The sequence below is a fragment of the Achromobacter deleyi genome, from assembly GCF_902859705.1.
GTDB classification, from domain to species: Bacteria; Pseudomonadota; Gammaproteobacteria; order Burkholderiales; family Burkholderiaceae_B; genus Achromobacter; species Achromobacter deleyi.
The window spans coordinates 56,220-110,795 of sequence record NZ_CADIJO010000018.1 but is presented as its reverse complement, the minus strand read 5'-3'; the positions used below and the strand labels follow the sequence as shown (position 1 = coordinate 110,795).

At 68.2% G+C, this 54,576-nt stretch carries 56 protein-coding genes (1 of these 56 cut by a window edge); 20 read left to right on the top strand and 36 right to left on the bottom strand.

Translation table 11 applies throughout. The features are described 5' to 3' along the window. From HV798_RS22980 to HV798_RS22955, 6 genes are all read right to left on the bottom strand, one after another. Positions 1-129: the beginning of an aldolase/citrate lyase family protein gene (locus HV798_RS22980; RefSeq protein WP_175195155.1), read on the bottom strand. The gene continues 642 nt to the left of window position 1, outside the view; the window shows 129 of its 771 coding nt (coding positions 1-129); its start codon is at positions 127-129; the stop codon falls past the left edge of the window. A 10-nt stretch (positions 130-139) separates the two neighbouring features. Continuing rightward, positions 140-922: a 2-oxo-hept-4-ene-1,7-dioate hydratase gene (hpaH, locus tag HV798_RS22975; RefSeq protein WP_025138304.1), complete on the bottom strand. Its 783-nt coding sequence runs from the start codon at positions 920-922 to the stop codon at positions 140-142. A 10-nt stretch (positions 923-932) separates the two neighbouring features. Next, entirely contained in the window at positions 933-1,796 is an 864-nt protein-coding gene (locus HV798_RS22970; RefSeq protein ID WP_175195157.1) for a fumarylacetoacetate hydrolase family protein, read from the bottom strand. Then, positions 1,793-2,665: an amidohydrolase family protein gene (locus HV798_RS22965; RefSeq protein ID WP_175195159.1), complete on the bottom strand. Its 873-nt coding sequence runs from the start codon at positions 2,663-2,665 to the stop codon at positions 1,793-1,795. The genes HV798_RS22970 and HV798_RS22965 overlap by 4 nt, the downstream gene beginning before the upstream one ends. Before the next feature lie 24 nt (positions 2,666-2,689). After that, entirely contained in the window at positions 2,690-3,070 is a 381-nt protein-coding gene (locus HV798_RS22960; protein ID WP_175195161.1) for a RidA family protein, read from the bottom strand. Between the two features lie 69 nt (positions 3,071-3,139). Continuing rightward, positions 3,140-4,102 (bottom strand): Bug family tripartite tricarboxylate transporter substrate binding protein, encoded by a 963-nt coding sequence (locus HV798_RS22955; RefSeq protein WP_025138308.1) that lies wholly within the window; start codon positions 4,100-4,102, stop codon positions 3,140-3,142. Between the two features lie 224 nt (positions 4,103-4,326). On the opposite strand from HV798_RS22955, the gene HV798_RS22950 reads away from it, so the two are divergent. Next, positions 4,327-4,959 carry a flavin reductase family protein gene (locus HV798_RS22950; RefSeq protein ID WP_175195163.1) on the top strand — a complete coding sequence of 211 codons (633 nt, stop codon included), beginning with the start codon at positions 4,327-4,329 and terminating at the stop codon, positions 4,957-4,959. Next, positions 4,956-5,837 carry an IclR family transcriptional regulator gene (locus tag HV798_RS22945; RefSeq protein WP_281360914.1) on the top strand — a complete coding sequence of 294 codons (882 nt, stop codon included), beginning with the start codon at positions 4,956-4,958 and terminating at the stop codon, positions 5,835-5,837. Before HV798_RS22950 ends, HV798_RS22945 begins: the two co-directional genes overlap by 4 nt. On the opposite strand, the gene HV798_RS22940 is transcribed toward HV798_RS22945, so the two are convergent. Genes HV798_RS22940 through gstA form a run of 3 tightly spaced genes read right to left on the bottom strand, consistent with a single transcriptional unit; the run spans position 5,818 to position 7,775 of the window. Then, positions 5,818-6,324 (bottom strand): GNAT family N-acetyltransferase, encoded by a 507-nt coding sequence (locus tag HV798_RS22940; protein WP_246289068.1) that lies wholly within the window; start codon positions 6,322-6,324, stop codon positions 5,818-5,820. The two genes, HV798_RS22945 and HV798_RS22940, sit on opposite strands and share 20 nt — an antisense overlap. Positions 6,325-6,335: 11 nt before the next feature. Then, complete coding sequence (locus HV798_RS22935) at positions 6,336-7,145, bottom strand: nucleotidyltransferase domain-containing protein (protein ID WP_175195165.1); 810 nt, start codon at positions 7,143-7,145, stop codon at positions 6,336-6,338. A gap of 12 nt (positions 7,146-7,157) precedes the next feature. Beyond that, positions 7,158-7,775: a glutathione transferase GstA gene (gstA, locus tag HV798_RS22930; RefSeq protein WP_175195167.1), complete on the bottom strand. Its 618-nt coding sequence runs from the start codon at positions 7,773-7,775 to the stop codon at positions 7,158-7,160. Positions 7,776-7,886: 111 nt separating this feature from the next. Here gstA and HV798_RS22925 point away from each other — a divergent pair, with 111 nt between their 5' ends. Both HV798_RS22925 and HV798_RS22920 read left to right on the top strand, forming a co-directional pair. Next, positions 7,887-8,816, top strand: a complete 930-nt coding sequence (locus tag HV798_RS22925; protein ID WP_175195169.1) for a LysR family transcriptional regulator — start codon at positions 7,887-7,889, stop codon at positions 8,814-8,816. A gap of 24 nt (positions 8,817-8,840) precedes the next feature. Then, positions 8,841-9,269: a GNAT family N-acetyltransferase gene (locus tag HV798_RS22920; RefSeq protein ID WP_025138317.1), complete on the top strand. Its 429-nt coding sequence runs from the start codon at positions 8,841-8,843 to the stop codon at positions 9,267-9,269. Positions 9,270-9,291: 22 nt separating this feature from the next. Here the strand turns inward: HV798_RS22920 and HV798_RS22915 are convergent, their stop codons facing one another. Then, positions 9,292-10,194 (bottom strand): LysR family transcriptional regulator, encoded by a 903-nt coding sequence (locus HV798_RS22915; protein WP_175195172.1) that lies wholly within the window; start codon positions 10,192-10,194, stop codon positions 9,292-9,294. A gap of 108 nt (positions 10,195-10,302) precedes the next feature. On the opposite strand from HV798_RS22915, the gene HV798_RS22910 reads away from it, so the two are divergent. Both HV798_RS22910 and HV798_RS22905 read left to right on the top strand, forming a co-directional pair. Next, a complete protein-coding gene (locus HV798_RS22910; RefSeq protein WP_175195174.1) occupies positions 10,303-11,511 on the top strand; it encodes an MFS transporter in 1,209 nt (402 codons plus the stop codon). Positions 11,512-11,682: 171 nt separating this feature from the next. Next, the gene (locus HV798_RS22905; protein WP_175195176.1) at positions 11,683-12,354 is read left to right on the top strand and encodes an HAD family hydrolase; all 672 of its coding nucleotides are present in this window, start codon (positions 11,683-11,685) and stop codon (positions 12,352-12,354) included. A gap of 59 nt (positions 12,355-12,413) precedes the next feature. Here HV798_RS22905 and HV798_RS22900 read toward each other — a convergent pair whose 3' ends face one another. The 9 genes from HV798_RS22900 to HV798_RS22860 all read right to left on the bottom strand — a co-directional run bounded on the left by HV798_RS22900 (position 12,414) and on the right by HV798_RS22860 (position 19,858). Then, complete coding sequence (locus tag HV798_RS22900; protein WP_025138321.1) at positions 12,414-13,373, bottom strand: DMT family transporter; 960 nt, start codon at positions 13,371-13,373, stop codon at positions 12,414-12,416. A gap of 88 nt (positions 13,374-13,461) precedes the next feature. After that, positions 13,462-14,331: an AraC family transcriptional regulator gene (locus tag HV798_RS22895; protein WP_246289065.1), complete on the bottom strand. Its 870-nt coding sequence runs from the start codon at positions 14,329-14,331 to the stop codon at positions 13,462-13,464. An 8-nt stretch (positions 14,332-14,339) separates the two neighbouring features. Beyond that, a complete protein-coding gene (locus HV798_RS22890; protein ID WP_175216566.1) occupies positions 14,340-15,635 on the bottom strand; it encodes an RNA polymerase sigma factor in 1,296 nt (431 codons plus the stop codon). Beyond that, on the bottom strand, positions 15,632-16,039 hold the full coding sequence (locus HV798_RS22885) for a VOC family protein (protein WP_025138325.1): 408 nt from the start codon (positions 16,037-16,039) through the stop codon (positions 15,632-15,634). The genes HV798_RS22890 and HV798_RS22885 overlap by 4 nt, the downstream gene beginning before the upstream one ends. A 54-nt stretch (positions 16,040-16,093) precedes the next feature. Continuing rightward, entirely contained in the window at positions 16,094-16,507 is a 414-nt protein-coding gene (locus tag HV798_RS22880) for a YciI family protein (RefSeq protein WP_025138326.1), read from the bottom strand. 160 nt (positions 16,508-16,667) lie between these two features. Next, on the bottom strand, positions 16,668-17,021 hold the full coding sequence (locus HV798_RS22875; protein WP_025138327.1) for a YciI family protein: 354 nt from the start codon (positions 17,019-17,021) through the stop codon (positions 16,668-16,670). A 152-nt stretch (positions 17,022-17,173) separates the two neighbouring features. Continuing rightward, positions 17,174-18,157, bottom strand: coding sequence for an OmpA family protein (locus tag HV798_RS22870; protein WP_175216565.1), 984 nt, complete (start codon positions 18,155-18,157; stop codon positions 17,174-17,176). Further along, positions 18,154-19,020: a motility protein A gene (locus HV798_RS22865; RefSeq protein WP_025138331.1), complete on the bottom strand. Its 867-nt coding sequence runs from the start codon at positions 19,018-19,020 to the stop codon at positions 18,154-18,156. Before HV798_RS22865 ends, HV798_RS22870 begins: the two co-directional genes overlap by 4 nt. Positions 19,021-19,267: 247 nt before the next feature. Beyond that, positions 19,268-19,858, bottom strand: a complete 591-nt coding sequence (locus HV798_RS22860) for a GNAT family N-acetyltransferase (RefSeq protein WP_175216564.1) — start codon at positions 19,856-19,858, stop codon at positions 19,268-19,270. 132 nt (positions 19,859-19,990) lie between these two features. Here HV798_RS22860 and HV798_RS22855 point away from each other — a divergent pair, with 132 nt between their 5' ends. After that, positions 19,991-21,625, top strand: coding sequence for an NYN domain-containing protein (locus tag HV798_RS22855; RefSeq protein WP_175216563.1), 1,635 nt, complete (start codon positions 19,991-19,993; stop codon positions 21,623-21,625). 111 nt (positions 21,626-21,736) lie between these two features. On the opposite strand, the gene HV798_RS22850 is transcribed toward HV798_RS22855, so the two are convergent. Next, positions 21,737-22,528, bottom strand: a complete 792-nt coding sequence (locus HV798_RS22850) for an AraC family transcriptional regulator (protein WP_175216562.1) — start codon at positions 22,526-22,528, stop codon at positions 21,737-21,739. 93 nt (positions 22,529-22,621) lie between these two features. On the opposite strand from HV798_RS22850, the gene HV798_RS22845 reads away from it, so the two are divergent. The 3 genes from HV798_RS22845 to HV798_RS22835 all read left to right on the top strand — a co-directional run bounded on the left by HV798_RS22845 (position 22,622) and on the right by HV798_RS22835 (position 23,909). Next, positions 22,622-22,873 carry a hypothetical protein gene (locus HV798_RS22845; RefSeq protein ID WP_175216561.1) on the top strand — a complete coding sequence of 84 codons (252 nt, stop codon included), beginning with the start codon at positions 22,622-22,624 and terminating at the stop codon, positions 22,871-22,873. 129 nt (positions 22,874-23,002) lie between these two features. Next, positions 23,003-23,593, top strand: coding sequence for a 2-thiouracil desulfurase family protein (locus HV798_RS22840; protein ID WP_175216560.1), 591 nt, complete (start codon positions 23,003-23,005; stop codon positions 23,591-23,593). After that, complete coding sequence (locus HV798_RS22835) at positions 23,583-23,909, top strand: hypothetical protein (protein WP_175216559.1); 327 nt, start codon at positions 23,583-23,585, stop codon at positions 23,907-23,909. Before HV798_RS22840 ends, HV798_RS22835 begins: the two co-directional genes overlap by 11 nt. A gap of 84 nt (positions 23,910-23,993) precedes the next feature. Here HV798_RS22835 and HV798_RS22830 read toward each other — a convergent pair whose 3' ends face one another. Beyond that, the gene (locus HV798_RS22830) at positions 23,994-24,545 is read right to left on the bottom strand and encodes a hypothetical protein (protein WP_175216558.1); all 552 of its coding nucleotides are present in this window, start codon (positions 24,543-24,545) and stop codon (positions 23,994-23,996) included. Positions 24,546-24,704: 159 nt separating this feature from the next. Further along, the gene (locus tag HV798_RS22825; protein ID WP_175216557.1) at positions 24,705-25,220 is read right to left on the bottom strand and encodes a carboxypeptidase regulatory-like domain-containing protein; all 516 of its coding nucleotides are present in this window, start codon (positions 25,218-25,220) and stop codon (positions 24,705-24,707) included. 105 nt (positions 25,221-25,325) lie between these two features. Here HV798_RS22825 and HV798_RS22820 point away from each other — a divergent pair, with 105 nt between their 5' ends. Beyond that, positions 25,326-25,889 carry a TetR/AcrR family transcriptional regulator gene (locus tag HV798_RS22820; RefSeq protein WP_232786553.1) on the top strand — a complete coding sequence of 188 codons (564 nt, stop codon included), beginning with the start codon at positions 25,326-25,328 and terminating at the stop codon, positions 25,887-25,889. Between the two features lie 54 nt (positions 25,890-25,943). Here HV798_RS22820 and HV798_RS22815 read toward each other — a convergent pair whose 3' ends face one another. Together HV798_RS22815 and HV798_RS22810 are read right to left on the bottom strand one after the other, a co-directional pair. Then, a complete protein-coding gene (locus HV798_RS22815; protein WP_246289060.1) occupies positions 25,944-26,999 on the bottom strand; it encodes a tripartite tricarboxylate transporter substrate-binding protein in 1,056 nt (351 codons plus the stop codon). Between the two features lie 98 nt (positions 27,000-27,097). Beyond that, positions 27,098-27,511 (bottom strand): DUF4440 domain-containing protein, encoded by a 414-nt coding sequence (locus HV798_RS22810; protein ID WP_175216556.1) that lies wholly within the window; start codon positions 27,509-27,511, stop codon positions 27,098-27,100. Between the two features lie 139 nt (positions 27,512-27,650). Here HV798_RS22810 and HV798_RS22805 point away from each other — a divergent pair, with 139 nt between their 5' ends. Then, a complete protein-coding gene (locus tag HV798_RS22805) occupies positions 27,651-28,535 on the top strand; it encodes a LysR family transcriptional regulator (RefSeq protein ID WP_175216555.1) in 885 nt (294 codons plus the stop codon). 39 nt (positions 28,536-28,574) lie between these two features. Here the strand turns inward: HV798_RS22805 and HV798_RS22800 are convergent, their stop codons facing one another. The 6 genes from HV798_RS22800 to HV798_RS22775 all read right to left on the bottom strand — a co-directional run bounded on the left by HV798_RS22800 (position 28,575) and on the right by HV798_RS22775 (position 35,088). After that, positions 28,575-29,507 carry an ABC transporter ATP-binding protein gene (locus HV798_RS22800; RefSeq protein WP_051593604.1) on the bottom strand — a complete coding sequence of 311 codons (933 nt, stop codon included), beginning with the start codon at positions 29,505-29,507 and terminating at the stop codon, positions 28,575-28,577. A 143-nt stretch (positions 29,508-29,650) separates the two neighbouring features. Next, positions 29,651-30,637 (bottom strand): ABC transporter ATP-binding protein, encoded by a 987-nt coding sequence (locus tag HV798_RS22795; protein WP_025138345.1) that lies wholly within the window; start codon positions 30,635-30,637, stop codon positions 29,651-29,653. Between the two features lies 1 nt (position 30,638). Next, positions 30,639-31,532, bottom strand: coding sequence for an ABC transporter permease (locus tag HV798_RS22790; RefSeq protein WP_025138346.1), 894 nt, complete (start codon positions 31,530-31,532; stop codon positions 30,639-30,641). A gap of 1 nt (position 31,533) precedes the next feature. Continuing rightward, positions 31,534-32,451: an ABC transporter permease gene (locus tag HV798_RS22785; RefSeq protein WP_025138347.1), complete on the bottom strand. Its 918-nt coding sequence runs from the start codon at positions 32,449-32,451 to the stop codon at positions 31,534-31,536. Between the two features lie 88 nt (positions 32,452-32,539). Next, positions 32,540-34,135, bottom strand: coding sequence for an ABC transporter substrate-binding protein (locus HV798_RS22780; RefSeq protein ID WP_246289058.1), 1,596 nt, complete (start codon positions 34,133-34,135; stop codon positions 32,540-32,542). Positions 34,136-34,317: 182 nt separating this feature from the next. After that, positions 34,318-35,088: a GntR family transcriptional regulator gene (locus tag HV798_RS22775; RefSeq protein ID WP_175216553.1), complete on the bottom strand. Its 771-nt coding sequence runs from the start codon at positions 35,086-35,088 to the stop codon at positions 34,318-34,320. 200 nt (positions 35,089-35,288) lie between these two features. Here HV798_RS22775 and HV798_RS22770 point away from each other — a divergent pair, with 200 nt between their 5' ends. From HV798_RS22770 to HV798_RS22760, 3 genes are all read left to right on the top strand, one after another. Beyond that, positions 35,289-36,470 (top strand): pyridoxal-phosphate-dependent aminotransferase family protein, encoded by a 1,182-nt coding sequence (locus HV798_RS22770; protein ID WP_175216552.1) that lies wholly within the window; start codon positions 35,289-35,291, stop codon positions 36,468-36,470. 71 nt (positions 36,471-36,541) lie between these two features. Beyond that, positions 36,542-37,600 carry a serine hydrolase domain-containing protein gene (locus HV798_RS22765; RefSeq protein WP_175216551.1) on the top strand — a complete coding sequence of 353 codons (1,059 nt, stop codon included), beginning with the start codon at positions 36,542-36,544 and terminating at the stop codon, positions 37,598-37,600. Between the two features lie 141 nt (positions 37,601-37,741). Next, on the top strand, positions 37,742-38,752 hold the full coding sequence (locus HV798_RS22760) for an aldo/keto reductase (RefSeq protein ID WP_175216550.1): 1,011 nt from the start codon (positions 37,742-37,744) through the stop codon (positions 38,750-38,752). Between the two features lie 60 nt (positions 38,753-38,812). Here HV798_RS22760 and HV798_RS22755 read toward each other — a convergent pair whose 3' ends face one another. Then, positions 38,813-39,379, bottom strand: a complete 567-nt coding sequence (locus HV798_RS22755) for a TetR/AcrR family transcriptional regulator (RefSeq protein ID WP_175216549.1) — start codon at positions 39,377-39,379, stop codon at positions 38,813-38,815. 213 nt (positions 39,380-39,592) lie between these two features. Here HV798_RS22755 and HV798_RS22750 point away from each other — a divergent pair, with 213 nt between their 5' ends. The 3 genes from HV798_RS22750 (at position 39,593) to HV798_RS22740 (ending at position 45,507) form a co-directional block, all read left to right on the top strand. After that, the gene (locus tag HV798_RS22750) at positions 39,593-40,765 is read left to right on the top strand and encodes an efflux RND transporter periplasmic adaptor subunit (protein ID WP_484456034.1); all 1,173 of its coding nucleotides are present in this window, start codon (positions 39,593-39,595) and stop codon (positions 40,763-40,765) included. A gap of 88 nt (positions 40,766-40,853) precedes the next feature. Next, complete coding sequence (locus HV798_RS22745; RefSeq protein ID WP_175216548.1) at positions 40,854-43,991, top strand: efflux RND transporter permease subunit; 3,138 nt, start codon at positions 40,854-40,856, stop codon at positions 43,989-43,991. A 7-nt stretch (positions 43,992-43,998) separates the two neighbouring features. After that, positions 43,999-45,507 carry an efflux transporter outer membrane subunit gene (locus HV798_RS22740; RefSeq protein WP_175216547.1) on the top strand — a complete coding sequence of 503 codons (1,509 nt, stop codon included), beginning with the start codon at positions 43,999-44,001 and terminating at the stop codon, positions 45,505-45,507. A gap of 9 nt (positions 45,508-45,516) precedes the next feature. Here HV798_RS22740 and HV798_RS22735 read toward each other — a convergent pair whose 3' ends face one another. Continuing rightward, the gene (locus HV798_RS22735) at positions 45,517-46,851 is read right to left on the bottom strand and encodes an MFS transporter (RefSeq protein ID WP_175216546.1); all 1,335 of its coding nucleotides are present in this window, start codon (positions 46,849-46,851) and stop codon (positions 45,517-45,519) included. Between the two features lie 116 nt (positions 46,852-46,967). Continuing rightward, positions 46,968-48,635, bottom strand: coding sequence for a GMC family oxidoreductase (locus tag HV798_RS22730; RefSeq protein ID WP_175216545.1), 1,668 nt, complete (start codon positions 48,633-48,635; stop codon positions 46,968-46,970). 205 nt (positions 48,636-48,840) lie between these two features. Here HV798_RS22730 and HV798_RS22725 point away from each other — a divergent pair, with 205 nt between their 5' ends. Further along, complete coding sequence (locus HV798_RS22725) at positions 48,841-49,683, top strand: IclR family transcriptional regulator (RefSeq protein ID WP_175216544.1); 843 nt, start codon at positions 48,841-48,843, stop codon at positions 49,681-49,683. 18 nt (positions 49,684-49,701) lie between these two features. Here the strand turns inward: HV798_RS22725 and HV798_RS22720 are convergent, their stop codons facing one another. Then, positions 49,702-50,742 carry a methyltransferase gene (locus tag HV798_RS22720; protein ID WP_175216543.1) on the bottom strand — a complete coding sequence of 347 codons (1,041 nt, stop codon included), beginning with the start codon at positions 50,740-50,742 and terminating at the stop codon, positions 49,702-49,704. A 137-nt stretch (positions 50,743-50,879) separates the two neighbouring features. Between HV798_RS22720 and HV798_RS22715 the strand changes: the two genes are divergently transcribed. Beyond that, positions 50,880-51,800, top strand: coding sequence for a helix-turn-helix transcriptional regulator (locus tag HV798_RS22715; RefSeq protein WP_175216542.1), 921 nt, complete (start codon positions 50,880-50,882; stop codon positions 51,798-51,800). A 43-nt stretch (positions 51,801-51,843) separates the two neighbouring features. On the opposite strand, the gene HV798_RS22710 is transcribed toward HV798_RS22715, so the two are convergent. Further along, positions 51,844-53,025 (bottom strand): low temperature requirement protein A, encoded by a 1,182-nt coding sequence (locus HV798_RS22710; RefSeq protein WP_175216541.1) that lies wholly within the window; start codon positions 53,023-53,025, stop codon positions 51,844-51,846. Between the two features lie 69 nt (positions 53,026-53,094). Then, entirely contained in the window at positions 53,095-54,525 is a 1,431-nt protein-coding gene (locus tag HV798_RS22705; RefSeq protein WP_025138362.1) for an MFS transporter, read from the bottom strand. Positions 54,526-54,576: the final 51 nt, after the last annotated feature.

The following is a 54,576-nucleotide window of genomic DNA, read 5'->3' as shown; positions in this document are numbered from 1 at the left end:
CAGCAGCCAGTCAAAGCCCGACCCGGCCACGAGTTCGGCGCTGTTGGGGTTGGCCAGCGTGACCCACAGGCCGGTCTGGTGGCGTTGGTCGCGCAGGGCCCGCTTGAATGTGTTGAGGGGAAGTTGCACGGCCGTTTCCTTACGAGAAATGCACCGAGATGCTGCCCAGCGGACCGTAGTCGGCGTGGATGGTGTCGCCCTTGGCGACCGCGACGGTGCGGGTGAACGAGCCGGCCAGCACGACGTGGCCGGCTTGCAGGCCGGTATCGTGCTGCGCGAGTTTGTTGGCCAGCCAGACGATGCCCATGGCCGGGTGTCCCAGCACGGCGGCGGACACGCCCGACTCTTCGATGACGCCGTTCTTCAAGAGCAGCGCGCCGACCCAGCGCAGGTCCACGTCCAGCGGCCGTACGGGGCGCCCGCCCAGGATGATGCCGGCGCAGGCGGCGTTGTCGGCGATGTTGTCGACGATGCGGCGCGGGTACTTGCTGCGCCCGTCGATCAGTTCCAGCGCCGGCACCACGTAGTCGGTCGCGTCCAGCACGTCGAACAGCGTCACGTCCGGGCCCTTGAGCGGCTTGCCCAGCACGAAGGCAAGCTCGACTTCCACGCGGGGCACGATGAGTGTATCGGTGGCGATGGTGTCGCCATCCTGGAAGAACATGGTGTCCAGCAAATGGCCGTAGTCGGGTTCGTTGATGCCGACGGTGCTTTGCATGGCCTTGGACGTCAGGCCGATCTTGTGGCCGCGCAGCCGCGCGCCGGCCGCCAGCTTGGCGGCGATGATGCGTTGCTGGATGGCGTAGGCGTCGTCGATCTCGATGCCGGGAAAGGCCTGGTCCAGCTGGGTGGTGGGCACGCCGGTGCGTTCGGCCTCGATCAGCAGGTCGGCGGCGCGTTGGCGGGAGGCTTCATTCAACATGGGGCTTACCTCAAGAGCGCGCGGCCGCTTCGTCGGCCACGGGGTTGGAGAGCGTGCCGATGCCCGAGACTTCCACCTCGACCACGTCACCGGGTTTCAGGAAACGGGGCGGCGTGAAGCGCACGCCCGCGCCGATCGGCGTGCCGGTGGAAATGACGTCGCCGGGTTGCAGGGTGGTCCAGGTGGAGATGTAGCGAATCAGTTCATCGAACGGGAACATCAGGTTGGCGGTGGTGTCGTGCTGGCGAATCTCGCCATTGACGCGGGTGGTGACGGTCAGCGGCGCGCGGGGGTCGAACTCGTCGGCGGTGACGAGCCAAGGGCCCATGGACCCGCTGGCGTCCCAGTTCTTGCCTTGGGTGACGTTGAACTTGCCGTGGCGCAGCCAGTCGCGGATGGTGCCTTCGTTCAGGCAGGTCAGGCCGGCCACGTGCGACCAGGCGTCGGCTGCGGCGATGCGGCGGCCAGCCTTGCCGATGACCAGGGCGATTTCGCCTTCGTAGTCCAGCTGTTCGGATTCCGGCGGCCGCAGCAGCGGCTGGCCGTGGCCCACGAACGATTCGGGAAAGCGCGGGAACACGCTGGGGTATTGCGGCGGCGCGCTGCCGTCTTTGTATTCTTCGTTGCGGTTGCCGTAGTTGACGCCCACGCAGATGATCTTGCCGGGCGCGGCAATGGGCGGGCGCAGGGTCAGGGCCGCCAGCGGCAGCGTGGCGTCCAGGCCCGCGGCCAGGTCGGCCAGGCGCGGCAGGGCGCCGGCCGCCAGCACGGCATGCAGGTCGGCATGGCCCTGCTGGCTCAGGTCGACGACCGCGTCGCCGCGCAGCAGGCCGAAGCCGGGGCGGCCCTGGTATTCAAAGGACAGGAGTTTCATGCGTCGAATCCAAAAAGGCGGGCCGGGTTGTCGACCAGGATTTTCTTGAGCGTGGCGGCGTCGCCCGCGTAGCGGTGCAGCTGATCCACCAGGCGGCCCTCGTCGGGCGGCTGCTTGACGGACACGGGGTGGGGCCAGTCGCTGCCCCAGACGACGCGGTCGGGGTTGGCGGCGATCAGCGCATGGGCCAGCGGCACCACGTCGTCCCAGGGCGGGCCGGATCGCGACAGCTTTTCGGTCAGCGACAGCATTACCCAGAAGTTGCCCCGGCCCAGCAACTCGACCAGCTTGCGGCGCGTGGGGTCGTCGGCCCCGGCGGTGGGATCGGCGCGGCCCATGTGGTCGATCAGCACCGGAATGTCCAGCGCTTCGAACTGCGCCGCCTGCGCCATCATGCCGTCGGGTTCGGGCTGGAATTTGGCGTACCAGCCCAGTTCGCGGATGCGGTCGATGGCGCGCTGGAACGTGGCCGGGTCCATGCTGATGCCCAGGCCCTGGCGGGTGAAGCGCGCGCCGCGCACGCCCGCGTCGTGCAGCCGGGCGATGTAGGCGTCGTCGCGTTCGGCCAGCACCAGCGCATTGGCGCAGCCGCGGTAGCCGGGGCCGGCCGTGGCCAGGCCGTCCAGCACCACCTGGTGGTCGGCGCCGTAGGTGGTGGCCTGCACGATGACGCCGCGCTCGATGCCCAGCAGGCGGTGCAGGCGCAGCGCGGTGTCGATGGTGGCGCTGGGCATTTCATAGGCCGCGCCGGGACGCACCGGGTAGCGGTCGACGGGCCCGAACACGTGGAACTGGCTGTCGCAGGCTTTCGGCGGCAAGGTCTTGGCCGGCGCGGTGGGGTGGGGGTGAAAGGGCAGGTATTGCGGCATGTTGGTCCTTGGTGTTGACAGGCCCTAGCCCAGCACCGCGACGAAGTCGCATTCGATGAGCTTGTCGCCGTCCAGGTCCGCCTGCATGGTGTGGCGGGCAGGGCGATCGGCCGGGTCGGGAAAGGCGCGCAGCCACACGGCGTTGAGCGCCGCGCGCTGGCTGCGGTCGCGCATCCAGACGGTCATCTTGGCGATCTGGCCGAGCGACCCGCCGCCCGCTTGAACGATGCGGCGGATGTGGTCGAACATCAGCTCGCACTGGCGCTCCAGCGTGTCGCCGTAGGCGCCCGTGGCCGGGTCCGTGCCCTGGATGCTGCCGGAATACAGCAGGTTGCCGACGCGGCAGGCGGCGGGAATGGGGTTCTTGTGGCTGAAGCCTTCGGCGTAGATGCTTTGTCGTGTCATGGTGTGTGGCCAGGGAAGGGAGTCGGGAGCGGGCAGGGTCGGTCGGCGCCACAAGGCGCCTTGCGCAACCTAGTTGGCGGTGATGCCGGCGCGTTCGATGATGGGCGTCCAGCGCGCGTCTTCCGCGGCCAGGTAGCGGGTGAAATCGGCGGGCGAACTGGCCTGGGCATCGGCGCCCAGTTCCTGGAAGCGCTGGATGATGTCGGGCTGGCGCAGGATCTTGTCCAGCGCCTGGCTAAGCTGCGCCAGCACCTCGGGCGGCGTGCCCTTGGGCGCGAGCAGGCCGGTGAAGGTGGCGGCTTCCATGCCGGGCACGCCGGCTTCGGCAAAGGTGGGCACGTCGGGCAGCGACGGCACGCGCTGCGCCGTGGTCACGGCCAGGCCGCGCGTGCGGCCTTCCTTGATGTACGGCAGCGATACCGAGATCTGGTCGAAGTTGAAGTCCACCTGGCCGCCCAACAGGTCGGTGGTGGCGGGGGCGTTGCCCTTGTATTGCGCCGTGGTCCAGCGCGCGCCGGTCAACGATTGCAGCAGTTCGCTCACCAGGTGGTTGGTGGTGCCGGCGCCCGGCGAGGCCATGTTCAACTTGCCCGGTTCCTGTTTGGCCAGCGCCAGCAGGTCGCCCAGGGTCTTGACCGGCAGGCCGGGCCGCACCTGCAACACCAGCGGCGTGTACGACACCGAGCTGATGGGTTCGAAATCGCGGTCCCACTTGTAGGCCTGGCGCTTGAAGATCAGGGGGCTGAACAGCAAGGGCCCGTTGGCCGCCATGAACAGCGTGTAGCCGTCGGGCGCCGAGCGCGCCACCTGTTCGCCTGCGATCATGCCGCCCGCGCCCGGCTTGTTTTCCACGATGAACGGCTGGCCGAACGCCGCCTGCAGGCCCGGCCCGATCAGGCGCGCGGCCACGTCCACATTGCCGCCGGGCGGGTAGGGCACCACGATCTTCACGGGTTTGTCGGGCCAGGCGTGGGCCAGGGTCGTCACAGCGGTCAGCGCCAGGGCGGCGCAGGCTTTGGCAAGCGGGTGCATGGGTTTGTCTCCTTGGGTTGTTCTGTTGTTTGGACAGACTCTAGAAACTTGCCCGCCGGGCGACAACGCCAAAATTTCGAAAAAGTCCGAATGTTGGACTTATTGCGGGAATCGCGGTTTGTCCGGATTCACCGACCCCCGGAAAACCCGGGAAAATGGGCGCAAAGCTATCGTCGGCCGCGGTATTGGCCGGCTTTTCAGGTTCAATATATGGACGTCTTGTGATGCGTATCGCCGCCCCGGAACTCACCCCCGAACAAACCTACAAGCTCATGAGCGGGATCGTGGTGCCGCGCCCGATCGCCTGGATCACCACGCTGGGGCCGGGCGGCAAGGTGAACCTGGCGCCGTTCAGCTGCTACACCTTCGTGTCCAACACGCCGCCGATGCTGGGCGTGAACATTGGCCGCAAGGCGGGGCTGCGCAAAGACACCGCCCGCAATATGCTTGAGCACGGCCATTTCGTGGTGAACATCGGCAATGCAGATCTGCTCGATGCCATTCACGCCAGCGCCGAAGAGCATCCGCCCGAAGTCAGCGAAGCCGAACTGCTGCAGCTGGACGTGCTGCCGGGCGAGGTCATCGCCACCCCGCGCCTGGCTGCGGCGCCCGTCAGCCTGGAATGCGTGCTGCACAGCGTGACGCCGTTTGGCGACACGGGCGCGGAATTCTTCGTCGGCGAAGTACGGCTGTTTCACATCCGCGATGGGCTGGCGCGCGACGGCAAGATCGACACCACCTTGCTCGACCCCGTCTGCCGCATCGGCGGGCCGAACTACGCACGGCTGGGGCCGCTGATCACCAAGCGCACGCTGCGCCAGACGCCCAAGTCGGTCATGGGCCAGGACACGCCATGAGCGCGCGGGCGGGCGGCATATCGGGCGACGGCAACGCACTGCGCGGCACGGTGGACGATGACGATACGCCGCGCGGCGCGGCGGCGGGCATCGAGGCCGACGACGCGCTGCCCGGCGCGCAGACCGTGCGCCGCGCCATGGCGATCCTGCGGCTGGTAGCCTGCGGGCAAGAGCGGGGCGTGCGGCTGATCGACCTGGTGCGCATGTCCGGACTGAACCGGCCCACCGTACACCGCTTGCTCAAGACGCTGGTGCAGGAAGGCGCCGTCGAGCAGGACGCGGCCACCCGGCGTTACCTGATCGGCAGCGAGATCAGCCTGCTGGGCCTGGCACGCACGCGCCGCTTTCCGCTCTTGACGCTGGCCGATCCGTATCTGGCCGAACTGGCCGACCAGGTGGGCGACACCGTCTTCCTGAGCGTGCGCCACGGCCACGATTCCATCTGCATCGGTCGCAAGACCGGGCATCATCCGATTCAGGTGCTGTCGATCGAAGTGGGCGTGCGCCGGCCGCTGGGGCTGGGCGTGTCGGGCGTGGCGCTGCTGTCGTGCCTGGACGCGTCGGAAAGCGCCTCCATCGTGCAGGCCAACGCCGCACGCCTGGCGGTGGCGGGGGAATCAGTCGACGACATCCTGCGGCGCGTGGACCAGGCGCGCGCCAGCGGCATTGCCCACGCGCCCAACGGGCTGATGCCGGGCACCAGCGCGGTGGCGCTGGCCATTCGGGCAGACGATCGCGAACCGCTGGGCGCGGTGACGGTGACGGCCATGGCCGACCGGCTGGCCGGCGGCCGCCTGGCCCAGGTGGTGGAACGCATGCGCGACCGCGCGCAGGCCATCGCGCGGCGCCATGCCGAGGTCAGCGAACGGCGGCGGTAGGCCTGGGCAGTGCGTACACGCGGGTGTCGCGGCCGTAGTGCGTTTCGTTGGCCTGGTACACGAAGCCCAGCTTGTGCAGCACGCGCTGCGAACCCAGGTTGTCCGGCCAGGTGACGGCGAACAATGCCGTGATGTCCAGCGTGCGCCAGGCATAGTCGCACAGCTGGCGCGCGGCCTGGGTGGCGTAGCCGCGGCCCCAGGCGGCCTGCTGCAGTCGGTAGGCCAGTTGCAGCCGGCCGGTGTCTTCCAGGCGGGTCAGGCTGATCCAGCCGACGGCCGGGCCGTCCGGCGCCACCACGGCCCAGTGGCCGATGTCGTCCACCGGTTGCTGCAGCCAGTCCAGCAATTCCTGGCGGCGCGCGTCGGTAGCGGGTTTCACGCCGGTGCTGTGGCGCATGACCTCGGGGTCGGACTCCAGGGCCAGGATCATCGGCACGTCGTCTTCGCGCAGGCGGCGCAGGGTGACGGGGGCGGCAGGCGGTATCACGGCGCAGTGCGTCAGTACGTCAGCGAGGCGCCGGTGACGACCTCGTACAGGAAGCGGTCCAGCCGTTCGGTCTGGCCATCGGGCCGGTCGAAGAAGGGCGCTTTTTCCAGGGCCTGCAGCGTGGTTTCCAGGTAGGCGTGGATCAACGGAAAGCGCGGGCCTTCCTTGGCCTCGCCGACCTGCATCTTGATGGCCAGCAATTCGTTGATCTCGTCGCGCAGCGCCGCGTCGGTCACCATGGCGTCGGCCAGGTCGGCAAAGCGCATGGGCGGAATGCCGCGGCCGCTGTCGATCCATTGCGCGGCCAGCACCGGGCGCAGCACGTACAGGTATTTCTTCAGCCGCACGGTCTCGCCTTGCAGCGACTCGCGAAAGTTGCGCCCGGCCATGGCCACGTAATGCCAGCGGCCCTTCATCTGCGAAAAATACTCGCTGCGAAAATGCCGCAGCCAATCGCTGGTGGCCTCGTCCTGGCGGTACAGCACGGGTGAATCCAGCCACTCGAACAGCGTGGGGTTGGACCCGCGCAGCAGTTGCAGCGCCTTGCGCAGTTCCCAGCCGGAGACGTCCAGTTCGTCGTCAATCGGCAGCTCGATCACGTCGCGCTGCGGCGACACGCGCAAGTACCAGTCCAGCTTGTGCACGTACAGAAAGCGCACGTCATAGTCGCTGTCGGGCGAGGCAAAGCCCCAGCCGCGGCTGCCGGATTCGCAGGCGAGCAGCACGCGCACGTCGTGGCGCTGTTCGATGTGTTCCAGGGTGGCCATGACGCGTTCGCGGATGGCCGGATCGATGGGGTGGGCGTGCAGGATGGAGGTCATCCGGAAATGCTATCACTGCGGCCCGCGATCTGCTGCTTCTGCCGCCAGCGCCGCCTGCACCGCCGGCCGCGCGTCGATGCGGGCCTGGTACTCGGGCAGGCCGGGCCAGCGTGCCAGATCAATATCGAATTGGGCTGCCCACCGCAGCACCGTGTACAGGTAGGCGTCCGCCACGCCGTAACGGTCGTCCAGCAAGGCCTGCCGGCCGCGCAGCGCGGTGGCCAGGTAATCCAGCCGTTTTTCCAGCCGCGCCTGCCACCACGTGCGAGCATCCTCGGGCAGGGCGCGGTTGAACAGCGGCCCGAAGCCGCCATGGATTTCGGTGGAAATGAAATTCAGCCATTCCTGCAGGCGGCTGCGGGCCCAGCTGCCGGCGGGCGGGGCCAGGCCAGCCTCTGGGTGCTGGTCGGCCAGGTACTGCACGATGGCCGGGCCTTCGGTCAGCACCTGGCCGTCGTCCACTTGCAACGCCGCGACGTAGCCCTTGGGGTTGACGGCCAGGAAGTCGCCGTCGTCGGCGGTGCGCTTGGTCTGGTTGTTCACCCGCACCAGTTCGAAGGGCAGGGCCAGTTCGCGCAGCACGATGTGCGGCGCCAGCGAGCAGGCGTTGGGGGCGTAATACAGCTTCATGCGGGCATCCTGAATCAATCGAGAAAACGGGTTCAAGGCGTCAGCTTGGGGCCGCCACAGAAATCCGTAAAATCAATCTTTCAGAAACCAGACATAAGCTGAACTGATGCCATGATGAACCTGATCCATTGGCGCCTGCTGCTGGCGGTGGCCGACGCCGGCAACATCACGCATGCCGCGCGCCAGGTGGGCATGACGCAGTCCGGCGCCAGCCAGGCCATCGCCCAGCTTGAGCAGCAACTGGGTGCGCCGTTGTTCACGCGCGAACGCCGCCAAAGCGTGCCCACGGCGCTGGGCCTGCGGGTGGCGCAGGAAGCGCGCGCCATGCTGGAATCGCTGGGCCGCATCCAGACGCTGGCGCGCGCGGCCACGGGCACGGCCGGCGGCGTGCTGCGGCTGGCCAGTTTTCCGATGGTGTTCTCGACCATCCTGCCGCCGGTGTTGCGGCGTTTTCGCCAATTGCACCCGGGCATCGAGGTGATTGCGCTGGAAGCCAGCGACAGCGAGGTCGAAGACCTGCTGGCCGCCGGCACGGTGGACGTGGGCGTGGTGCTGAATCCGCCGGCCCGGCGCGGCGCCTGCCCCCTGGGCGCGGACGACTGGGTGGCGGTGCTGCCGGCGGCGCACCCGCTGGCGCTGGGCGCGTCGGTGCCCTTGGCGCAACTGGCGGCGCAGCCCTTTGTGCTGGCCACCGGGGGCTGCACGGCGCATGCGGGCAGCGTGGCCGCCGACGCCGGGCTGGCGCTGGCCGACGTGCGCGCCCGGGTCATGGAATGGTCCAGCGCCTTTGCGCTGGTGCGCGACAACGTCGGCGTGGCGCTGGTGCCCGAACTGACGCTGCCCGAGAACCGCCGGGGCCTGCGTGTGCTGCCGCTGGCGGCGCCCGTGCAGCGGCGCTTCGCGCTGGCCGCGTCGGATCAGGCCAGGGACGCCCCGGCCGTCCAGGCGCTGTTCGACATGTTGCGGCGCGATGACAGCCCTGGCCGCGCCCCGCGGTCGCGGGCCGTGCTCGGTCATCGCGCCGACATGACGCCGCTCTAGCATCCCGTTTTTCGGCGAGGCAACATGATCATCCGCAATGCAGAGGTCGGCGACAGCGCCGACATCGTTGAACTGCTGGCCCAATTGGGCTACCCCGGCACGCAGGCGTTCGTGCCCGAGAAAATCGAGCGCCTGCTGGGCCATCGCGATGCCGAACTGCTGGTGGCCGAGGACGGCGGCCGGCTGCTGGGATTCATCGGCCTGCACTTCATGGTGCAGTTGGCCTTGCCGGGCGACTTCTGCCGCATCACCTATTTCTGCGTCAGCGATTCGGCGCGCGGCAGCGGCGTGGGCCGGGCGCTGGAAGAGGCGGCGGCATCGTTGGCGGTGGGGCGCGGCTGCGACCGCATCGAAGTGCATTGCCACGAGCGGCGCGTGGACGCGCACCGCTTCTATTACCGCCAGGGCTACGAGGAATCGCCGAAGTACCTGATGAAGCGCTGCCAGCGCTGAACGGCCTTGCGGCGCGGCGCGGTCAAGCCGCCGCCAGCGCCGCGGCCAGGGTGCGTGCCGCCGGCCCCAAGGGCTGGTCGATCCGGTGCGCCAGGTAGACCTCGGTCGCCACCTGGCTGCCGCGTCCCAGGCTGCCGGTGGGCAGGCGCAGCAGGCGGCCTTCGGCCAGGTCGCGTTCCACCAGCCACAGCGGCAGCCGGCCCCAGCCCACGCCGGCCAGGATCAACGCATGCTTGGTGTCCTGCCCGCTGACCCGGCAGGTCTGCGGCGACAGCACGGCGAAGTCGCGGCCGTCGCTGAGCGTGGACGGATCGGTCTGCACCACCTGCACGTGGTCGGCCAGGTCAGGCGCGGCCAGCGGCTTGCCATCGGCCACGTGTGCGGCCAGCGCATGGCCGGCGCCCACCACCGCCACCATCTGCACCGACGACAGTGCCTGCAAGGCAATGCGCGGATGGCGGAAATGCTCGCCCGCCACGATGCCCAATTGGTGGCCGCCGGCCAGCAGCGCGGCAATCGGCCCGCCCAGCGGCAGCACGGCCACGCGCGTGGCCACCGACGGATAGACCGCGCGCAGCCGGTTCAGCGCCGCGCCCACCTGGGCAATGGGATACAGCGTATCCACCACCAGCGACAGTTCCAGTTCGACCCCTTCACCCAGCCCCTGGGCGCGGGCCCGCATGGCATCCACGCGCAGCAGGATGTCGCGCGCATTGGCCAGCAAGGCCTGGCCTTCGGGCGTCATGACGGGGCGGTGGCCGGTGCGGTCGAACAACGGCACGCCCAACTGCGCTTCCATGTTGGCAATGGCGTGGCTGACGGCCGATTGCACCCGCGCCAACTGCCGCGCGGCGGCGCGGAAACTGCCGGTGTCGGCGACGGCGGCAAACACGCGTAGCTGGTCCAGGGTCAGGGCGTCTATCATCGGGCGGCTTGATCTGTTTTTTAGATCGGTTTCATCAAAAGATTATCACTTATCAGAATCGGTTCCACCCGGCATGCTGGCGGCTTCGCCAAGCGAGGAGAGGCAAGGATGGACAAGGCAGAAGGCACGGCGCAGGCCGGCCAGCCGGCAGGTACGCGCTGGGGCGCGGTGCTGGCGATCGTGGGCGCAGGCGTCGTGGCGTCGTTGCAGGTGGGCAAGGTGATCATCGCGGCGCCGCTCTTGCGCCGCGATCTGGGGCTGGACCTGGCGTCCATCGGCACGCTGACGGCCGTGTTCTCGATTCTGGGCGTGCTGGGCGGCATTGCGGCGGGCGGCATCATCGCGCGGTTCGGCGCGCGTCGCATGCTGTTGTGCGGCCTGCTGGCCACCGCGCTGGGCACGGCGGCGGGCGCGCTGGCGCCGGGCTATGGCGTGTTGCTGGCCACGCGCGTGGTCGAAGGCCTGGGCTTCCTGCTGATCACGGTGGCCGGGCCGGCAGCCTTGCAGCGCATCGTGCTGCCCTCCAGCCGCGACCTGGCCTTTGCGCTCTGGAGCTGCTACATGCCCACCGGCATGGCCGTGGCCATGCTGGCCTCGCAGGCGTTTGGCGACTGGCATGCCTATTGGTGGTGCGCCGGGGCCGCGGTGCTGGTGGCGCTGGCCTGCGTGGCCGCGCTGGCGCCGGCCACGCCGGGCGGCAAAGGCCTGTCGTGGGCCGGCCTGCGCCAGGACACCACCGACACCCTGGGTGCCGCCGGGCCGATGCTGCTGGCCGCCTCGTTCACGCTCTACAGCCTGATGTTCTTTGCGCTGTTCACCTTCCTGCCGGTGCTGCTGATGGACAAGCTGGGCCTGCCGCTGGCCACCGCTGGCCTGTACAGCGCGGCAGCCAGCGCCGCCAACATCATCGGCAACCTGGGGGCGGGCGTGCTGCTGTCGCGCGGCTGGCGGCGGTCGACCCTTATCGCCTGCGCCAGCGTGGCGATGGGCGTGGTGGCGCTGCTGATCTTCCGGTCGGTGTTTCCGGCGATGCCGACCTTTCTCCTGTGCGTGCTGTTTTCGGCGGTGGGCGGGCTGATCCCGGCCACGCTGCTGGGCACCGCGCCGCTGGTGGCGCCGCGGCCGGCGCTGACGGCCTCGGCCGTCGGGCTGGTGATGATGGGCAGCAACCTGGGCCAGGTGATCGGCCCGGTCACGGTGGGCGGGGTGATCGACCGCTATGGCTGGGCGCAGGCCTCGCTGATCGTCGCGGCCGCGGCGCTGGGCGGCGTGTTCATCGCGTGGCGATTGCGCCGGCTGGGCGGGGCCGGGCTGTAGGCGCAGGCAGAATCCTCGGCGCAAGGGGGCGGACGGCGTCATGGCGGCGGGACGATAGCTCGGGGCGATAACGGCGGGGAAATCATGGCGGCGGCCGCGCGCCACGCCGCACGCACGTGCAGCTGTCACGCGTCAGGCCTATCATGCAAGCTCGTCTTCCCTGGAGCCGCCATGTCTTCCTCGCCTGCCCCGCGCCTGGTCATCTTCGATTGCGACGGTGTCCTGATCGATAGCGAAATCATTGCCGCGCGCGCCCAGTCGCGCGCGCTGGCCGAACACGGCATTGCGATCACCCCGCAAGAGGCGGCCCGGCGTTTTGCCGGCATCCCCGACGCCGACATGTGGCAGACGCTGCAAGACGAAAACGCGCGCGTGCTGCCCGAAGACTTTCCGCGCGCCTACGCCGATCGGCTGCAAGACACCTTCCGCCAAGAACTGCGTGCGCTGCCCGGCGTGCGCGAGACCCTGGCCGCGCTGCGCGAGCGCGGCATCGAATACTGCGTGGCCTCCAGCAGCACCCCGCCCAAGCTGGAAGCCGCGCTCAAGCTGGTCGGCCTGTGGGAGGAATTCGCGCCCCATGTCTTCAGCACGGCGCAGGTGGCGCACGGCAAGCCCGCGCCCGATGTGTTTCTGTTCGCCGCGCGCCAGATGCGCGCCGCCATCCTGGACTGCGTGGTGGTCGAAGACAGCGTGCCCGGCGTGCGTGCCGCCCGGGCCGCGCGCATGCGGGCGGTGGGCTACGTCGGCGCCTCGCACAACGGGCCGGACCAGCGCCAGCGCCTGTTGGACGAAGGCGCGTTCGAGGTCATCGATGACTTGCAACGGCTGACGGACATCATCTGATCTCGTACGGTCACCGTCGTGACGTCACCGCAGCTACGTCGCCGCAGTGACGACACTCGTCACGCCGCCGCGGGCACGGCCTCGGGCTTGACCCGCACCGCGCGCAGCACCCCGATCACCAGCAGCGCGATACCCACAAGCGTCAGCGGCTGCGGCATGCTGCCGCGCAGGATGAAGGCATAGGCCAGCGCCGCCAGCGTCTCGAACACGATCAACTGCCCGGCCAGGGCGGTGGGCAGGCGCTGGCTGGCCTCGTTCCAGCACAGCGTGCCCAGCCACGACGAGAACAACCCGATGATGATCATCAAGCCCAGGAACACCTCGGGCCGCGGCCCCAGCGGCATGGCGAAACCGCTGCCGGTGGCGGCCATGCCGCCCCATAGCAGGCCGTAGCCGGCCAGCGCCAGCGGCAGCGTCGCCACGCCCTGGGCGGTGGCCCAGGTGCGCGGGCTGCGGCCGGGGTGGTCGCGCAGCCAGTCGGCGTTGCGCAAGGGATACCAGGTCCAGCAGGCCACCGCGCCCAGCGCCAGCACGGCGCCGATGGCGTAGCGCGACAGGTCCGCGTCGGCTTCCTGGCGCAGCGCCTGCAATTCCACCTGGTTGACGCAGCCGATGCCCAGCGCGATCAGCGCCAGCGATGGCGCCAGCCGCTTCCAGGGCAGCCGGCCGTCGCGCCGCGCGTTGCGCAGGTTGGCGCAGATGGCGATCACCACGGGCAGCGTGCCGATGATCATGGTGGGCACCGGGCCGCCGGCGCGCTGGATGGCGCTGGCCAGGCACAGGTAATAGAGCAGGTTGCCAATCGCCGCCAGCTTCAGCGCTTCGATCCAGTCGGCGCGCGTCAGCTGGCGCAGCGCCTTGCGGTCCAGCCAGGCCAGCGGCAGCGCGATCAGGCCGAACGCCAGGTAGCGCGCCACCGATTGCAGGGCGGCGGGGTATTCAGGCAGCAGCAGCGGGCCGACGAACACCAGCCCCCACATCAGGCCGGCCGCCAGGGCGTACATCGTTCCTGCCCACATAGACACTCCCATCGCAGATTCAATACAGACGGGCAGTCTAGCGATACGGGCGGGGGCAATCTTGTATGAGATTGCTGCGCTGGGCCGGCTAGGCCCGCACCTGCTTCTGATACCGCCCCGGCGTCACCCCATAGCGGCGGGTGAACGCACGCGTCAGGTGGGCCTGGTCGGTCAGGCCGGCGGCCAGCGCCGGGGTTTCGCCCGCGGCCAGCAGGCGCTTGGCCTCGAACAGGCGCAGCGCCATCAGCATCTGCTGCGGCGTGGCGTGGTGCTGCGCCTGGAAACTGCGCAGGAAATGGAAGGGGCTCAGCCCGGCGACCTCGGCCAGTTCTTCCAGCGTCAGGCGCCGCGACAGATTGGCGCGCAGGTAGTCGATGACGCGGGCAAAGCGCGGCGCGGCGGCCGCCTGCAAGGGCCTGGGCACGCGGGCGTGGCGGCGAAATTCCGCCAGCAGCGCATACAGGGCGCTGTCGAACGCCAGCGGTTCACGCGCCTGCCACAAGGCATCGAGCAAGGCGGTGACGCGTTGCGCGCTGGCGGCATCGTGGCCCACGGCGCAGTCGAACCACCAGTCGGCTTCGCCGGTGACCCGTGCGACCACGGCGGGGTCGATGTAGGCCATGCGGTAGCGCCAGCCGCCCTCGGTCTCGGCCTGGCCGGTGTGCAGTTCGTCGGGGTTCATCAGCACCACCGACCCGGACGGGGCCAGGTGCTCGGCGCCGCGGTAGCGAAAGCGTTCTACGCCGGTTTCGATCGCGCCCAGGCCAAAGGCTTCGTGCGTATGCGGTTCGAACGCGTGGCGGATGATGTGGGCGCGGTACAGCTCGACGCCGGGCCGGTGCGCCTGGCGGCGGAATTCGGCGCGGTCGTTGGGGTGGTCGAACGCCTGCGGTACGCCCGCGATGATTGGTTCAGCGGGCGCGGCAGCGCCGCGAGGGGGAGGCAACAGGGAAGCCATGCGGGAATTTAAACATGATTGCCATCCTGCATGGCTGCCAGCCGCGCCAGCAGCATCTCGCGTTCGCGGGCGTTCTGGGTCATGCCGGCCGCGCGCTCGAATTCCACGGCCGCCTCGGCGCGCCGGCCCAGCTTGGCCAGCAGGTCGCCGCGCACGCTGGGCAGCCAATGGTAGTTGGCCAGCGTCGGGTCCTGGGCCAGGGCATCGGCCAGGTCCAGCCCGGCCTGCGGGCCGAACGCCATGCCGACGGCCACGGCGCGGTTCAGTTCCACCACCGGTGATGGCTGGGCGCGCAACAGCCGGTCGTACAGCCCCACGATGCGCGGCCAGTCGGTGTCGGCGGCCTGCCGCGCCCGCGCATGGCAGGCGGCCAGGCCGGCCTGCAACGCATAAGGCCCATCTGCGCCGCCCAGGTCTTCGGCCCGCGCCAGCGCCGCCAGGCCGCGGCGGATCAGCAGCGTGTCCCAGCGGCCCCGATCCTGTTCCAGCAGCAGCACCGGGCGGCCCTGGGCGTCGCTGCGGGCATGCAGCCGCGAGGCCTGCAATTCCATCAGCGCCACCAGCCCGTGCACTTCGCTTTCCAACGGCGCGAGCTGGGCCAGGATGCGGCCCAGCCGTAGGGCTTCGTCGCACAGCGCCGGGCGCATCCAGTCTTGCCCCGACGTGGCGGCATAGCCCTCGTTGAAGATCAGGTAGATCACTTCCAGCACCGAGGCCAGGCGCGGCGCGCGTTCCTGCGGACCCGGCACCTCGAACGGCACGCCGGCCGCGGTCAGGCTGCGCTTGGCCCGCACGATGCGCTGCGCGATGGTGGATTCCGATGCCAGGAACGCGCGTGCGATCTCGGCGGTGGACAGCCCGCCCAACAGGCGCAGCGTCAGCGCCACCCGCGCCTCGGTGGACAGCACCGGGTGGCAGGCCGTGAACACCAGCCGCAGCAGGTCGTCGCCGATGTCGTCCTGGCGCGCCGCGTCCAGCGCGTCGACGAAATCGGGCTCGACGTCGGCCTGCAAGGCTTCGAGTTCGTGCCCGATCTGCTCGTGCTTGCGGTGGTGGATGGCGTCCAGCCGCAGGCGGTCGCGGGCGCGGTTTTTGGCGGTGGTCATGAGCCACGCTCCGGGGTTGTCCGGCACGCCGCTGGTTGGCCAGCGCTCCAGCGCGGCCACCAGCGCGTCCTGGGCCAGTTCTTCGGCCAGCCCGACGTCGCGCACCAGGCGCGCCACGCCGGCAATGACGCTGGCGGCCTCGATGCGCCAGACGGCCTCGATGGCGCGGTGCGTGGCGGCGGCGTCCGGCGGGGTCATGCCTGCGGGGTCTCGCCCGGCACCATGTAGAACACTTCCCAGATGTGGCCGTCCAGATCGTCAAAGCCGTGGCCGTACATGAAGCCATGGTCTTGCGGCTGGCGCGGCACGGTGGCGCCCGCGGCCTTGGCGCGGGCCACCAGGTCATCGACCTCGGCACGGCTTTCGCAGGACAGCGCGATCAGCATTTCGGTGCTTTGGGTGGCGTCGGCGATGGGCTTGCCGGTAAAGCCCTGGAAGAAGGGCTTGACCAGCAGCATGACGTAGATGTCGTCGCTGACGACCATGCAGGCGCCCTGGTCGTTGGTGAATTGCGGATTGAAGGTAAAGCCCAGGCTCTTGAAAAAAGCCTGCGACTTCTGCATGTCATTGATGGGCAGGTTGACGAAGATCTGTTTGTGCATGGCGTGCCTCGGGTTGGCGGTAACAGAGGGGATCAGCGGTGAATCAACGGCAAATCAACGGCCGTTGCCGGGCAGGGCGCGAAAGCGCTCGATGGCCTCGCCGGCGCCCAGGTCATCCAGTTCGTACAGCTGGCGCACTTCGATTTCGCAGGGCTGGTCGGGGAACGGCTCGGGAAAGCGCAGCGTCCATTGCAGCGCTTCTTCGCGCGAGCGCACCTGGATCAGGGTGTAGCCGGCCACCAGTTCCTTGGTGTCGGCAAAGGGGCCGTCCACGACCTTGCGTTGGCCCTTGCTGTCGTACTGGATGCGCCACCCCGCCGACGAGGGGCGCAGGCCGTTGGCATCCAGCAGCACGCCGGCCTTGGCCAGGGCTTCGTGGTAGGCGCCCATGGCGGCTAGCAGGCTGGCATCCGGCAGCACGCCGGCTTCGCTGTCGGACGTGGCGCGCACGATGATCATGAATCGCATTGCAGTCTCCTGGTGTCGATGGCAAGGCCCCAGTTTTGGGGCTTGTACCGGCACGACGCATGGCGCAGGGCCAAATCGACAGCGGCATCACGAATTCAGGGTAAATACCTAGTCGATGGGTCGGCTGCTGGCCTGTTGCTGCCAACGGCCGGTCGGACGATTACAGGAAACAGGGCCCCAGTTCCCGCACTTCGACCGTGGCCCACTGGGCGGCCGGGCACTCGGCCGCCAGCTTCAAGGCTTCGTCGCGGCTGTCGGTGGTCAAGAGGAAAAAGCCGCCGATCATTTCCTTGGCTTCGGCGAACGGGCCGTCGACCAGCGTGCGCTGACCGCCGCGCACTTGCAGCCGTACGCCGTCGGCATCGGACTTGAGCGATTCGGCGGCTTTCAGCAGTCCGCGCGATTGCAGGCCTTCGGCATAGCGCAGCATCTGCGCGTAGGCCTCGCGGCCCTCGTCCGGCGTGCGCTCGGCGCGTTGGCCCGTCGGTTCGACTATCAGCAGCATGTACGGCATGGTTTCTTCCTGGTGAACGGCGCCCGGCGCGCGTTTTCGAAGGGGGCAGGCCGCCAGATTACAGCGGTTTGCGGCAGGCCGAGCAAGCGTTTGCACGGGCGAAATAAAACCGGCCGAAGCCGGTTGTTGCAGACCAGGCCGAAGCGCCAGGATCAGGAGTCGCCGGGCTTGGCGGCCGCCGCGGTCTTGTTCACGGCCTTGCCATCGCCCGCCTTGGCCTCGCCCTGGGCGGGCTTGGCCGGCGCGGTGATGTCCATGATCAGTTCCACCCGCCGATTGGCCGCCCGGCCTGCGGGGGTGTCGTTGGACTCGATCGGACGCGTTTCGGCATAGCCCACCGCGCGCAGACGGCTGCCGGCCACGCCGTCGCGCACCAGTTCGCGCAGCACGCTGGTGGCGCGGCTGCTGGACAGTTCCCAGTTCGAGGCGAACTGGCGCGTCTGGATCGGCACGGGGTCGCTGTGGCCTTCCACCGACACCTGGTAGGCGTTCTTGTTCAGGATCACGGCCAGGCGCTTGATCACGTCCAGCCCGGCCGGGCTGAGCGTGGCCTGGCCCGACGGAAACAGCAGTTCGTTGCTGATCCGAAAGCTCACCGATTGCTCGTTGATGATGACGTCGACCGACTTGCCCAGGTCGCCCAGGCCCAGCGATTCCTTGGATGGAGCCTTCAGCGGCTTGGCGGCCTCGGCCACCACGACGCCGTCGGCCGGCGGTTCGGCGTTCTCGGCAGCCGCCGTGGCGACGGGGGCGGGCGGTTCGGCCCAGCTGGCCGGAATGGCGACCGCATCGAATTCGGAATACTCGCCGTCATAGGTCGGCAGGCCCTTGGTCGCCAGGGTGCCGACCAGGTCCACCTGCTTGTCGCCGGCTTCGTAAAAGCCGCCGTGCAGGCGCGACACCGCCAGCAGCACCACCAGCATGGCCAGCAGCAGGGTGATCAGGTCCAGGTAGCTCAGCAGCCAGTTTTCGGCGTCCTGCTCGACCGTTTCCTCGACGTGCCAGCGGGCATAGCGGTCCTTGCGCTCGCTCTTGGTCGGGCGCCAGCCGCTATTGGCCGCCGCCTTCTGCGCGCGCATCTGGGCCTGGCGGGCCTGCTCGATCCGCTGCGCCAGGGAAGGGGAAATCAGGCTCATTGGCGCGCGGCGGCGGGGCGGGTAATGGAAACGGGCTTGGCTGCGGCCGCGGCGACCTGGCCTTCGGTCTTGGCGCGCGGGGCCGAGGCCCCGCCGTCGTAGATTTCGTCTTCGACGTGCATCACGAACGAATTGAGCGTTTCGCGCACCACGGCCGGGCCGCGCTTCTCGCACATCATGGCGATGCCTTGCAGCACCATGTTCATGGATTCCACGCGGCGCGCGGTACGGCGTTCCAGCTTCACGGCGATGGGCTTGCAGACCAGGTTGGCGAGCAAAATGCCGTAGAAAGTCGTCATCAGGCCGATGGCCAGCTGCTGGCCGATCATCGTCATGCTGCCGTCGCCCAGCACCGCCATCAGGTTGATCAGGCCGATCAGCGTGCCCAGCATGCCGAAGGCGGGGGCAAACGTGGCCATCACGCGGAACATCTGCGCCTCGGCCATTTCACGGGCCCGCAGCCGCGACACGCGCCACTGCAGCAGTTCGATGATCTGGTCTTCCGGCGTGTTGTCGATGATGAGCTGCACGCCGGTGCGCAGGAACGGGTTGGTGACCTTTTTCAGTTCCTGCTCGACCTTGTGCACGTCCGTGTTCATCCACAGCTGCGCCATCGACACCAGTTCTTCGATGTCGCGCTGCTGGTCGTGCTGGTCGTTGCGGAATACCGTCACCACCAGCTTGAACACCCGCATCACTTCGGACAGCGGGTAGGCGATGAACAGCGCGGCGCAGGTGCCGCCCAGCACGATGGCCAGGCCCGGCAGGTTGAAATACAGGCCCGGGTCGGTGGCGGCCAGCGCGACGACGATAACCAGGGTAAGCAGGCCGACGACGGCGCCGATGACGGTAGACGGATTCATGGATCTTGCCCGATAGCGAAGGCATTCCGTTCACGGAATGCCGGATGGTGGCAAATTCTAGCCACGGACCGGGCCGGCCAATCGGGAAGAAAACGGGGCGAAAGGGGCGGTAAGCGCCGGCTTAAACCGCCTGTCAGGGTGCGCGCCGGGGCGCGTCGCGCAAGAAAACCAGGGAGACGCGCCAGGGCGCGTCACGGAAGAAAAATAGGGGCGGATTAAGGGCGGATGAAAGAGGGATCGGCCGCCGTCACTGCGCCGGCCCGGCCGAACGGGCGGCCTGTTGCCGCCGCGCCCGCCATTCGTCGCGGGTGATTTCCCACACTTCGGCCTGCATGCGGCCCGAGACAAAGCCGCGTTCTTCCGTGGCCACCAGGCGCATGCCGGTGCGCCGCGACAGGTTGCGCGAGCCATCGTTGGCGATGGCCTTGGGCGCCCGCAGCACCGGCTGGTCCAGCACGTCGAACCAATAGCCGGTGACCACTTCGCTGGCCTCGGTCATGTAACCGTGGCCGCGAAAGTCCGGGTCCAGCCAGAAGCCGCGGTTGTTGCCGGGGTCGTCCTGCATCAGGCTGATGAGGCCGATCAGGCGATCGGGTTCGGCGCGCGTGCGCAGCGACCAATGCCACTGCACGCCGCGCCGCATCGCCGGCAGCGCCACCTGTTCCACATAGGTGCGCGCGCCGTCCGCCGGGTAGGGCCAGGGCACCTGGTCCGCCAGGTAGCGCACCACTTCCCATTGCGGAAAGATGCGCTGGATGGCCGGTGCGTCGTCCAGCCCAAGCGGCGGCAGGATCAGGCGTTCGGTGGCAAGCGTGGGCAGCGCGGCGGCGTCGGGCATGGCGGCGGGGGCGTCGGGGTCCGGGGTGGGGGAGCGGATATGTATATCATGGGCGACATATCGCGGCCGAACGCCGTGGGTCCTGGAAGTGTGCAAGCAGGGCCCCGGGTTGCCGCAGCAACGGAGAAAAACATGAATGCAGCCAACGATAACGTCAGCATGGCGCTTTTTTGCGACTTCGAGAACGTGGCGCTTGGCGTGCGCGACACGAAGTACCAGAAGTTCGATATCCGCCCGGTGCTCGAGCGCCTGCTGCTCAAGGGCAGCATCGTGGTCAAGAAGGCCTATTGCGACTGGGAACGCTACAAGGAATTCAAGGCGCCCATGCACGAGGCCAATTTCGAGCTCATCGAAATTCCCCACGTGCGCCAATCGGGCAAGAATTCGGCCGACATCCGGCTGGTCGTGGACGCACTGGACTTCTGCTACACCAAGTCGCACGTCAACACCTTCGTCATCATCAGCGGCGATTCCGATTTCTCGCCCCTGGTGTCCAAGCTGCGCGAGAACAACAAGAAGGTGATCGGGGTGGGCGTCAAGCAATCCACCTCGGACCTGTTGATCGCCAACTGCGACGAATTCATTTTCTATGACGACCTGGCCCGCGAAGGCCAGCGCGCCGCCGACGCCCGCCGCGACAATCGCGGCGCGGCCAATCCCACCCAGCGCCGTTCGCCGGACGAAGAACGTCGTCGCAAGGAAGAGCTGGAAGCCCGCAAGACGCAGGCGGTGGACATGGTGGTCGAGACGTTCGAAGCCCTGATGGCCGAGCGCGGCGACAGCGGCAAGGTCTGGGCGTCCGCCCTGAAAGACGCGCTCAAGCGCCGCCGGCCGGATTTCAACGAGTCCTACTACGGCTTTCGCGCCTTCGGCAACCTGCTGGACGAAGCCCAGTCGCGCGGTTTCCTGGAAGTAGGCCGCGAAGAGAAATCGGGCACCTACGTGTATCGCGACAACGCGGGCGGCGGCCAGGCGCGCACGGGTGGCAAGCCCGGCGTGCGCGCCTTGGCGTCGACGTCGGGGCAAGACAGTCAGGCAGAGGTTTCTGCCGCTGACGAGGCCGATGCCAAGCCGGCCCGCAATGCACGCGGCGGCCGCAAGCATCCGGACGCGTCGGGTGGCCGCGGTGGTCGTGGGGGGGCGGGCCGCGCCTCGGGGCGTCATGAACCGGGCCGCGAGGGCGATGAACCCGTGGCGTTGCCGCTGTGGGGCGTAGAACCTACCGCCGCGCCGTCGCAGGCGTTCGAAGTGGATGCGGCGCAATCGATGCCCGCAGCACCGTTCTCCGCGCCGGCAAGCAGCGAATCACCCTTCGAGGAGCCGTCGACGTCGTCGTCGCCCGACGCGGCGCCGCAGGTCGACAACAAGAGCCGGCGCGGGTCGCGCGGCGGCCGTGCGGCGGCGAAAAGCGGTCGGAACGCGGCGACTTCCGGTGCGGACTCGGCCGCATCCTCCGCGGCGTCGGCCCCAGTCTCGGCTGGGACCGCGCCTGCCGCGGAACCCGCCGCTGCGCAAGCGGCGCCTTCCCGTCACGCGAGCGAACCTGCGTCGACGCCGGCCGGCACTGAGCCGGCCGCGACAGAATCCGCCCCGGCTGCCGGCCGCAAGCCTGCGCGTGCCGCGAAGTCCGGCCGTCGTACGTCCGCGGGGGCGTCAAAGCAGGCGGAGGCGTCTGCGCCGGAACCCGTCGCCGAACCCGCGGCCAAGCCCGCCCGCAAGACGGCCACGCGCGCCCGTCGCCCGCGCAAGGCGGCCGACGCCGAATAATCCCTCGGCCATTGATCCGGCGGTCATTGATCCGGCGGTCATGGCAGGTTACGAGGCCTGGCGCCTGCGCCAGGCCTCGATCATTCCAGCCCCAGGGGCCGGCGTTTTCGGTCAATCGTTGCCGTAACGTCCTGGCGTCACCCCATACTCACGCTTGAACATCGCGATGAACGCGCTGACGTTGTCATAGCCGGATTCCAGTGCGGCCGCCGTCACGCTGTGGCCGGCGGCCAGCATTTCCTGGGCGCGCATCAGCCGCGCCTGCTGGCGCCACGCGCCCAGGGTCAAGCCGGTCTCTTCCAGGAAACGCCGCGCCAGCGTGCGCGGCGCCATGCCGATGTCAGCGGCCCAGGCAGCCAGCGGACGCGTGTCGTCCGGCGCATCCGACCAGGCCAGCGCCAACCGTTGCAAGCGCGGGTCGCGCGGCAGCGTCAGCCCGTTTCCCGCGTGGGGCAGGGTGCGGATCTCATCGCGCACAAGCTCGACGATGCGGGTGCGGGCGGCGTCCTGGTCTTCGGCCGGGTCGTTCCAACTGGCGGCGCGTTCTACCGCGGCCAATAGCAACGCCGACGCCCGCAACGCGCATGGCTGTTCCGGCAGGCCGGCGCAGGCGGCCGGGCTCAGATAGGCGCTGTAGCCCGCATACGGGCCATGCGAACGCAATCCGTGCGGGCAGTGGGGCGGAATCCAGATCGCGTGCGCCGGAGGCGCCACCCATTGCCGGTTGCCGGCGTACACCGTCAGCAGGCCGCGATAGGCGCCGAACAATTGGCCGCGCGCGTGCTGATGCATGGCCGTATGCCGCAGCGTCGCATCGTGCCGGCGCACCGCCAGCAGGCGGGGGCCGCGGGGCGAGCCGGCCAGGTCGGGGGCGATCAAGGGGGGTGAGGCAGGGCGAGTCATGGCAGAAACACGGTATCGATTGACCAAATTACCGCAGATTTGCCGAACCTGCGCGCTTATCGTGAACCCTGTGCCTATCAACAGGAGAAAACCATGAAAGCACAGGATGTGTTGGCCGACGATCAGAACGAGGGCAGTTTCCAGGGCGTGACCGTGCGCAAGGGCACGGTCGGCGCCTTTCTAGCCAATGCGCGGGTCTGGAACGACCCCGCCGCCACGCCGCAGGCGCGCGATGACGCAGAGCGGGATATGCGCGAGGCCATGCCGGCGTTGCGCGCGCTGGGCCTGTTCGATGTGTTGCAGGTGCGCGATGCGGCGCTGCGCCAGTGGCTGGACGCCGCCTAGCCGGCCTTGCGACGCTGGCCGCCCCGCGCTGGCGGGTGTTCTAATCAGGCATTCACGGGCGTCAGCCCTTGATGCGCCGCCGGCGGCAGATCGCCATGGCCCGGCCGCGCATCGCTTGCCGGATTCTTCATGCAATACGTTCTTGTCAGCGCCTGTCTTCTGGGCAAGCCCGTGCGATACGACGGGCGCGCGGTGCCCAACGACCACGCCGTGTTGGCTGGTTGGCTGGCGGCCGGCCAAGTGGTGTCCGTCTGTCCGGAAGTGGCCGGCGGCATGCCGATCCCGCGTCCTCCCGCCGAAATCGAACCCGGCGCCACTGCCGCCTCGGTGTTGGCCGGGCGCGCCCGCGTGGTGGCGGTGTCGGGCGACGACGTCACCCAGCCGTTCGTGAACGGCGCCCACGAAGCCCTGGCCGCGGCCCGCAAGCATGGCATCCGCGTCGCGGTGCTGAAAGAAGGCAGTCCGTCCTGTGGCAGCGGCTATGTCTACGATGGCCGCTTCGCGGGCGTCAAACAGCCCGGCGTGGGCGTCACGGCGCAGTTACTCACTGATGCCGGTGTGCGCGTCTTCAGCGAGCACCAATGGGCCGAGGCCCAGGCCTGCCTGGCGCGGTTGCAGGCGCAAGCCGATGGTGCGCCGACGTCGTCGCCGGTCAGGCGCGACCCGGCGTCGCCACGGGACCCGGACTGTTCCTCCCCGGAGGCCGGCAATGGGATTTAACGTCGGTGATTGGCTGATACTGGTGGCCGTGGCGGCCGGCGTGGTGTCGGCCTGGCGCCTGTTGGCCGGCACGGGGCGCGGGCGCTTGCTGGCGCGCGTCGGGGCGGGCGTGTCGGCGGTGTTTTCAGCGTTTTTCTTCTGGCTCTGGTACGCCATGTACCTGAAGTGGGACTTCAACGAGCTGGGCCGCTACTACGATCCAGATGAAGGCGTGGTGTATACGGATTCAGGTTTCGTCTGGGTGCTGCCTGCGGCGCTGGCCTTGGTGGCGGCCATCTTCTTTGCCTGGCGCGGCTGGGGCGGCCGGCGCGGTTGAACGCTGCGCGTGGCGCGGCGAATTCGCGGGTGTCGACCTGATGCGGATGGCGGGCCGGCGTTGCCGTCGGCCCGGATCAAGGCGTCAGTTGGCCCGGTAACCCTGGCTGTTCATGCAGGAATCCAGCGCGCGGTTGTAGGTATCCACCATGACTTGCGTGGTCCATTGCGAGATCGTGGCCGGGTCGTAGCCGCTTTGGTTCATGGCCCAGCGGCGGCATTCGTTGGATGCGTTGGCCTGCGCCTTGTTGACCGGGGCGGGGGCCGAGTATTGCACCGGCGCGTATTGCGGTTCGGGCGCGGCATAGACCGGGGGCGCCGCATACACCGGCGGGGCGTCGTAGACCGGCGCGGCGTAGACGGGCGGGCTGTAGTAGGCCACGCCCGGCGCGTAAGTCGCCGTCTGCACATAGGTGGGGCCGGAATTGGCTGCCAGGATCAACCCGGTGGCCGCCAGCGCCAATGCGCCACCGACCCACCAGCCGCTGCTGCCGCCGCCGCCGTGGGAATGGTGGTAACCGCCACCGTGATAGCCGCCACCGTGGTAGCCGCCGCGATACCCGCCCGCGAAGGCGGGGGAACTTGCTACGGCCAATGCCAGCGCAACGCCGACCATCCGACCTGTAAACCGCTTCATGATCTTGCTCCTGATCCGCCAGGCTCCGCTTGTTGCAGCAGCTGGCGATACCCGTACTGTAACGCCGCCAGCGCGCAATAGTTGTGTCAAGAACTACGGAGATTTCAAGTGATTTCAGGGCTTTACGGCCGCTGCGCTGCCGTTCGTTGCGCGATCGGACTAACGGGATGGGGTACCGGCCGGCGCGGCATCCTTGGCGCCCGGTTGGCCGGGCGCGGGCAGCTCGCGCATGAACGGCGATCCGCCCGGGTTGTTGCAAGAACGCGACTCTCCGGCCTTGAGATGAATGGCAGCATTGTCGTCAAACTTATCAGCGTTGCGGTCCTGCGTTTCGTAGGTTTCGTAGCCCGGTTTTTCGACGCACCAGTTCCAGAAAAAGACTTCCGATCCGTGGATGGCCAGGACTTCGACGCGCCATTCGTGGCGCGCATCGAAATGCGCGCGGCCGTCGGCCGACGTGCGTGCTTCCTCGCGGAAACGGTCAAAACCGTACGGGTAGGCGCCTGCGATCAACACCACTCGCGCATCGCTGATGGGCTGCGAGGCTTCGTCCAGCACGGTGATGCGCGCGGCGGGCTGCAAGGTCTTGTGGGTGGGGTAGGGAATGCAGCCGGACAGCATCAAGGCCAACGCTGCGGCGCAACAAATAGGGATGGAACGCAACAATCGCAACATTGCCAGCTTCTATGTATGTGGGAATGTATGGCAAAAATTTTGGAAGGATAGTAATTTCACGCGATGACGACGGCACTACCCCCCTCAATACCGCAAGACAAGCGTTTGACCAAAGGTGAACGCACGCGGCTGCAGCTCTTGGAAGTCGCGGCGGCGGAGTTCGCGGAACGCGGCTTCCAGCATACCCGCATCAGCGACATCGTCGCCCGCGCGGGCGTGACGCAACCGGTGTTCTATCAGTACTTCGCCAGCAAGCAGGCGGCCTACGACGAGCTCGTGGGCATGTTCGCGCAGCGGTTGCGCACTGAGGTCTGCCAGGCGCGGCTTGACGACGACCTGCAAGGCCTGCCGCAAGACGTGCGCATACGGCGCGGCGTTTGCAACTGGCTGGCGATCTTGCAGGAAGATCCCAACCTGACGCGCATCGGCTTTTTCCAGGTCGAGGCGGCCGAAACCTTGAAGGACGAGCTGGTGGTGATGATCGCGGAAAACGTGCGCATCGAGCAGCGCGCCGGTCTGTTCCGCCAGGACATCGCACCCGAATGGCTGGCCCATGCCTTCATGGGCGTCATCGAACGCTTCACCCGGCAGATGCCGGATGAACAGCAGCGCGAAGCGCTGGCCGACTTCATCACCAATATGTTCCTGGAAGGCGTGCGGCAGCGCTGACGCCGTCACGCCAACGGCATCGCCGCGGCGCAGGGCGCCACGGCGATGCGCTGTCTATTCGACCCGGGCGCCCGACGCGGTGACCAACTTGCCCGCCGCGTCCCAATCCGCCTTGAGCAGGTCCTGGAATTGCGCGGGCGACTTGGCCTCGGCTTCGACGCCCAGCGACGCCAGGCGCGTCTGCACCTTCGGGTCGGCCAACACCTTGTTCACCGCGGCGTTGATCTTGTCGCGTTCGGCGGGCGCAATGCCGGCCGGCGCCAACAGGCCCAGCCACGAATCGAAGGCATACCCCGGCAGGCCGCTTTCGGCCACGGTCGGCAGGTCCGGCGCAAAGCGCGAGCGTTGCTTGCCCGTATAGGCCAGGAACACCACGCGCGGGTCATTGCGATAACCGGTCACGCCGATGGTCGCGGCCGTCACGGCAGCAACCCGGCCGGCCAACAGTTCGGTCACGGCATCGCCCGTCGACTTCATGGGAATGTGCTGCATCTGCGCGCCCGCGGCGGTCAGGAACGACGCCATGCCCAGGTGCGAGGCGCTGCCGTTGCCGGCCGACGCATAGTCGTAGGCGCCGGGCTTGGCCTTGACCGCCTGGATGAACTCGGCCGTGTTGGCGGCCTTCAGCGCGGCGGACGCCAGGATGATGTAGCCGGTGTTGCCCAGATAGGCCACGCCGGTGAAGTCCTTGTAGGGGTCGTAGTTCAGGTTCTTGTACAGATAGCCGGCGATATGGTGGCTGGCCGCGGCCAGCACCAGCGTGTTGCCGTCGGGCGTGGCGCGCGCCACCTGGGCGGTGCCCACGGTGCCGCCGGCGCCCGCGCGGTTCTCCACCACGATCGACGCGTTCAATGCGTGGCCCAGCTCGTCGCTGATGGCGCGGGCGATGGTGTCCTGCACGGCGCCGGTGCCGTACGGCACCACGATGCGGATCACGCGCTGTTCGGCGTGGGCGGTGCCCAGGCCGGCGCCGGCCAGGGCAGCCGTCAGGGCCAGCAGGACGGCGCGGCGGGCGGGGGACCGGGTTCGGTCGGAAGTTTCGGAGTGAGCGGCGCCGGACGGAATGAGGCGGGAACGAATGGGGCGGGACGGGATGCGACGGGTAGGCATGGGACGGGGATGCTCGTGAAGTGTTACGCGGCGTCGGACTCTACCGGCTCGGTCCGCGCGCACCAACGATTAATTCCCCGCTTGCTTATTCCCGTGCGTTATTGGGGCGCGTGCGTGGTCACCCAGGTTTCATGCAGGTGCCGCCAGCGGGGGTGGCCGTCTTCATCAGCGATGAAGCTGGCCGTGGCCCGCCGCACCGTCGCGCCGCCGTGCCAGGCGTGCGATTCGCGATAGGTCAACACCGCGGAATCTGTGCTGGCATGCAGCACCGCGAACTCGTCGATGCGGATGGAAAGCCCGGGCCGGCTGCCGGCCAGGCGCGCGAACAGGCCAGGCAGCGCGCCGTCGGGCAGCCGCTGCCCGTCGGTCGTGACCATGCTGAAGTCGTCGGAAAAATACGCCAGCAGGCGCGGCAGGGTGTCGGATGGCAGGCCGGTCTGGCCGATCCACTGTTCGATCAGGGCGTGGGCATCGTGCGCCGCTCGGCGGCAATGGTCGGAAAAATCTGGCATGAAGAAGGGGCTCCGGCAGGGCGCCTGCGGCAGGGCGGGTGGATTTCGGAGCGCCATTCTAGAAATTGAATTGTTCGAAAAGAAGACCTGAACGGTAGATATACTGTTCGTGAATTTTTGACAATCTACCGGGGCACGCATGATCAACCTGAACCGGCTGGCAATGTTCGTGGCCGTGGTCGAGGCCGGCTCGTTCACGGCCGCGGCATTGGCCTTGGGCACCACCAAGGCGGTGGTCAGCTTCAATATCAAGCAGCTGGAACACGAACTGGGGGTGGCCTTGCTGGTGCGCAGCACGCGCCGGCTGGCCATGACCGAGGCGGGCGAAGGTTTCTACGCAGACTGCGCCAACCTGCTGCGCCAGGCCGATGCGGCAGTCGACACTGCGCGTGCCGGGCAGGGCGACTTGTCAGGCAGCCTGCGCGTGACGGCCAGTGTCGACTACGGCAACCGCGTCGTGGCGCCCGCGCTGGCGGCATTCGCGCGGCAGCATCCGGGGCTGCGCATCCACTACCAGGCGGGGTCCGCGCACGCAGACCTGATTTCAGAGCGGCTGGACCTGGCCATCCGGGTGGGGGCGCAGGAAGACTCGCGCCACCGCGCCGCGCGCATCGGCGAATTCAAGCTGTTGCTGGTGGCCGCGCCGGACCTGCTGGCACGCCATGGCATGCCGCGCACGGCCCAGGCGCTGGCCGCGCTGCCGTGGCTGGCCAACCGCGCGGGGCGTAGTGACCGCTGGCGGCTGGCCGACAGCAAAGGGCGCGAACACGAACTGCGGGTTGAACCCGTGGCGCAGGCAGATACCGCGTCGGCGCTGCTGGCGTTTGCCCTGGCGGGCTGCGGCGTGGCGGCGCTGCCGGACTGGCTGTTGCAGGAACCGCTGGCGCGCGGTGAATTGCGGCGGGTCTTGCCGTCGTACACCCTGCCGCCGCAGCCGGTGTACGCGGTGTACCCGGACACGCGCCACGTCAGCGCCAAGGTAAGGCAGTTCATTGATTTCCTGCGGGAACGCAGTGGAGGGTGACGCGATCGGCGCAACCCGCGTCCCGCGATGCGGGGCGGACTACGCCACAGTGGCACCGCCATGGTTCGCAGCGCGCAGCGCATCCGCCGGATAAAGATGGCAAGCCACCACCGCCCCGTCACGCGGCGTCAGCGTCGGCCGGTCCTGGCGGCATTGCGGCATGGCGTGGCGGCAGCGCGGGTGGAACGGACAGCCGGGCGGCGGATGCAGCGGGTCGGGAAACGACAGCCCCAGCCCGGTATCCGGAATGCCCAGGCCCGGCTCGGGCGTCAGCACCGAGGCCAGCAGCGCCTGGGTGTAGGGATGGCGCGGGTCGTGGAACAAGCGTTCGGTCGGCGCGGATTCGACCACGCGGCCCAGGTACATCACCGCGACATGCGTGGCAATGTGCTCCACCACCGCCAGGTTGTGGCTGATGAACACATAGGTCAGGTTGAATTCCCGCCGCAGGTCCATCAGCAGGTTCATGATCTGCGCCTGCACCGATACGTCCAGCGCGGACGTCGGCTCGTCGCAGATGACCAGTTCGGGGTGCATGACCAGGGCGCGGGCAATCGCCACGCGCTGGCGCTGGCCGCCCGACAGTTGCCCGGGCGTGTTGTGGGCCAGCCGCGGCGGCAGGCCCACGCGTTCGAGCATCTCGATGGCGCGGCGCATGCCGGGGTTGGGAATGCCGTGCACTTCCAGCGGCAGCGACACGATGGACGCAATCGAGCGGCGCGGGTTCAAGGACGAATACGGGTCCTGGAAAATGGGCTGCACCCGCCGGGCCAGCGCGCGGCGGCTCAGTTGGCGAATGTCCTGGCCGCCCAGGTGGATGGCGCCCTGGGTGGGTGGAATCAGCCCCAGCAACACACGCGCCAGGGTGGACTTGCCGCAGCCCGATTCCCCCACGATTCCCAGCACCGAACCGCGCGGTACGTCCAGGTCCACGCCGTTCACGGCCTGCAAGGTGGTGCGCGGGCGGAACATGCCGGTGCGGATCGAAAACTGCCGGCTGACGGCCCGGGCTTGCAAGAGCGGCACGGCGTCTGCCGACGCGGGCGCGGCCGCGTCGAGCACGCCAGCGAGCGAGGCACCGTGATCTTCCGTGGCGGATCGATTCAAGGGCGTGTTCATGCCAGGCCCCCATCCGTGCGGATGCAGCGCCATTGCGGCCCAGGCGCATGCCCATGCACCGGCACCGTGTCGCGGCATTGCGGCTGGGCGTGGGGGCAGCGGTCGATGAAGGCGCAGCCGCGCAATTCGCCCACCAGCGACGGCACCACGCCGGGAATGGTGCCCAGCGGCTGGCCCGGCGCGGTGCGCCCGGGCACGGGAATACAGCCCAACAGGCCCTGCGTGTAGGGATGGCGCGGCGCGGCGAACAGGCCGGCCACCGGGCCTTCTTCGACGATCTGGCCGGCGTACATCACGGCCACCTGCCGGGCAATGCGCGCCACCACGCCCAGGTCGTGGGTGATGAGCACCATGGCGATGCCCAGTTCGGCCTGCAGGTCGGCCAGCAACCGCAGGATCTGCGCCTGGATGGTGACGTCCAGCGCGGTGCTGGGTTCGTCGGCGATCAGCAGCTCGGGGCCGCACATCAGCGCCATGGCGATCATGACGCGCTGGCGCAGCCCGCCGGACAACTGGTGCGGGTATTGGCCCAGGCGCTGCGCCGCGGACGCGATACCGACTTTTTCCAGCAGCTCGACCGCCCGGTCGCGCGCCTGCTGGCCGCTGGCCCGGCGGTGGTGAATGTAGTGTTCGGTCAGTTGGTCGCCGATGGGGTAGGCGGGGTTCAGCGCGGTCATGGGTTCCTGGAACACCATGGCCATCTTGTTGCCGCGCAGCGCATTGACGCGGCGCGGCCGGGCGCCGGACAGGTCTTCGCCCAGCACCGCCAGCCGGCGGGTGCTGCGGCGGGCCGCCTTGGGCAACAGGCCCATGATGGCGAGCGAGGTCATGGACTTGCCGCAGCCCGATTCGCCCACCAGGCAGAGCGTTTCGCCGCGCGCCACCTGGAACGACACATCGCGCACCGCGTGCAGCGTGCCGCGCGGGGTGGCGATGTCCACGGTAAGGCCTTGTACGTCCAGCACGATGTCCGTGGCGCTCATGTCAGGCTCTCTCTTCGGGGGTCAGCAGTTGGTGCAGGCCGTCGCCCGCCAGATTGATCGCGAAGATCAGCAGCGCCAGGGCCGACCCGGGAATGGCGATCAGCCAGAACGAAAAGAACATATAGGCCTTGGCCTCGGAAATCATCAGTCCCCACGACGGCAGCGGCGGCTGCACGCCCAGGCCCAGGAATGACAGCGAGGCTTCCAGCAGGATGGCGCTGGCGGCTTCGAGCGTGGCGATGACGATCAGGTGCGGCACCACGTTGGGCAGCACTTCGCCCCAGACGATGCGCCAGGTGGACGCGCCGGCCGCCTGCGCCGCCGACACGTATTCCAGCGCCCGCACCTGTTGCGTGGCGCTGCGCATGACCACGGCGTAGCGGTCCCACTTGAGCAGGCCCAGCACCAGAATCACCACCCAGAGCGAGCCGCCGACGATGGCCACGGTGGCCAGCGCCACCAGGATCACCGGCATCGACAGGCGGGTGGTCACCAGAAACGACACGGCCATGTCGACCTTGCCGCCAAAGTAGCCGGCCGCCATGCCCATGGCGGTGCCGATCAGGCCGGAAATCAGCGCCACCGACAGGCCGATCAACAGCGAGATGCGGGCCCCGTAGAACAGGCGCGACAGGTAATCGCGGCCCAGCTGGTCGGTGCCCAGCGGATGCAGCCAGGTGCCCTTGGCGTACCAGACAGGCGGGGCGGTGCGGTAGGCCAGGTCCTGGTAGTAGGGGTCGTGCGGCGAGATCCAGGGCGCGAACAGCGCGATCAGCGTGATGATCAGCAGGATGCCGCCGCCGGCCAGCAGCGCCTTGTTGCGGCGCAGGCGGCGCCAGCGCAGGGCCGACGCGGTCAGTTCGGGCGATTGGGGGGCAAGGGTAGCGGTGGTCATGTCAGGACACCCGGATGCGTGGATCAAGCCACGCGTTGGCGATATCGGCGGCCAGCGTCAGCAGCACGTACAGCACCGACAGCAGCAGCACGATCAGCTGCATGACGGGGTAGTCCTTGTAGGTGATGCTCTGGTAGGCCAGGTAGCCCAGGCCGTCCAGCGCGTAGATGGTTTCAATGACCACGGACCCGCCCAGCAGGTAGCCCAGCTGCACCGCGGCCAGCGCCACCACCGGCACGATGGCGTTGCGCAGCGCGTGCTTGAAGATGATCTTGCGGGCCGGCAGGCCCTTGGCCCGTGCGGTGCGGATGTAGTCGGCCCCCAGCACTTCGACCATGCCGGCCCGGATCAGTCGCATGAAGGCCGGCGCCACGTAATAGCCCAGCGCAATGGCCGGCATGACGAAATGCTGCCAGCTGCCGCTGCCCGACACCGGCAGCAGCCGCAGCGAGATCGAGAACAGCATGATGAGGATCAGCGCGAAGAAGAAATTCGGCAGCGCCTGCCCCAGCACCGCCACGGCCAGGCACAGGCGGTCGATCCAGCTGCCCTTGTACAGCGCGGCCAGCACGCCCAGCGGAATGGAGATGGCCAGCGCAAAGGCCAGCGCGCCCAGGCCCAGCAGCAACGTGGTCTTGAGCTTGGACAGGATCAGCGGCCCGGCGTCGGTCTTGAAATACACCGACGTGCCGAAGTCGCCTTGCAGGATGTGCCACAGCCAGTCGGCATACTGCACCACCAGCGGCCGGTCCAGCCCGTAGGTCTTGCGGATCATGTCGATGTCGGCCTGGCGCGCGCCTTCGCCCGCCAGCGCCAGCGCCGGATCGCCCGACAGGTGCAGCAGCAGGAAGGCCAGCACCGACACCGTCAGTGCCACCAGCACCGCCAGCCCCAGCCGCCTGATCGTGAAATAAAGCATGCGTGAATCTCCACCTGGCCCATGGCCCATGGCTCGTGAGGCGGCTGGGGAGCTGTTCGCCGGCCCCGGCCGCCAGTCCGTCAGCCGTTTATTTCCAGCTCATGTCCCAGAACCGGATCAACTCGTCCGAATAGGGCTTGAAGTTCAGGTCCTTGGTGGCCACGTAGTAGGCCGGCAGCGTCCAGAGCGGCACGGCGTAGGCCTTTTGCGCGATCAGGTCCAGCGCCTGCTTGTACAGGCCGTTGCGGGTGGCGCTGTCGATGGTGTGGTCGCCCTTGTCGAGCAGGTCGCGCACCTGCGCATCGCGGGTCACGTCGTCGTTGCCGAAGGCGAAGTACACCGGCGTGGACGCGGACACGTCGTTGACCAGGTTGGATGCCCAGGTCTGGTGGGTCAGCGCGGCCTTGTTGGCGCGGATCATGTCGCGCATGGCGGCGTATTGCAGGAAGTTGAGCTTGGCGCGGATGCCCACGGCCTGCAGGTAGTTGATGATGGCTTCGGTCTGGTTGCGTTCGCGGTAGGCGACGATGTCGATGTCAAAGCCATTGGGGTAGCCGGCCTCGGCCAGCAGCTTCTTGGAAAGGGCCGGGTCGTACTTGTACGTGGGGGTGACGTCCTGCGTGCAGCCCGCTTGCGACGGCGTGCAGATGGCGTTGATCAGCCCGCCGCCTTCGCCCACGATGTTCTTGAGCATGGCCTGCCGGTCGATCGCGTGGATGATGGCGCGGCGCACCCGTTCGTCTTTCAGTTGCGGGGCCGGCGTGCCTTCCTGGATGTTCATCTGCATGAAGACGATGCGCATGGTGTCGCCGGTGACCATCTGCAGCGGCGGCAGGCCGCCCAGCTGTTCGGCCTGGTCTTTCGGCACGCTCATGATCAGGTCTTCGCCGCCCGAGATGACTTCGGCCATCTGTGTCTGGCGGTCGGGGATGAAGCGGATGACCACCTTGCCGATCTTGGGCTGCGCCTTGGGCGAGTCCTTGAAATAGTCGGTGTTGCGTTCCAGCGTGATGGACTTGCCGGGCTGGTAGTCCACCACCTTGTAGGGCCCGGAGCCCACGGGCTTCGCGTTCATGCCCTTGGGGCCGACTTCCTGGTAGTACTTGGCCGGGTGGATGGCGGCGGTGGTGGACAGGTATTCCTTGGCGCCGGGGAAGGGTTCCTTGGTGGTCAGGCGCACCTTGTACTTGCCCAGCTTTTCAACCTTGTCGATCCAGGCCACGTTCTGCTGCGTGACGGCCTTGTTCTTCGGGTCGGCCACGTAGTTCAGCGTGTACACGACCGAATCGGCGTCGAATTCTTCACCGTTGTGGAATTTGACGCCTTCGCGCAGCTCGAATTCCATGGTCTTGTCATCGACCTGGGTGAAGCTCTTGGCCAGCTGCCCCTTGTATTCGTTGGTGACCGGGTCGCGGTACAGCAGCGTGTCCCAGACGTTGGCGGCGATGATGACGCCGATGCGCACGTTGTTGTAGTACGGGTCGACGCTTTCGGGCGCCTGGTCGTAGGCCATGCGCAGGGTGTCGTCTTTCTTGCCGGCATGCGCGGGCAGGGCGGTGAGCGCGGCGGCGCCCAGCAGCAGGCTGGCCAGGGTACGCAAGGGCAGGCGCGGCAAGGGCCGGCGCAACAGAGAGAAAGGCAACGGAAAGCGGAACGGAACGGAATTGACGCGGCGGTCGGCCATGGCGAGGCTCCTGTGGACCGGAACGGTGGAACGGAATACTGCCGGGTGCTGCATGAACCGAAGCGGCGTCTGGGCCGTCGGTTCACATGAATCAGTCACTGCGGTACTGCGTATCTAACGTCTCTGGGCCGGGATGCGCCACCCCGATTCTTATAGGTTTTGTCGTCGCGCCTGGGAAAGGCTTATGAAGAATCAGACGGGCTTACTTGCAGGGCCGACACGCTTTTCAGCGCCGCCTCGCATTTGCGTTGGAGATGCTCGCGCATGATGCCGGCCAGGCGGTCGGCGTCGCGCGCTTGCAGGGCGTCGGCCATGTCGATGTGCTCGCGCATGGCCTGGTCCCACTTGCGCTGGTTTTCGTTGGACACGAAGCGCAGGTTCTGGATGCGTGCGTTCTGCGCGTCGTACAGCTGCTTGAGCAGGTGGTTGTGCGCGGCCAGGCTGATGCGTTCGTGGATGTCGCGGTTGGTGCGGAAATAGGTGGGCAGGTCGCGGCGGGCGTGGCTGGCCATCATCTCGAAGGTCAGTGCGCGGATCTCGGCGATTTCGGCGTCGGTCGCGCGTTCGCAGGCCAGCCGGCACGACATGGCTTCCAGGCCGCCGATGACCTCGAAGGCCTCGCGGATGTCGGCCACGCCCAGCGCCACCACCTGCGCGCCGCGGTTTGGTTCGATGCGCACCAGGCCTTCGGCGGCCAGCACCCGGAAGGCCTCGCGCAGCGGGGTGCGCGACACGCCCAGCCGGTCGCACAGGGCGCGTTCGTTCAAGCGGGCGCCCGGGGCGAATTCGCCCTGGATGATGCGTTCGCGCAGTTGCCCGGCCACGGTGGCGGGCAAGGTGCGGCCGGCCCCCGGCGTGGGGCGCGGCAGGTCGGTGGACGACCCGTCAGGGACGGCGCCGGCAGCCGGGGCTGCGGGCAGGGCGTCCGGCATCAGGCTGGGATCGCTGCGCATTGGTATACAAAAATTCCCCGTGTTTTTTCCGACTATAAACCGTGGCCCAAGCCTTTAATCATGGGTGAATACCCTAGCTTATAGGCTTAAAAACAATGGGATAGAGTGGCGCATGACGTAGCCGGGTTTGCCCCGATTGCGCCGTTGAACCGCTGCGCCTCTTTCGTTGGTATACAAAAAAATCCCCTCCAAGGCTACGCATGCATCCCCTTGAAACCTCTCGTTCCGGCCGGCATTTCCTGCAGATTCCCGGGCCCACCAACGTGCCCGACCGGGTGCTGCGCGCCATCGACCAGCCCACCATCGACCACCGCGGGCCGATGTTCGGCCAGTTGGGGCTGGCGGTGCTGGCGGCACTGAAGCCCGTGTTCCAGACCGAGGCGCCGGTGATCATCTTCCCGTCGTCCGGCACGGGCGCGTGGGAAGCCGCGCTGGTCAACACGCTGTCGCCCGGCGATCGCGTCTTGATGGTCGAAACCGGCCACTTCGCCAGCCTGTGGCGCAAGCTGGCCGGCCGCCTGGGGCTGGAAGTCGATTGCCTGGCGGGCGATTGGCGTCGCCCGGTGGATGCCGCGGCCATCGGCGCGCGGCTGGCCTTGGATGCGCAGCACGCCATCAAGGCCGTCTGCGTGGTGCACAACGAAACCTCCACCGGCGTCACCAGCGACATCGCCGCGGTGCGCGCCGCCATCGACCGCGCCGGGCATCCCGCCTTGTTGATGGTGGACACGATTTCGTCCCTGGGCTCGGTGGACTACCGCCACGACGAATGGGGCGTGGACGTCACCGTGGCCGGCTCGCAAAAGGGCCTGATGCTGCCGCCCGGCCTGGCTTTCAATGCCGTCGGGCCGCGCGCGCTGGCCGCTGCCGATTCGGCGCGGCTGCCGCGTTCGTACTGGGACTGGCGCGAGATGCTGGCCGCCAATGCGCGCGGCTATTTCCCGTACACGCCGTCCACCAATCTGCTTTACGGCCTGCATGAGGCGCTGGCCATGCTGCAGGCCGAAGGCCTGCCGCAAGTGTTCGCACGCCATCAGCGCCATGCCCAGGCCACGCGGTTGGCGGTGCAGGCCTGGGGGCTGGAGCTGCTGTCGCTGGACCCGGCCGCCCACAGCCCCGCGTTGACGGCGGTGCTGATGCCGGCGGGCCACGGCGCGGACGCCTTTCGCAAGGTCGTGCTGGACCGCTTCGACATGTCGCTGGGGCAGGGCCTGGGGCAGCTGTCCGACCGCATCTTCCGCATCGGGCACCTGGGCCACTTCAATGACCTGACGCTATGCGGCACGCTGGCCGGCGTTGAAATGGGCTTGGCCGCAGCGGGCGTGCCGCACCGGCCCGGCGGCTTGCAGGCCGCCATGGAATTTCTGGCCAAGGCGCCCTGACGGCGCCGGCCCCCCTTTGAACGGTGGCCGCGTCGGTTCATGGCGCGGTCACGCAACCACCAGGAAATGCAATGAACGCGCTTATGCAGCAGGCGATCCAGTTCGCCAACGACCATGAATCCACCTGGGACCGCAGCGTCAACGGCGTCTTCGGCGTGCACCAGAACGACCCGCCGCCCTGGAACCGGCTGTTGGGTCCCATCCACGATCGCGGCCCGGTGTCGGGCGTGGTGGTGGTGGACGGCAAGACCGTGGCCGAATGGGGCGAACCCGAACGCGCCGACCTGACCTTCAGCGTGGCCAAGCTGTACCTGGCCATTCTGGCCGGCGTAGCCCACGACCGGGGCCTGTTGCCCGACGTGGACGAGCCCGTCGGCAAGCGCGTGCCGGGCATTGGCTTTGACGACGGCCAGAACGCCCGCATCACCTGGCGCCAGCTGCTGCAGCAGACCAGCGAATGGGAAGGCGAACGCTTCGGCGTATCGGACCAGGCCGACCGCTACCGCGCCGTCACCTTCGGCGTGCCGCCCGATGGCAAGAAGGGCGACGCGCGCCCCTTGCAGACGCCCGGCACATACTGGGAATACAACGACGTGCGCATCAACCAGCTGTCGTACGCGCTGCTGCACCTGTTCCGCAAGCCGTTGCCCGAGGTCTTTCGCGAAGCCGTCACGCGGCCGCTGGGCGCCAGCGAAAACTGGCAGTGGGTGGGCTACGACAACGCCTGGGTCGAGATCGACGGCCAGCGCATGCCGTCGGTGCCGGGCGGCTCGCACTGGGGCGGCGGCATGTCCATCAGCGCGCGCGACCAGGCGCTGATCGGCCAGATGCTGCTGAACGATGGCTGCGCGGCCGACGGCCGGCGCATTCTGTCCAGCGAATGGCTGGCCGCCATGCGCACGCCGTGCGCCATCGCGCCGTACTACGGCTACCTGATCTGGCTGAACCACGAAGGGCGCGTGTTTCCCAGCGTGCCGGCGTCCAGCTTTTTCGGCGTGGGTGCGGGCAGTTCGTTCACCTGGGTCGAACCCGAACGCAAGATGGTCGTGATCGTGCGCTGGCTCAATTCGGCGCATGCCGATGCGCTGTTCGGCAAGATCCTGGCGGCCGTCGACGCGCCGGCCAGCTGAACGAGCCTTGCCCCGGAATCCCTGCGGCGCGCAGGGATTTTCCGCGGCCTGTCAGCATTCTTCTGGCAACATGACCCATCCGCTCGCCGGGCAGCCGGCGGGCGTGTTCGCATTTGCCAAGCAACCAAGGACACATTCGCCATGAATTACCGCCGACTGGGAACCAGCAATCTTCGCGTTTCGCCCCTGTGCCTGGGCACCATGATGTTCGGCGAGCAGACGCCCGACGACGAGGCCGCCCGCATCGTCGCGTCCGCCCGCGACCACGGCCTGAATTTCATCGACACGGCCGACGTCTACAACGAAGGCCGGTCCGAAGAAGTGGTGGGCAAGCTGCTGGCCGGGCAGCGCCACGATTGGGTGCTGGCCAGCAAGATCGGCAACGTGGTGGGCAAGGCCCCGAACCAGTCGCGCTACTCGCGCCAATGGCTGATCCGCGGCGTCGAACAGAGCCTGTCGCGCCTGGGCACCGATTTCCTGGACATCCTGTACCTGCACCGCGACTACCACGAAGAAAACCTGGAAGAAGCGCTGTTCGCGCTGGGCGACCTGATCCGCGCGGGCAAGCTGCGCAGCTTCGGGCTGTCGAACTTCCGCGGCTGGCGTATCGCCGAAACCCTGCGCCTGTGCGAAAAACTGGGCGTGCCGCAGCCGGTAGTGTGCCAGCCTTACTACAACATGCTGAACCGCGGCCCTGAAGTCGAGATCCTGCCGGCGTGCAAGCATTACGGGCTGGGCGTGGTGCCGTACAGCCCCATCGCCCGCGGCGTGCTCACCGGCAAGTACCTGCCGGGCCAGGCGCCCGCGGCGGATACCCGCGCCGGGCGGGGCGACCGCCGCATCCTGGCCACCGAATTCCGCGAAGAATCGCTGCAGATCGCCCAGCAGCTGGTGCAGCACAGCGCCGCGCGCGGCGTGCAGCCGGGCCACTTCGCCACGGCCTGGGTGCTGGCCAACCCGATCATCACCAGCGTCATCGCCGGCCCGCGCACCCTGGCGCAGATGGACGACTACTACGCTGCGCTGGACGTGAAGATCACGCCCGAAGACGAAGCCCTGGTCGACACCTGGGTGACCCCGGGCCATGCGTCCACGCATGGCTACAACGACCCGAACTACCCGTTCTTCGGCCGTCCCGTCGCGGTGGCCTGACGAGGGCAAGGGCGGGGCCGCAAGGGTGGGCCGTCCAGAAAGCCCACCCGCTGGGCACTTTCAACGCGCCGCCGCCGGCTCCGCAATCCCATACAGCAGCATCTGTTCGGCCACGGTCGCGATGCCCAGCCGGGCAATCCGGCCGCGGCGTTCGGCATCGATCATGCTGGTGATCACCGTGATCAGCAGCTCGGTCAGCGCGGCCGCCGTGATGTCCACGCGGAACACGCCTTCGCGCTGGCCCCGCAGGAAAAACGCGTCCAGCGTTTCCTGGTAGCCCGACCAGCTGTCCATGACGTCGGGCTGCAATTCCGTGTCCGGCTTCCAGTGATACATCAGGAAGATCGCCAGTTCCTTGTGCGCCAGATGCTGTTCGATCAGGTTGCGCACGGCCTCGCGCGGCGCGGCGCTATCCAGCCGTGAATTGATCAGCGCCTGCTTCATCACCTGGGCCCCGTGCGTCATCAGGCGCGTCACCAACTGCTCGCGCGTCTGACAGAAACGGTACAGCGTGGCCTTGCTGACGCCCACCGCGCGGGCCAATTCCTGCAGCGTGGCGCGCGGCTGGTCGACCATCGCCAGGGACAGCGCAATCAGCAGCCGTTCGTGGCCGGCATCGTCGGACATGGTTTCTCTCTCCCTCATTGTTCCGTTCTTGGGACGGTATTGGATCATGACTGATTCAATTTGCGCAAACTTACGTCAAATTGGCAAGTAAAGACTTGTTAAGGTCTTAAAAGAGGCTACATAGAATTAAATGAATCATTATTGATTCAAATTAATCTCTAAGGTAGCATTCAGACCTTATTCAGTTCAAGACGCCGCGGGCGGGAGGTAAAAGTGATCAAGCATCAACCATGGCGCTGGCCCGTAGTGGCGGTACTGGCGGCCGTGCTGGCCGGCTGCGGCGGCGACGAAATGGCCGCGGGTCAGGCCGAGCCCCGGGCGGTGCAGGTCGTAGCGGTGCAGCCGCAGCGCTACGACCTGGCCAGCTCGCTGCCCGGCCGGGTCGAACCCATGCGGGTGGCCGAAGTGCGGGCCCGCGTCGCCGGCATCGTGCTCAGCCGCAATTTCGAGGAAGGCGCCGACGTCAAGGCAGGCGACGTGTTGTTCCGCATCGACCCGGCGCCGTTCAAGGCGGCGCTGTCGCGCGCCCAGGGCGAATTGGCCAAGGCCGATGCGGCCCTGTCCGATGCCCAGGCGGTGCTGCGCCGCTACACCCCGCTGGTCAAGATCGAAGCCGTCAGCCAGCAGGACTTCGACACTGCCAGCGCGGCGGTCAAGAGCGCCCAGGCCGCGCGCCGTTCGGCCCAGGCCGACGTCGAGACCGCGCAGCTGAACCTGGACTACGCCACGGTCAAGGCGCCGATTTCCGGCCGCATCGGCCGCGCCCAGGTCACCGAGGGCGCGCTGGTCGGCCAGAACGAAGCCACCGTCATGGCCAAGATCCAGCAACTGGACCCGATCTACGTCGACTTCACCCAGCCGGTGGCCGACATGCTGCGCATGCGCGAAGCCATGCAGACGGGCGAACTGGGCCAGGAAGAGGGCGCCGATATTTCCATCAGCATCGATGGCGCCGACCGCACCCGCAGCGGCCGCCTGCTGTTCTCGGACATCGCGGTGGATCGCGGCACCGGCCAGGTGTCGTTGCGCGGCGAATTCGCCAACCCCGACGTACTGCTGCTGCCGGGCATGTATGTGCGCGTGCAGACCCGCCAGGGCGTCGACCCCCAGGCCATCCTGGTGCCGCAACGCGCCGTCACGCGCAGCACCGACGGCAAGCCGCAGGTGCTGCTGGTGGGCGAGGGCGACGTGGTGCAGACCCGCCTGGTGCGCACCGGCACCATGCGCGGCGCAGACTGGCACATCCTGGAAGGCCTGTCGGCTGGCGACCGGGTCATCGTCGGCGGGGTCAATGCCGCCGTGCCTGGCCAGAAGGTCAGCGTGACGCCCGCGCCGCAAGCCAAGGTCGCGGCCGTGCCGGGCGGGGACGCCGATGCGGTTCGCTGACCACCGCGCGCGGGTCGTGCCGTAGACCCGCCCGTCTCCTCATGCGCCGCGGCCCAGCGCCGCGCGCCCGCCCATCCGAGGTTAGATCATGTCCAAGTTCTTCATTGGCCGCCCCAAATTCGCGTGGGTGGTGGCCATCTTCATCTCGCTCGCCGGCATTCTGGCGATTCCGTCGCTGCCGGTGTCGCAGTTTCCGGTGGTGGCGCCGCCCCAGGTGACCATCAACGCCATCTATCCCGGCGCGTCCGCCAGCACCCTGGTGGACTCGGTGACCAGCGTCATCGAAGAGGAATTGAACGGCGCCAAGAAGCTGCTGTACTACGACTCGTCCAGCAGCTCCAGCGGCAGCGCCGAAATCACCGTCACGTTCGAGCCGGGCACCGATCCCGACCTGGCGCAGGTCGACGTGCAGAACCGCATCAAGAAGGCCGAAGCCCGCCTGCCGCGCGCCGTCACGCAGCAGGGCCTGCAAGTGGAGCAGGCCAGCTCGAACTTCCTGATGATCTACGCCCTGACCTACAAGGGCGACGATACCGGCAAGGACGTGGTCGGCCTGTCTGACTACGCCGCTCGCTATATCAATAACGAGATCCGCCGCGTCAACGGCGTGGGCAAGGTGCAGTTCTTCGGCGCCGAAGCCGCCATGCGCGTCTGGATCGACCCGCAGAAGCTGCTGGGCGTGGGCCTGTCGGTGGCCGACGTCAACGCCGCCATCGAAGCGCAGAACGTGCAGGTGCCGGCGGGCAGCTTCGGCAGCCGGCCGGGTTCGCCCGAGCAGGAACTGACCGCCACGCTGGCCGTCAAGGGCATGCTGGATACGCCCGAGGAATTCGGCCGCATCGTGCTGCGCGCCAACGCCGACGGCTCGACCGTCAAGCTGGCCGACGTGGCGCGGCTGGAAGTCGGGCGCCAGAGCTACGACTTCGAAACCCGCCTGAACGGCAAGACCGCCGTGGGCGCGGCCGTGCAGCTGGCGCCGGGCGCCAACGCCATCGAAACCGTCAAGGCGGTCAAGGCGCGGTTGCAGGAACTGTCGGCCTCGTTCCCGGAAGACGTCGCCTATTCGGTGCCGTTCGACAGCTCGCGCTTTGTCAGCGTCGCCATCGAAAAGGTGGTGTACACGCTGTTCGAAGCCATGGCGCTGGTGTTCGTGGTGATGTTCCTGTTCCTGCAGAACGTGCGCTACACGCTGATTCCGTCCATCGTCGTGCCGGTGTGCCTGCTGGGCACCTTCGCGGTCATGTCGCTGCTGGGCTTCTCGGTCAACATGATGACGATGTTCGGCATGGTGCTGGCCATCGGCATTCTGGTGGACGACGCCATCGTGGTGGTCGAGAACGTCGAACGCATCATGGCCGAAGAAGGCCTGCCCCCGCGCGAGGCCACGGTCAAGGCCATGAGCCAGGTGTCCGGCGCCATCGTCGGCATCACCCTGGTGCTGTCGGCCGTGTTCCTGCCGCTGGCCTTCATGAGCGGCTCGGTGGGCGTGATCTACCAGCAGTTCTCGCTGTCGCTGGCGGTGTCCATCCTGTTCTCGGGCTTCCTGGCGCTGACCTTCACGCCGGCCTTGTGCGCCACCTTCCTCAAGCCGATTCCCAAGGGCCATCACGAGAAAAAGCGCGGCTTCTTCGGCGCCTTCAACCGCGTCTTCGCGCGCCTGACCGACCGCTTCGTCGGCCTGAATTCGCGGCTGGTGCGGCGCACCGGGCGCTACATGGTGATCTACGCGGCCATCGTGGCGGTGCTGGGCGTGCTGTACATGCGCCTGCCCGAATCGTTCGTGCCGCCCGAAGACCAGGGTTACGTCATCGTCGACATGCAACTGCCGCCGGGCGCCACGCACCTGCGCACCGACAAGGTGGTGGCCGACGTGGAACAGCACCTGATGTCGCTGGACGCCATGGGCGACGCCTTTACCGTCATGGGCTTCAGCTTCTCGGGCACGGGCCAGAACGCGGGCATCGCCTTCCCGTCGCTGAAAGACTGGTCCCAGCGCGGCAAGGGCCAGGCCGCCACCGACGTGGCCGATAGCGTCAATGGCCGCTTTGCCGCCATCGACGACGGCACGGTGATGGCGGTGAACCCGCCGCCCATCGACGGCCTGGGCAACTCGGGCGGCTTCGCGCTGCGCCTGCAAGACCGCGGCGGCCTGGGCCGGGCGGCGCTGACGGCGGCGCGCGACCAGCTGCTGGCCAAGGCCAACAGCTCGCCGCTCATCGCCTACGCCATGATGGAAGGCCTGGCCGATGCGCCGCAACTGCGCCTGGACATCGACCGGCAGAAGGCCGAAGCGCTGGGCGTGGGCTTTGACACCATCAGCACGGCCATCTCGTCGGCCTATGGATCGGCCACGGTCAACGACTTCGCCAACGCCGGCCGCTTGCAGCGGGTGGTGGTGCAGGCCGACGTGCGCGACCGCATGACGCCCGAAAGCGTGTTGCAGCTGAACGTGCCCAACAAGTCGGGCGGCATGGTGCCTCTGAGCGCCTTCGTGCAGACCCATTGGGAAAACGGCCCCGTGCAGATTTCCCGCTACAACGGCTACCCCGCATTCAAGATCGCGGGCGACGTGGCCCCCGGCGCCAGCACGGGCCAGGCCATGGCGGAAATCGAGCGCATCGTGTCCGAACTGCCGACCGGCATCGGCTACGAATGGACCGGCTTGTCCTACCAGGAAAAGCTGGCCGGCGCGCAGGCCCCGATGCTGTTCGCCCTGGCGTTCCTGGTGGTGTTCCTGCTGATGGTGGCGCTGTACGAAAGCTGGGCCATTCCCGCGTCGGTGATGCTGATCGTGCCGATCGGCGCGCTGGGCTCGGTGCTGGCGGTGACCGTGCTGGGCATGTCCAACGACGTGTACTTCAAGGTGGGGCTGATCACCATCATCGGGCTGGCGGCCAAGAACGCCATCCTGATCGTGGAGTTCGCCAAGAGCCTGCGCGAGCAGGGCCATACGCTGGTCGACGCCGCGATCGAGGCCGCCAAGCTGCGTTTCCGCCCGATCGTGATGACGTCCCTGGCGTTCATCCTGGGCGTGGTGCCGCTGGCATTGGCCACCGGGGCGGGCGGCGCCAGCCAGCGCGCCCTGGGCGTGGGCGTCATCGGCGGCATGCTCAGCGCGACGCTGCTGGGCGTGATCTTCGTGCCGGTGTTTTTCGTGTGGGTGCTGTCGCGGTTCAAGGGCAAGCGGGCAGCCGCCCCGGCCCCCGCCACTGCCCCCCAGGAGTGAGATCCCTATGAACGCAACTTTCATCGTTTCGCGGCTGGGCGCCGCCATCCTGACGGCGGTATTGGCCGGTTGCTCGATGGCCCCCGTGTACCAACGGCCCGACGCGCCGGTGCCGGCCACCTGGAACCAGCCGGCCGGCGGCCAGAACGGCGCGCCGTCGGCGGCCGCCACCCTGGACTGGCAGTCGTTCGTCGTTGACGAAGACCTGCGCCGGCTGGTGGCGCTGGCGCTGGACAACAACCGCGACCTGCGCCAGGCGCTGCTGAACATCGAAGCCGCGCGGGCCCAGTACCGGGTGCAGCGCGCGGACCAGCTGCCGGGCATCAACGCCCAGGGCACCGGCACGCGCCAGCGGGTGCCGGGCGACCTGAACGCCAGCGGCAACGCCGGGGTGCAGAGCAGCTACCAGGCCGGGCTGGGCCTGACATCGTTCGAGATCGACCTGTTCGGCCGCGTGCGCAGCCTGTCGGATGCCGCCTTGCAGGAATACCTGGCTACCGAAGCCAATGCGCGCGGCGCACAGATCAGCCTGGTGGCCGAAGTGATCCAGGCCTACCTGGCGCGCGACAGCGCGCTGCGCCGCCTGCAGGTCACGCGCCAGACGCTGGACAGCCGCGAGGCCTCGCTGGCCCTGACCGCCAAGCGGCGTCAGGCCGGCGCGGCCACGGCGCTGGACTACCAGGAAGCGCTGGGCCTGGCCGAACAGGCGCGCGCCGACCTGGAACGCATCGACCGCGAAGCCCGCCAGGCCGGCAACGCGCTGGCGCTGCTGGTGGGCGTGGGCGACCTGGGGCCGTTCCTGCCCAAGGGCCTGATCGCCGCGGCCCCCCTGGTGCAGGAAATCTCGGCCGGCGCGCCGTCTGAATTGCTGGAACGCCGGCCGGACATCCGCGCCGCCGAACACCAGTTGCAGTCGCGCAATGCCAGCATCGGCGCAGCCCGCGCCGCGTTCTTTCCCAGCATTTCTCTGACCGGCATGTTCGGCAGTTCCAGCGCGGAACTGTCGAACCTGTTCGACGGCGGCCAGCGCGCCTGGTCGTTCACGCCGCAGATCACGCTGCCGATCTTCGCCGGGGGCCGCAACACCGCTAACCTGGACCTGGCCAACGTGCGCCGCGACATTGCCGTGGCGCAGTACGAAAAGACCATCCAGTCGGCCTTCCGCGACGTGTCCGATGCGCTGGCGGCTACCGACACGCTGCGGCGCGAAGAGCAATCGCGCCGCGCGCTGGCCCAGACCAGCGCCGAGGCCCAGCGCCTGTCCGAGGCGCGCTATCGCGGCGGCGTCGACAGCCACCTGCGCTACCTGGACGCGCAGCGCCGCGCCTTCGCGGATCAGCTGTCCTATATCGAGGTCGCGACCCAGCGCCAGGCGGCGCTGGCCACCTTGTTCAAGGCGCTGGGCGGCGGCTGGCCGGCGTCAGCGCCCGCGCCGACCGCGGAGCGGGCGATAGAGCAGTCGCGCCATCCCGCGGCGGCACCCGCCCTTGAGCCGGCACCCGCCCCGCGAGGCTGATGTGCGGGCCTACGCCTTGCGCAGGGCGGCGGCGCCGACGGGCGCCGCCGTTTCCTGTGCAGACGTCCGGCCGCCGCGCCCGATCAGCCACGCGCACAGCGCCGACACCACGCCCGCAAACAGCACGTACAGGCAGATCAGCCAGGGCTGGCCGCCGCCGCTTTTCAGCAGGGCGGTGGCGATGATGGGCGTGATGCCCGAGGCGAAAATGCCCGAGAACTGATACACGAACGAGATACCGGTGTAGCGCACCTTGGCGTCGAACAGCTCGCAGAACAGCGCGGCCTCGGGACCATAGACGGCGGCATACAGAATGCCCAGGGGAATGATGATGGCCAGCCACACCAGCATCATGTTGCCCTCGCTGTTGAGCATCAGCCAGAATCCCGGAAAGGCGGATATGGCCGTGATCAGCGAGCCCCAGCAATACACCCGTGAGCGTCCGATCCGGTCGGACAGCCGCCCGAAATAGGGAATGAAAAAGCACATCACCAGCGCCGCGGCCATGACGCCGATCAGCGCCTCGGTGCGCGATATCTGCAGCGTCTGCGTCAGGTACGAGATCGAGAACACGCCGAAGACGTTGAAGAACACGCCGTCGATGTAGCGCGCGCCCATGCCCTTGGCAACGTTGCCGGGGTAGCGGCGCATCATGTCCATGAAGGGAATGCGGCTTTCGGCGTTGTCGCGCTTGACCGCGGTGAACTCGGGCGTTTCCTTGATGTTCAGGCGGATGTACATGCCCACCAGCACCATCGCGGCCGATGCCAGGAACGCGACGCGCCAGCCCCAGGCCATGAACTGCGCATCGGTCAGCAGCGTGGACAGCAACGCCACCGTGCCCGACGCCAGGCACAGCCCGATCGCCAGTCCGATCTGCGGGATCGACGCGTAAAAGCCCTTTTTCCCCGGTGGCGCGTATTCATAGGCCATCAGCACCGCACCGCCCCATTCGCCGCCCAGGCCGATGCCCTGGAACACGCGCAACAGCAGCAGCAAAATGGGCGCCCAGATGCCGATGGTGTCGTAGGTGGGCACCAGGCCGATCAGGAAGGTGGACACCCCCATGATCATCAGCGTCATCACCAGCATGCTCTTGCGGCCGATGCGGTCGCCGAAATGGCCGAAGATCAGCCCGCCCAGCGGCCGGGTGATGAAACCCACCGCAAAGGTGGTGTAGGCCAGCATGGTGGATACCAGCGGGTCGCCCGTGGGGAAGTACAGCTTGTTGAACACAATGCCGGCGACCACGCCGTACAGGAAAAAGTCGTACCACTCGATGGTGGCGCCGATCAGCGACGCGGCGACGACTTTGCGCACCGCGGTTTCGTTCTGCTTGGCCATGCCTGTCTCCTTTGGTGGGGCGGGCGGCGCTCTGTGGCGCCGCTGCCGCGGAAATCGCTATCTCATGCGGGTCGATCCTGAGGGTTCATCGGCGTTGTCTCGTTGCCGCGTTGCCATTACGCGGCTTGCTTCTGGGGCGGGCGCTCGGCCTGCGGCTGCGCCTGGGTGCGTCGGCGCTCGGCTTGCAGGTCCTGCAGGATGAAGTCGGCCGCGCGCTCGGCCAGCATCACCACCGGCACATTGGTATTGCCGGATACCAGCGTCGGCATGATCGAGCAGTCCACCACCCGCAACCCGTCCACCCCGTGCACGCGCAGGCGCTCGTCCACCACCGCCAGCGGATCGCTGCGCGGACCCATCTTGGCCGTGCCGGATGGGTGGAAGATGGTCGCGCCGTACTCGCGGCAGAAGTGCAGGATCTCGTCGTCGCTGCGGATCTCGGGGCCGGGCCGGAATTCCCGTTTCATCAGGCCGGCCAATGGCTCGGTGGCGGCCAGGCGGCGCGCGTACTTCACCGCCGCCACCGTCATGCGGCGGTCCAGTTCGGTGGACAGGTAGTTCGGCTGCATCGACGGCGCCTCGAACGGATCGGCGCTGCGCAAGCGCACCGCGCCGCGCGAGGACGGCCGCAGCTGGCAGACCGAATAGGTGCAGCCCGAAAACGGATGCACCTTGCCGCCCGCCATGTCGGCCGACAAGGTGGCGAAATGAAATTGCGTGTCGGGGCTGGCGCTAGCCGGGTCCACCCGGCAGAACAGCCCGCCCTGGTTGATGCCCACGGCCAGCGGCCCGCCGCGAAACAGCAGCCATTGCAGCCCCATGCCGACGCGGCCATGCAGGGTGCGCAACTGGTCGTTGGTGGTGATGGGCTGGCGGGTTTCGTAGATCAGCCGGATCTGCAGGTGGTCTTGCAGGTTCTCGCCCACGCCGGGCAGGTCACGCACCACGCGGATGCCGAACGGGCGCAGCAGCGCCGCCGGCCCCACGCCAGACAGCTGCAAGAGCTGCGGCGATTGCAGCGCGCCGGCGCACAGCAGCACTTCGCGCCGCGCCCGCAGCGTGCGCACCTGGCCGCCCTGGCGGTAGCGCACGCCCACCGCGCGGCTGCCTTCGAACAGCACCGCCATGGCATGCGCATCGGTCTCGATGCGCAGATTCGCGCGGCCCTGCGCCGGGCGCAGATAGGCCACGGCGGTCGAGCAGCGGCGGCCGTTGCGGGTGGTCAGCTGGTAATAGCCTACGCCGTCCTGCTCGCCGGTATTGAAGTCCTGCACCTGCGGCACGCCCAGCGCCTTGGCCGCGCCGATCAGGCCTTCCACCAGCGGATGCGGCGTCTTGATGGAGGTGGCGTTCAGCGGGCCTTCGGTGCCGCGCGTGTCGCCCGGCCCCAGGTCATTGTTTTCCAGTTTGCGGAAGTAGGGCAGGCAGTCGTCCCAGCCCCAGCCGGGGTTGCCGGCCGCGGCCCAGGCATCGTAGTCGCGCCGCTGGCCGCGAATGTAGATCAGCCCGTTGATGGCGCTGGAGCCGCCCAGCGTGCGGCCGCGCGGCCAATAGATGCGGCGGCCCAGCATGTTGGGGTCGGGGTCGGTGTAGTAGCCCCAGTTCACCACTTTGTGGAACATGGTCTTGCCGTAGCCGATGGGAATGTGGATCCACGGCGAGCGGTCCGGCGGACCGGCTTCCAGCAGGCAGACACTGTGTTCGCCGCTGGCGGTGAGGCGGTTGGCCAGCACGCAGCCGGCCGAGCCGGCCCCCACCACGATGTAGTCCACGGCATCAGACATTTCTGAATTTCTCCCTGGTGTGGCCGATCCGGCGCGGGTTGCGTAACTCGGACGGATGGCGCGTTTACCCTGCTTGCCGCCGCGCCGCGCACTTATATACTGGCCCGCAGGACGGGATCGGCGCGATGCGCGCGCAGGCTGCATCTGTGGCGATTCTAGGAAGCGATCAGACGAAAGAAAGCGCGATCCGCGCGCCAACGGGGAAATGGAACAGAACATGCCTCTTCGGTTTCAAAATCGCAGTGCAGCATCGCCGCAGGCGGCGGCCGAAGGCGCCGAGGCGCCGGACGATGCCCGGTCCTTGCGCGCGTTGCGGGTGCTGGACTACCTGGCGCGGGCGCAGCATCCGCCCACGCTGGCGCAACTGGCGCAGCGGCTGGAGATGCCCAAGTCCACGCTGATGCGATTGCTGGCCGCGATGCAGCGCGCCGGTTACGCCGCCGCCACGCCGACTGAAAACGGTTTCGTCCCCGGCCCACAGGCCACCGCATTGGCGCTGTCCACGCTGCGCGCGTCCGCCTTCACCCGCGCCTGCCGCGCCGTGCTGGCGCAACTGGTGGGCAAGCTGGGCGAAACCTGCAACCTGACTGCGCCCGACGGCGACCAGGTCGTCTACATGGAACGTGTGGAAACCATTGAACCCTTGCGCTTGTTCTTCGCGGTGGGCAGCCACGTGCCGATGCATTGCACCGCCAGCGGCAAGCTGTTTCTGGCGTCCATGAACCGGCTCGAACGCGGCCGCGTGCTGGCGCGCTTGCCGTTGACGCGCAACACGCCGCGCACGCTGACCGACCCGGCGCGGCTGGAAGACGAACTGGAACGCCTGGCCGCGCGCGGCATCGGCATCGACAACGAGGAATTCGTGCGCGGCATGAGCGCCGTGGCCGTGCCGGTGCGCGATGCGCAGGACCGCGTGGTGGCGGCGGTGGCCTGCCACGCGCCCACGGCCCGGCTGATGCTGGACGACCTGCTGCGCGCCGTGCCGGTATTGCAGGACGCAGCGCATTCGATGAGCGAGGTGCTGGCGCAGCACCGGCCGGGCGCGTGATGGGTTTAGGGCCGCGCGCTATCTGGAAAATCCGCGCAGCGCGCCGCGTCGTGCCGACAGCACCCGCAGCGGGGCCATCGGAAAGCGATCTGCGTCGAACCCGCGCACGTCCACCCACCCCGCATCGCGCAGCGCCTGCGCCATGTCGCCCGTTCGCGTCACGCGCCGTCCCAGCAGCAGCATTGGCAGGTAGTACGGCAAGACCCGCGCGGCGGCATCCGCGTCGGCGGGTATTTCGGCATGGGCAATCACCAACTGCCCGCCCGGCGCCAGCGCGTCGTGCATCTTGCGCAGCGCCGCCTGCGCATCGGGCACGAAATGCAGCACCGACGAGCACCAGATCAGGTCGTAGCCGTGGCCGATGTCGGCCGTTGCCAGATCACCGCCGATGACGCTCATGCGGTCAGCCAGGCCGGCCGCGTCGATGTTCTCTTGCGCCACGGCTACCGTGGCGGGCCAATCGAACACCACGCCGGTGGCGCCGGGCCGGTCCTGCACCAGCGCGATGCCTATCAAGCCCGGGCCGCCGCCCAGGTCCAGGATGCGTTGCGCGCGGGCGGCCGCCGGCACGCAGGCGATCGCCTCGCGCGCCGCGGCGACCGCGATGGCGCGCTGTTCCTGGCCGATTTGCACCCGCGCCGCGTTGGCCCAGGCGCCGGCTTCGGGCTGCACATAGGGGTCCATGGCCGGGCCGTCCTGCGGCAACAACTGGCCCAACTGCTCGCTGAAGTGCAGCAGCGACCGGCGCCGGTAGCGCCAGGCGTCGGCGCAATAGCCGGGTTGGCCCGGCACGAAATGCTGCGCCGCCAGCGGGGCGCAGCAATACTGTGGCGGCTCGCCTTCCAGGCGCCGCAGCAGCCCCAGGCTCCAGAGCATGTCCAGCAAAGGCGTGACGGCGGCAGGCCGTAGCGCCATCGCCTGCGCGACCTGAGCGGCATCGGCGGGCGAGGCTAACTGTTCGAACACGCCCAGTTCCAGCGCGGCGTCCAGCGCCGCGGATTGAACGGGGGCTGCGGCCAGGTCCCAATAACGTTGCAGGGGAAGGGGAGAGGCAGGCATCGGATTCCTCGAATTGAAGGGCATCCCGCAATGGTATTTATTTCTGCGAACGCCTATCATTCACATTCATATGCGTACCGGATCGATTCGTATGCGGTTCGGCGTGCTGCCCGCTTTTCGATACGCTTTCGCCCTTCATGTCCCTGCGCCTTGCCGCCACGCTCGCCCGTCCCGCCGCCGCCCTGCGCCCTGGCTGGCGCCGCGTCGCATTGCCGGCGCACGCTGGCGATTGCCACGCCGACTGGCTGGACCTGGATGCAGACCTGGCCCTGGTGCATTCGCGCTACACCCCCAGCCAGGACCTGATCGAGGAATCGGCCGCCGGGCAGGGCGGGCGCACGCTGGCCATCACGCTGGCCTTGCACGGCGCGTCGGCCTACTGCGGCGCGGATGGCTCGGCGCTGGATTTTCGCGGCGGCCACACCACCGTCACGTCCTTCGGCCGCCGCCATGGCGAACGCCGCTATGCCGGCGGGGCCACCGTGTCGCAGCTGCGCCTGCTGGTCGGCGAACCCGCATTGCGCCGCTATGCCGGCGACGCCCAGGCCAACGCCTTGCTGGGCGACGGCACCTTGCGCCAGCTGGCGCAAGGCCGCACGCCAACCGACCTGGCCGCCCTGGCCAGCGAATTGGTCCAGGGCTGCGATCCGCTGGACGGCCACATCAAGGCCCTGACGCTGCTGTCGCGTCAGTTGCGATCACTGGCGGCCCCGCCGGAACCCGGCCGGCTCAGCCAGGCCGACATCGCCCGGCTGGAACAGGCCCGCGCGCTGATGGTCGAGCAACTGGACCGCGACCTGACCGTGCAGTACCTGTGCCTGGCCACCGGCCTGAACGAGTTCAAGCTGAAAGAGGGCTTTCGCAAGCACTACGGCACCAGCCCCGGCCGCCTGCTGACCGAACTGCGCATGCGCCGCGCCTGGGAATTATTGGAAACCGGCTGCCAGGTGGCGCAGGCGGCATATCGCGTGGGCTACCGGCATCCGGCCAACTTCAGCGCGGCCTTCACCCGCTTTCACGGCCGCACGCCCAAGTCGGTGTTCGGAAAGCGGCGCTAAAGCCGCCGTACGGCCCGGGCCTGCGCGAAGGCCCGGTTACGCCTCAAAGCGGTGCGTGGGCATGCCCTGCGCGCCGCGACAGGCTTTCCCACGTGGCCACCACGATCATGATCAGCGTGGTCAGCCCGCCCACCATCAGGTTGTCGGTCACGAAGGCCACCGGCGCCAGCACCGCCAGCAGCACCAGGCCGACGATGTGCGACAGCGGAAACCGCCCGTACACCACCGTCTTGTAAATGGCGTTGCCCAGCAGGTACAGCGCCGGCCCGCCCACCAAGGCCGCCGCGGCCGCCGTGGTGATGCGCCCGTCCGGGTGCAGAATCACCAGTTCATTGGCCACCGCCGACACGATCACCCCGGCAATCAATATCACGTGCACATAGTGGAAGTAGGCGCCGACCCTGCCCGGATCGGCGTGGTGGGCGATGGCATGGCTGCCGTCCTTGCTGCTGGTGTCGAAGTACACCCACCACATGGCGGCGGTGCCCAGAAAGGCCGCCAGCAGCGCGATCAGAGTCGGCGCATCCCAGTGCGGATGCTCGCCCAGCGTGGCCCCGGTGATCAGCAGCGTTTCGCCCAGCGCCACGATGACAAACAACTGGCAGCGCTCGGCCAGGTGGCCGCCTTCGATGGTCCAGTCTCGGGTGGTCGAACGGCCCAGGCCCGGCAGCCAGAACCCCGTCATGGGCGACAGGTATTCGCAGGCCACCGCCAGCGCCCACAGCGCCAGCCGGGCATCGCCGTCAGCCAGGCCGCCCGCGATCCACAGCACCCCTGAAATGCACAGCCAGCCCAGCATGCGGCGAAAGTTCGGCGCCAGCGGGTGCGACGGCCCCAGGTGCAGCACTACAAACAGCGTGCGCCCCACCTGGATCAGCACGTAGCTCATCGCGAAGATCAGCCCGTTCTCGCCAAACGCGCCCGGCAGCACCGCAGCGGCCACCAGGCCCGCCAGCATCACCGCGAACAGCATCAGGCGCATCGGCAGCGCGTCGGGGTCGAACCAGTTGGTGACCCAGCAGGTGTACTGCCACCCCAGCCACACCGCGAACCACAGCACCAGCGTGTGGATGGCGCCCATCAACGTCAGGTCGTGCAGCAGGCTGTGAGACAGCTGGGTGACCGCGAAGACGTAGACCAGATCAAAGAACAGCTCGACGAAGGTCACGCGGGCTTCGTGGCCGTCCCGGCGGCGCAACAGGTTGGCGCTGGCAAGGAATGTCATGGCGGTGGGCTTCCTGTAGAAGGGGCGCCGCCAGATTACTGCAAGCCCCTTGCCGCCGCCGTAAAGAATTTAAAAGTCGTGGGCCGGCAGGTCGCGGTTGCGCGACCGCACCAGCGCACCGCTCAGCAAACCGGCCACCGCGGCGATCCCGGCGCCCGCCAGAAAGGTCAGCTGGTAGCCGCCGTTGAGTGCCACGACCGGCGCTGCGCCGCCTGCGGCCAGCGCCGTGGTGCGGGCCGCGGCCAGGCTGGCCAGTACCGCCAGCCCCAGCGCGCCGCCCATCATGAACGCGGTGTTCACCACGCCCGATGCCAGGCCGGACTGGCTGGGTTCCACATCGCTCATGGCCGCCAGCAGCATGGGGTTGAAGGCAATGCCCGCGCCCAGCCCCAGCAGCAGCATGCCCGGCAGCACGTCGGCCACGAAGCTGCCGTCGATGGGCGCGCGGGCAAACAGCGCCAGCCCCAGCGCCGCCAGCAACAGGCCCGTGGTCAGCGGCCCGCGGATGCCAAAGCGCATCACCAGCTTGGCCGACAGCCCCAGCGAAAACGCCGCCATGATCAGGTTGGCCGGCAGAAACGCCAGGCCCACCTGCATGGCGTCGTAGCGCAGCACCAGCTGCATGTACAGCGCCGACACGAAAAACCAGGCAAACATGGCCGCCGCCCACAGCACGCCCACGACATTGGCCGTGGCCACGTTGCGCAGCCGGAACAGCCCCAGCGGCATCAAGGGTGCCGCCACGCGCGCTTCGATCAGCAGGAACAGCGCCATCAACAGCACCGCCGCGCCGATCAGCCCCAGGGATTGCGCCGACGTCCAGCCGGCCTCGTTGCCGTTGACGACGGCGTACACCGCCAGCATCAGCGACGCCGTCACGGTCACCGCGCCCGCCACGTCCAGCTTGCCGCCCGCCGCCTGCGCCTTGGCCGCCGGCAGCAGCCGCAGGCACAGCGCATACACCAGCACGCCAATGGGAATATTGACCAGGAAGATCCAGTGCCACGACAGCGCGCTGGTCAGCAAGCCGCCCAGCAGCACGCCGATGCTGCCCCCGCCCGCACAGACAAAGCCGTACACGCCCATGGCGCGGGCGCGCTCGCCGGCCTCGGTGAACAAGTTCATGATCAGCGACAGCGACACCGCCGACACCACCGCGCCGCCCAGCCCCTGCGCCGCGCGGGCCGCGATCAGCAGCCCCTGGCCCTGCGCCAGGCCACAGGCCAGGGACGCCACGGTGAACAGCGTCAGCCCCGCCAGGAACATGCGGCGGTGGCCCAGCAGGTCGCCCAGCCGCCCGCCCAGCAGCAGAAAGCCGCCGAAGGTCAGCATGTAGGCGTTCACCACCCACACCAGCGATGTCTCGGTGAAATGCAGGTCTTCGCGAATCGAGGGCAGGGCGACGTTGACGATCGTGGTGTCCAGCACGATCATCAGCACGCCCAGGCAAAGCACCATCAAGGCCCACCAGCGTTGCTTGCCGTGTATGCCATGCGTCATGGGTTGAATCCTTCGCCGCGCGGGCGGGTAATGGGTCGGCAATGGTAGCGG

Bases quoted from the DNA above. Each gene is read 5' to 3' on its own strand.
- HV798_RS22775 (WP_175216553.1), bottom strand. From the start codon at position 35,088: ATGCGCAGCGATCCCAGCCTGATGCCGGACGCCCTGCCCGCAGCCCCG.
- HV798_RS22920 (WP_025138317.1), top strand. From the start codon at position 8,841: ATGATCATCCGCAATGCAGAGGTCGGCGACAGCGCCGACATCGTTGAA.
- HV798_RS22890 (WP_175216566.1), bottom strand. From the start codon at position 15,635: ATGACCCCGCCGGACGCCGCCGCCACGCACCGCGCCATCGAGGCCGTC.
- HV798_RS22835 (WP_175216559.1), top strand. From the start codon at position 23,583: ATGGGATTTAACGTCGGTGATTGGCTGATACTGGTGGCCGTGGCGGCC.
- HV798_RS22735 (WP_175216546.1), bottom strand. From the start codon at position 46,851: ATGGCCAAGCAGAACGAAACCGCGGTGCGCAAAGTCGTCGCCGCGTCG.
- HV798_RS22705 (WP_025138362.1), bottom strand. From the start codon at position 54,525: ATGACGCATGGCATACACGGCAAGCAACGCTGGTGGGCCTTGATGGTG.
- HV798_RS22905 (WP_175195176.1), top strand. From the start codon at position 11,683: ATGTCTTCCTCGCCTGCCCCGCGCCTGGTCATCTTCGATTGCGACGGT.
- gstA (WP_175195167.1), bottom strand. From the start codon at position 7,775: ATGAAGCTGTATTACGCCCCCAACGCCTGCTCGCTGGCGCCGCACATC.
- HV798_RS22885 (WP_025138325.1), bottom strand. From the start codon at position 16,039: ATGCACAAACAGATCTTCGTCAACCTGCCCATCAATGACATGCAGAAG.
- HV798_RS22760 (WP_175216550.1), top strand. From the start codon at position 37,742: ATGAATTACCGCCGACTGGGAACCAGCAATCTTCGCGTTTCGCCCCTG.
- HV798_RS22895 (WP_246289065.1), bottom strand. From the start codon at position 14,331: ATGGCTTCCCTGTTGCCTCCCCCTCGCGGCGCTGCCGCGCCCGCTGAA.
- HV798_RS22800 (WP_051593604.1), bottom strand. From the start codon at position 29,507: ATGTTCCGCCCGCGCACCACCTTGCAGGCCGTGAACGGCGTGGACCTG.
- HV798_RS22860 (WP_175216564.1), bottom strand. From the start codon at position 19,858: ATGCCCGACGCCGCCGCGCTGCCCACGCTTGCCACCGAACGCCTGATC.
- HV798_RS22865 (WP_025138331.1), bottom strand. From the start codon at position 19,020: ATGAATCCGTCTACCGTCATCGGCGCCGTCGTCGGCCTGCTTACCCTG.
- HV798_RS22790 (WP_025138346.1), bottom strand. From the start codon at position 31,532: ATGACCACCGCTACCCTTGCCCCCCAATCGCCCGAACTGACCGCGTCG.
- HV798_RS22925 (WP_175195169.1), top strand. From the start codon at position 7,887: ATGATGAACCTGATCCATTGGCGCCTGCTGCTGGCGGTGGCCGACGCC.
- HV798_RS22845 (WP_175216561.1), top strand. From the start codon at position 22,622: ATGAAAGCACAGGATGTGTTGGCCGACGATCAGAACGAGGGCAGTTTC.
- HV798_RS22850 (WP_175216562.1), bottom strand. From the start codon at position 22,528: ATGACTCGCCCTGCCTCACCCCCCTTGATCGCCCCCGACCTGGCCGGC.
- HV798_RS22740 (WP_175216547.1), top strand. From the start codon at position 43,999: ATGAACGCAACTTTCATCGTTTCGCGGCTGGGCGCCGCCATCCTGACG.
- HV798_RS22720 (WP_175216543.1), bottom strand. From the start codon at position 50,742: ATGCCTGCCTCTCCCCTTCCCCTGCAACGTTATTGGGACCTGGCCGCA.
- HV798_RS22910 (WP_175195174.1), top strand. From the start codon at position 10,303: ATGGACAAGGCAGAAGGCACGGCGCAGGCCGGCCAGCCGGCAGGTACG.
- HV798_RS22960 (WP_175195161.1), bottom strand. From the start codon at position 3,070: ATGACACGACAAAGCATCTACGCCGAAGGCTTCAGCCACAAGAACCCC.
- HV798_RS22710 (WP_175216541.1), bottom strand. From the start codon at position 53,025: ATGACATTCCTTGCCAGCGCCAACCTGTTGCGCCGCCGGGACGGCCAC.
- HV798_RS22935 (WP_175195165.1), bottom strand. From the start codon at position 7,145: ATGACCTCCATCCTGCACGCCCACCCCATCGATCCGGCCATCCGCGAA.
- HV798_RS22725 (WP_175216544.1), top strand. From the start codon at position 48,841: ATGGAACAGAACATGCCTCTTCGGTTTCAAAATCGCAGTGCAGCATCG.
- HV798_RS22965 (WP_175195159.1), bottom strand. From the start codon at position 2,665: ATGCCGCAATACCTGCCCTTTCACCCCCACCCCACCGCGCCGGCCAAG.
- HV798_RS22915 (WP_175195172.1), bottom strand. From the start codon at position 10,194: ATGATAGACGCCCTGACCCTGGACCAGCTACGCGTGTTTGCCGCCGTC.
- HV798_RS22805 (WP_175216555.1), top strand. From the start codon at position 27,651: ATGATCAACCTGAACCGGCTGGCAATGTTCGTGGCCGTGGTCGAGGCC.
- HV798_RS22840 (WP_175216560.1), top strand. From the start codon at position 23,003: ATGCAATACGTTCTTGTCAGCGCCTGTCTTCTGGGCAAGCCCGTGCGA.
- HV798_RS22970 (WP_175195157.1), bottom strand. From the start codon at position 1,796: ATGAAACTCCTGTCCTTTGAATACCAGGGCCGCCCCGGCTTCGGCCTG.
- HV798_RS22770 (WP_175216552.1), top strand. From the start codon at position 35,289: ATGCATCCCCTTGAAACCTCTCGTTCCGGCCGGCATTTCCTGCAGATT.
- HV798_RS22870 (WP_175216565.1), bottom strand. From the start codon at position 18,157: ATGAGCCTGATTTCCCCTTCCCTGGCGCAGCGGATCGAGCAGGCCCGC.
- HV798_RS22950 (WP_175195163.1), top strand. From the start codon at position 4,327: ATGCGTATCGCCGCCCCGGAACTCACCCCCGAACAAACCTACAAGCTC.
- hpaH (WP_025138304.1), bottom strand. From the start codon at position 922: ATGTTGAATGAAGCCTCCCGCCAACGCGCCGCCGACCTGCTGATCGAG.
- HV798_RS22780 (WP_246289058.1), bottom strand. From the start codon at position 34,135: ATGGCCGACCGCCGCGTCAATTCCGTTCCGTTCCGCTTTCCGTTGCCT.
- HV798_RS22795 (WP_025138345.1), bottom strand. From the start codon at position 30,637: ATGAGCGCCACGGACATCGTGCTGGACGTACAAGGCCTTACCGTGGAC.
- HV798_RS22755 (WP_175216549.1), bottom strand. From the start codon at position 39,379: ATGTCCGACGATGCCGGCCACGAACGGCTGCTGATTGCGCTGTCCCTG.
- HV798_RS22730 (WP_175216545.1), bottom strand. From the start codon at position 48,635: ATGTCTGATGCCGTGGACTACATCGTGGTGGGGGCCGGCTCGGCCGGC.
- HV798_RS22855 (WP_175216563.1), top strand. From the start codon at position 19,991: ATGAATGCAGCCAACGATAACGTCAGCATGGCGCTTTTTTGCGACTTC.
- HV798_RS22815 (WP_246289060.1), bottom strand. From the start codon at position 26,999: ATGCCTACCCGTCGCATCCCGTCCCGCCCCATTCGTTCCCGCCTCATT.
- HV798_RS22765 (WP_175216551.1), top strand. From the start codon at position 36,542: ATGAACGCGCTTATGCAGCAGGCGATCCAGTTCGCCAACGACCATGAA.
- HV798_RS22825 (WP_175216557.1), bottom strand. From the start codon at position 25,220: ATGTTGCGATTGTTGCGTTCCATCCCTATTTGTTGCGCCGCAGCGTTG.
- HV798_RS22880 (WP_025138326.1), bottom strand. From the start codon at position 16,507: ATGCGATTCATGATCATCGTGCGCGCCACGTCCGACAGCGAAGCCGGC.
- HV798_RS22900 (WP_025138321.1), bottom strand. From the start codon at position 13,373: ATGTGGGCAGGAACGATGTACGCCCTGGCGGCCGGCCTGATGTGGGGG.
- HV798_RS22785 (WP_025138347.1), bottom strand. From the start codon at position 32,451: ATGCTTTATTTCACGATCAGGCGGCTGGGGCTGGCGGTGCTGGTGGCA.
- HV798_RS22830 (WP_175216558.1), bottom strand. From the start codon at position 24,545: ATGAAGCGGTTTACAGGTCGGATGGTCGGCGTTGCGCTGGCATTGGCC.
- HV798_RS22955 (WP_025138308.1), bottom strand. From the start codon at position 4,102: ATGCACCCGCTTGCCAAAGCCTGCGCCGCCCTGGCGCTGACCGCTGTG.
- HV798_RS22715 (WP_175216542.1), top strand. From the start codon at position 50,880: ATGTCCCTGCGCCTTGCCGCCACGCTCGCCCGTCCCGCCGCCGCCCTG.
- HV798_RS22810 (WP_175216556.1), bottom strand. From the start codon at position 27,511: ATGCCAGATTTTTCCGACCATTGCCGCCGAGCGGCGCACGATGCCCAC.
- HV798_RS22945 (WP_281360914.1), top strand. From the start codon at position 4,956: ATGAGCGCGCGGGCGGGCGGCATATCGGGCGACGGCAACGCACTGCGC.
- HV798_RS22875 (WP_025138327.1), bottom strand. From the start codon at position 17,021: ATGCCGTACATGCTGCTGATAGTCGAACCGACGGGCCAACGCGCCGAG.
- HV798_RS22745 (WP_175216548.1), top strand. From the start codon at position 40,854: ATGTCCAAGTTCTTCATTGGCCGCCCCAAATTCGCGTGGGTGGTGGCC.